Origin of the sequence: Flavobacterium sp., assembly GCF_039930565.1 — a bacterium.
GTDB lineage: Bacteria > Bacteroidota > Bacteroidia > Flavobacteriales > Flavobacteriaceae > Flavobacterium.
This window is the reverse complement of record NZ_JBDTTP010000025.1, coordinates 1-45,249: the sequence shown is the minus strand read 5'-3', so window position 1 is coordinate 45,249 and position 45,249 is coordinate 1. Positions and strand designations below refer to the sequence as shown.

At 32.0% G+C, this 45,249-nt stretch carries 39 protein-coding genes; 18 read left to right on the top strand and 21 right to left on the bottom strand.

Going from position 1 to position 45,249, the window contains the following annotated elements; genetic code table 11:
• Window positions 1–139: 139 nt before the first annotated feature.
• The 11 genes from ABI657_RS08510 to ABI657_RS08460 all read right to left on the bottom strand — a co-directional run bounded on the left by ABI657_RS08510 (window position 140) and on the right by ABI657_RS08460 (window position 11,909).
• Window positions 140–598 (bottom strand): transcriptional repressor, encoded by a 459-nt coding sequence (locus ABI657_RS08510; protein WP_348096823.1) that lies wholly within the window; start codon window positions 596–598, stop codon window positions 140–142.
• 181 nt (window positions 599–779) lie between these two features.
• Window positions 780–1,322 (bottom strand): hypothetical protein, encoded by a 543-nt coding sequence (locus tag ABI657_RS08505; protein WP_348096822.1) that lies wholly within the window; start codon window positions 1,320–1,322, stop codon window positions 780–782.
• 8 nt (window positions 1,323–1,330) lie between these two features.
• Window positions 1,331–3,550 carry a RelA/SpoT family protein gene (locus ABI657_RS08500; protein WP_348096821.1) on the bottom strand — a complete coding sequence of 740 codons (2,220 nt, stop codon included), beginning with the start codon at window positions 3,548–3,550 and terminating at the stop codon, window positions 1,331–1,333.
• Between the two features lie 276 nt (window positions 3,551–3,826).
• Window positions 3,827–4,615 carry an RNA methyltransferase gene (locus tag ABI657_RS08495; RefSeq protein ID WP_348096820.1) on the bottom strand — a complete coding sequence of 263 codons (789 nt, stop codon included), beginning with the start codon at window positions 4,613–4,615 and terminating at the stop codon, window positions 3,827–3,829.
• A 79-nt stretch (window positions 4,616–4,694) separates the two neighbouring features.
• Entirely contained in the window at window positions 4,695–5,780 is a 1,086-nt protein-coding gene (locus ABI657_RS08490) for a phosphoglyceromutase (protein WP_348096819.1), read from the bottom strand.
• A gap of 126 nt (window positions 5,781–5,906) precedes the next feature.
• Window positions 5,907–7,238, bottom strand: a complete 1,332-nt coding sequence (locus tag ABI657_RS08485) for a DUF58 domain-containing protein (protein ID WP_348096818.1) — start codon at window positions 7,236–7,238, stop codon at window positions 5,907–5,909.
• A gap of 23 nt (window positions 7,239–7,261) precedes the next feature.
• Entirely contained in the window at window positions 7,262–7,873 is a 612-nt protein-coding gene (locus ABI657_RS08480) for a hypothetical protein (protein ID WP_348096817.1), read from the bottom strand.
• A 27-nt stretch (window positions 7,874–7,900) separates the two neighbouring features.
• Window positions 7,901–8,914 carry a MoxR family ATPase gene (locus ABI657_RS08475; RefSeq protein ID WP_348096816.1) on the bottom strand — a complete coding sequence of 338 codons (1,014 nt, stop codon included), beginning with the start codon at window positions 8,912–8,914 and terminating at the stop codon, window positions 7,901–7,903.
• A 36-nt stretch (window positions 8,915–8,950) separates the two neighbouring features.
• Window positions 8,951–10,156, bottom strand: a complete 1,206-nt coding sequence (locus tag ABI657_RS08470) for a DUF4350 domain-containing protein (RefSeq protein ID WP_348096815.1) — start codon at window positions 10,154–10,156, stop codon at window positions 8,951–8,953.
• Window positions 10,149–10,922: a DUF4129 domain-containing protein gene (locus ABI657_RS08465; RefSeq protein ID WP_348096814.1), complete on the bottom strand. Its 774-nt coding sequence runs from the start codon at window positions 10,920–10,922 to the stop codon at window positions 10,149–10,151. The genes ABI657_RS08470 and ABI657_RS08465 overlap by 8 nt, the downstream gene beginning before the upstream one ends.
• A 24-nt stretch (window positions 10,923–10,946) precedes the next feature.
• On the bottom strand, window positions 10,947–11,909 hold the full coding sequence (locus tag ABI657_RS08460) for a stage II sporulation protein M (RefSeq protein WP_348096813.1): 963 nt from the start codon (window positions 11,907–11,909) through the stop codon (window positions 10,947–10,949).
• Window positions 11,910–11,929: 20 nt separating this feature from the next.
• Between ABI657_RS08460 and ABI657_RS08455 the strand changes: the two genes are divergently transcribed.
• The 6 genes from ABI657_RS08455 to ABI657_RS08430 all read left to right on the top strand — a co-directional run bounded on the left by ABI657_RS08455 (window position 11,930) and on the right by ABI657_RS08430 (window position 17,716).
• Complete coding sequence (locus tag ABI657_RS08455; protein ID WP_348096812.1) at window positions 11,930–12,673, top strand: RDD family protein; 744 nt, start codon at window positions 11,930–11,932, stop codon at window positions 12,671–12,673.
• A 118-nt stretch (window positions 12,674–12,791) separates the two neighbouring features.
• A complete protein-coding gene (locus ABI657_RS08450) occupies window positions 12,792–13,394 on the top strand; it encodes a trimeric intracellular cation channel family protein (RefSeq protein WP_348096811.1) in 603 nt (200 codons plus the stop codon).
• Between the two features lie 6 nt (window positions 13,395–13,400).
• A complete protein-coding gene (locus ABI657_RS08445; protein ID WP_348096810.1) occupies window positions 13,401–14,378 on the top strand; it encodes a GNAT family N-acetyltransferase in 978 nt (325 codons plus the stop codon).
• Window positions 14,375–15,475: a DegT/DnrJ/EryC1/StrS family aminotransferase gene (locus ABI657_RS08440; RefSeq protein WP_348096809.1), complete on the top strand. Its 1,101-nt coding sequence runs from the start codon at window positions 14,375–14,377 to the stop codon at window positions 15,473–15,475. Before ABI657_RS08445 ends, ABI657_RS08440 begins: the two co-directional genes overlap by 4 nt.
• A 4-nt stretch (window positions 15,476–15,479) precedes the next feature.
• A complete protein-coding gene (locus ABI657_RS08435; RefSeq protein ID WP_348096808.1) occupies window positions 15,480–16,964 on the top strand; it encodes an oligosaccharide flippase family protein in 1,485 nt (494 codons plus the stop codon).
• Window positions 16,961–17,716, top strand: a complete 756-nt coding sequence (locus ABI657_RS08430) for a transferase (RefSeq protein WP_348096807.1) — start codon at window positions 16,961–16,963, stop codon at window positions 17,714–17,716. Before ABI657_RS08435 ends, ABI657_RS08430 begins: the two co-directional genes overlap by 4 nt.
• Before the next feature lie 62 nt (window positions 17,717–17,778).
• Here ABI657_RS08430 and ABI657_RS08425 read toward each other — a convergent pair whose 3' ends face one another.
• From ABI657_RS08425 to ABI657_RS08415, 3 genes are read right to left on the bottom strand one after another with little or no spacing between them, the layout of a single operon-like run.
• The gene (locus ABI657_RS08425) at window positions 17,779–18,663 is read right to left on the bottom strand and encodes a glycosyltransferase family 2 protein (protein ID WP_348096806.1); all 885 of its coding nucleotides are present in this window, start codon (window positions 18,661–18,663) and stop codon (window positions 17,779–17,781) included.
• Between the two features lie 37 nt (window positions 18,664–18,700).
• Window positions 18,701–19,381 carry a hypothetical protein gene (locus tag ABI657_RS08420; protein WP_348096805.1) on the bottom strand — a complete coding sequence of 227 codons (681 nt, stop codon included), beginning with the start codon at window positions 19,379–19,381 and terminating at the stop codon, window positions 18,701–18,703.
• A gap of 55 nt (window positions 19,382–19,436) precedes the next feature.
• Window positions 19,437–21,029 (bottom strand): phosphoethanolamine transferase, encoded by a 1,593-nt coding sequence (locus ABI657_RS08415; RefSeq protein WP_348096804.1) that lies wholly within the window; start codon window positions 21,027–21,029, stop codon window positions 19,437–19,439.
• 64 nt (window positions 21,030–21,093) lie between these two features.
• Between ABI657_RS08415 and ABI657_RS08410 the strand changes: the two genes are divergently transcribed.
• From ABI657_RS08410 to ABI657_RS08400, 3 genes are read left to right on the top strand one after another with little or no spacing between them, the layout of a single operon-like run.
• Window positions 21,094–22,206, top strand: coding sequence for a glycosyltransferase (locus tag ABI657_RS08410; RefSeq protein ID WP_348096803.1), 1,113 nt, complete (start codon window positions 21,094–21,096; stop codon window positions 22,204–22,206).
• A gap of 4 nt (window positions 22,207–22,210) precedes the next feature.
• A complete protein-coding gene (locus tag ABI657_RS08405; RefSeq protein WP_348096802.1) occupies window positions 22,211–23,056 on the top strand; it encodes a glycosyltransferase family A protein in 846 nt (281 codons plus the stop codon).
• Window positions 23,049–23,453 (top strand): FdtA/QdtA family cupin domain-containing protein, encoded by a 405-nt coding sequence (locus ABI657_RS08400; RefSeq protein ID WP_348096801.1) that lies wholly within the window; start codon window positions 23,049–23,051, stop codon window positions 23,451–23,453. The genes ABI657_RS08405 and ABI657_RS08400 overlap by 8 nt, the downstream gene beginning before the upstream one ends.
• Here the strand turns inward: ABI657_RS08400 and ABI657_RS08395 are convergent.
• Both ABI657_RS08395 and ABI657_RS08390 read right to left on the bottom strand, forming a co-directional pair.
• Window positions 23,439–24,365, bottom strand: a complete 927-nt coding sequence (locus ABI657_RS08395) for a glycosyltransferase family 2 protein (RefSeq protein ID WP_348096800.1) — start codon at window positions 24,363–24,365, stop codon at window positions 23,439–23,441. The genes ABI657_RS08400 and ABI657_RS08395 overlap by 15 nt on opposite strands.
• A gap of 5 nt (window positions 24,366–24,370) precedes the next feature.
• The gene (locus ABI657_RS08390; protein WP_348096799.1) at window positions 24,371–25,249 is read right to left on the bottom strand and encodes a glycosyltransferase; all 879 of its coding nucleotides are present in this window, start codon (window positions 25,247–25,249) and stop codon (window positions 24,371–24,373) included.
• A 103-nt stretch (window positions 25,250–25,352) separates the two neighbouring features.
• Between ABI657_RS08390 and ABI657_RS08385 the strand changes: the two genes are divergently transcribed.
• Window positions 25,353–26,189: a class I SAM-dependent methyltransferase gene (locus ABI657_RS08385; protein ID WP_348096798.1), complete on the top strand. Its 837-nt coding sequence runs from the start codon at window positions 25,353–25,355 to the stop codon at window positions 26,187–26,189.
• Window positions 26,190–26,192: 3 nt separating this feature from the next.
• On the opposite strand, the gene ABI657_RS08380 is transcribed toward ABI657_RS08385, so the two are convergent.
• Window positions 26,193–26,876: an ATP-binding cassette domain-containing protein gene (locus ABI657_RS08380; protein ID WP_348096797.1), complete on the bottom strand. Its 684-nt coding sequence runs from the start codon at window positions 26,874–26,876 to the stop codon at window positions 26,193–26,195.
• Between the two features lie 422 nt (window positions 26,877–27,298).
• Here ABI657_RS08380 and ABI657_RS08375 point away from each other — a divergent pair, with 422 nt between their 5' ends.
• The 3 genes from ABI657_RS08375 to ABI657_RS08365 all read left to right on the top strand — a co-directional run bounded on the left by ABI657_RS08375 (window position 27,299) and on the right by ABI657_RS08365 (window position 33,145).
• Window positions 27,299–30,313, top strand: coding sequence for a tetratricopeptide repeat protein (locus ABI657_RS08375; protein ID WP_348096796.1), 3,015 nt, complete (start codon window positions 27,299–27,301; stop codon window positions 30,311–30,313).
• Between the two features lie 85 nt (window positions 30,314–30,398).
• Window positions 30,399–31,262: a PhzF family phenazine biosynthesis protein gene (locus ABI657_RS08370; RefSeq protein WP_348096795.1), complete on the top strand. Its 864-nt coding sequence runs from the start codon at window positions 30,399–30,401 to the stop codon at window positions 31,260–31,262.
• A gap of 128 nt (window positions 31,263–31,390) precedes the next feature.
• On the top strand, window positions 31,391–33,145 hold the full coding sequence (locus ABI657_RS08365) for a TonB-dependent receptor (RefSeq protein ID WP_348096794.1): 1,755 nt from the start codon (window positions 31,391–31,393) through the stop codon (window positions 33,143–33,145).
• Window positions 33,146–33,209: 64 nt separating this feature from the next.
• Here the strand turns inward: ABI657_RS08365 and ABI657_RS08360 are convergent, their stop codons facing one another.
• Window positions 33,210–33,755, bottom strand: a complete 546-nt coding sequence (locus ABI657_RS08360; protein ID WP_348096793.1) for a DUF2911 domain-containing protein — start codon at window positions 33,753–33,755, stop codon at window positions 33,210–33,212.
• Window positions 33,756–33,900: 145 nt separating this feature from the next.
• On the opposite strand from ABI657_RS08360, the gene ABI657_RS08355 reads away from it, so the two are divergent.
• The 5 genes from ABI657_RS08355 (at window position 33,901) to secDF (ending at window position 42,676) form a co-directional block, all read left to right on the top strand.
• Entirely contained in the window at window positions 33,901–34,350 is a 450-nt protein-coding gene (locus tag ABI657_RS08355; RefSeq protein WP_348096792.1) for a hypothetical protein, read from the top strand.
• Window positions 34,351–34,562: 212 nt separating this feature from the next.
• Entirely contained in the window at window positions 34,563–36,239 is a 1,677-nt protein-coding gene (gene asnB, locus ABI657_RS08350) for an asparagine synthase B (protein ID WP_348096791.1), read from the top strand.
• Window positions 36,240–36,536: 297 nt separating this feature from the next.
• The gene (gene gyrB / locus ABI657_RS08345) at window positions 36,537–38,477 is read left to right on the top strand and encodes a DNA topoisomerase (ATP-hydrolyzing) subunit B (protein ID WP_348096790.1); all 1,941 of its coding nucleotides are present in this window, start codon (window positions 36,537–36,539) and stop codon (window positions 38,475–38,477) included.
• 65 nt (window positions 38,478–38,542) lie between these two features.
• Window positions 38,543–39,478, top strand: a complete 936-nt coding sequence (gene mdh / locus ABI657_RS08340) for a malate dehydrogenase (RefSeq protein WP_348096789.1) — start codon at window positions 38,543–38,545, stop codon at window positions 39,476–39,478.
• A 225-nt stretch (window positions 39,479–39,703) separates the two neighbouring features.
• Entirely contained in the window at window positions 39,704–42,676 is a 2,973-nt protein-coding gene (gene secDF, locus ABI657_RS08335) for a protein translocase subunit SecDF (RefSeq protein ID WP_348096788.1), read from the top strand.
• A 391-nt stretch (window positions 42,677–43,067) separates the two neighbouring features.
• On the opposite strand, the gene lgt is transcribed toward secDF, so the two are convergent.
• The 3 genes from lgt to ABI657_RS08320 all read right to left on the bottom strand — a co-directional run.
• Entirely contained in the window at window positions 43,068–43,997 is a 930-nt protein-coding gene (gene lgt, locus ABI657_RS08330) for a prolipoprotein diacylglyceryl transferase (RefSeq protein ID WP_348096787.1), read from the bottom strand.
• 52 nt (window positions 43,998–44,049) lie between these two features.
• On the bottom strand, window positions 44,050–44,289 hold the full coding sequence (gene yidD, locus ABI657_RS08325) for a membrane protein insertion efficiency factor YidD (protein WP_348096786.1): 240 nt from the start codon (window positions 44,287–44,289) through the stop codon (window positions 44,050–44,052).
• Between the two features lie 18 nt (window positions 44,290–44,307).
• Window positions 44,308–45,249, bottom strand: a 942-nt coding sequence (locus ABI657_RS08320; RefSeq protein WP_348096785.1) for a DALR domain-containing protein, incomplete at its 5' end; no start/stop codon positions are given.

Genomic DNA, 45,249 nt, shown 5'->3' with positions numbered 1-45,249 from the left:
CCTTCATCTCCCCATTGTAATCCTAGTAATAAATCTACGGTCATTCTGTTTTAATTTGCGTTGAGACAATTTAAGTTGCCCTACTGATTAATGTAGTTAATTTTGTTTTTTAATATTTTTTGAATAATTCCTTTCCGGACTATTGTTTGTGCTTTCTGTTCCCGTAGAAATACAATGAATGATTCGTAATTTCGATATCAAATATTTCTTCGATTGTTTTTTTGATGGTCTGAATTCTTGGATCGCAAAATTCGATTACTTCACCAGAATCAGTCATTATAATATGATCGTGGTTTTTATCGAAATATGATTTTTCGTAGTAAGCCTGATTTTGCCCAAATTGATGTTTTCTAACCAAAGCGCAATCTAATAATAACTCGATCGTATTGTACAAAGTAGCTCTGCTTACACGATAGTTTTTGTTTTTCATTTTGATATAAAGGTTTTCTATATCAAAATGTTCCTCGCTTTCGTAAATTTCCTGAAGTATAGCATAACGTTCAGGAGTTTTTCGATGCCCTTTTTGTTCAAGATACATTGTAAAAACATTTTTTACAATTTCTTGATTCTTAGTATTGTCAGATGAAATGAGTGTCATATCCTGCAAAGATAATTTTTTATTTTAATGAATAAAAGTTTAAGGTTCAAAGTTTAACTTTCAAATCTGAATTTAGTCAGTCGCAATACGTTTGTTTTAGGCTTTCGTGTGACTATTTATTCCCGATTCCAGATAAACATATTAACATATTTGTTTGTATTTATGAGAAAACTAACATTCTTTAATTGACTTTTGTCATAAACATATACCAGTTCCATTCCCAGGTTTTTCCAAGGTCATCGCTCATCGCCTGGCTCCATACCGGATTATTTTGATCTCTTGCATCCCATCGAAATGCCTGAATGACATCTCTGCCATCGTAGTGGTCCTTTGAGAAAAAATGGCCTACTTTATTTTCAAATGAACCAATTACTGGCTTATCTAAAATCCCTGTATTCGAATCCGACCAATAAATGCTCCATAATTTTGTCAGTGGATTAAACAGGCGAACCGTCATACCTTCAAAAGGCTTATCATCAAAATTGGCAATAAAATTATCGATATTACCGATTCCGTGTAAAATGGTGTACATTTCCTGGGTCGATGGAAATTCAATCCATTCTGTACAATTACAAAGTCTCTTTTTTAGCTTTCTATTTATGATAGAAGACTTGCCTTTAAAAAAATCAAAATCATTTTTAGAAGAGGACTCAGAGGCATGGATAATAAGTTCTCCCTTTTCGTCAAAATTTAATGCCGGTATTTTTAAATTGTCATTTTTCATTTTTCAATCTAGGTTCTGTATTCCCTGGATACCTTATCAACACCATCAATCTTTTTAATAGCGCTAATCATTTTCTTCAAAATGGTGTTGTTTTTCACGATGACAGCTATTTGTCCATGAAAAATTCCTGCGTCAGTACTTAATGAAATACTCTGAATATTAACACTCATATTATTCGAAATGACTTTTGTTAACTGATTGGTAAGTCCCAGCACATCCATTCCCGTAATATTGATGATGGCTTTGAATTCTTCCTGAGAAGAGTCAATCCATTTGGCACTCATGATACGATAAGCATAATTAGACTGCATTCCAATCGCGTTTGGACAATCTTTTTTATGTACTTTAATACCCTCATTAATCGTTACAAATCCAAAAACATCATCTCCTGGAATTGGGTTGCAGCATTGCGAAAGTTTATAATCCAGTTTGTCATGTTCTGTTCCAAAAACCAGCATATCATAATTGCTGCTGATAATCTGTTTGTGGATATCATCATCTGCAGTATCTTTATTTCTCTTGATTTTATTTTTGAAGAAGTTGATAATCGAATTGCCTTTTTGTGCAGCATAATCCTTTAGTTGCTGATTTTCGATAGCACCTATTCCAACCCTGTAAAATAAATCCAGACTGGTTTTGAGCCTGAAAAAATTAACCAGTTCATTAATAACCTGTTCGCTGATGGTTATTTTTAAATGTTTTAGTTTTCTGGTCAGAAGCTCTTTTCCTTCTTCCGCAATTTTTTTGGTGTTTTCGTTAAGAACATTTTTAATTTTATTCTTAGCTCTAGAAGTCGTTACATAATCCAGCCAGTTTACTGTCGGTTTTTGATTCGCCGAAGTTATTACTTCTACTTGATCGCCACTTTTAAGTTCGTGATTTAATGGCACAAGTCGTCCATTTACTCGTGTTCCTCTGGTTTTTATTCCAATTTCAGAGTGAATGCTAAAAGCAAAGTCTAATGAAGTAGCTCCTTTAGGCAATGATTTGATTTCACCTTTTGGGGTAAAAACGAAAATTTCCTGAGAATATAAATTCATCTTGAAATCCTCGACAAAATCAACTGCATTGGTTTCAGAATTTTCTAAAGCCTCACGAAGTAAATTAAGCCATACATCAAGGCCGCTTTCTTCTGATGCTCCGTTTTTGTATTTATAATGCGCAGCATATCCTTTTTCGGCAATTTCATCCATACGTTCGCTTCGAACCTGAACTTCAACCCAACGCCCTTTTGGTCCCATAACAGTAATATGTAATGCTTCGTAACCAGTAGATTTTGGCGAAGAAATCCAGTCACGTAATCGGCTTGGACTTGGTCTGTAATGATCGGTTACAATCGAATAGATTTTCCATGCAACGAATTTCTCATCGTGCGAATCACATTTATAAACAATCCGGAGCGCAAATTTATCATAAACTTCATCAAAACTAACGCTTTGTGCACGCATTTTTCGACGAATAGAATAAATAGATTTTGGCCGCCCTTTAATGATGTAATCAATGTTTTCTGCATCCAGGGATTTTTTCAATACATCAGAAATATCCTTGATATAAGCATCCTGTTCTTCTTTTGTTTCCCTGATTTTACCTACAATATCTTCGTAAACTGCTGGTTCAGTATATTTTAGTCCTAAATCCTCCAGTTTGGTTTTTATATTGTAAAGTCCCAAACGATGGGCGAGAGGTGCATAAATGTATAAAGTTTCAGAGGCAATTTTGGTCTGTTTGTGCTCCACCATTGAATCCATAGTCTGCATATTGTGAAGACGATCGGCCAATTTGATTAGGATAACACGAACATCATCGTTCAGAGTCAGAATCATTTTACGGAAATTCTCTGCCTGCATCGAAGCATTAAGGTCTTTTTGAACCATCGAAATTTTCGTTAGCCCTTCAACTAATTGTGCTACTTTAGGATTGAATAAGCGTTCAATATCTTCAACAGTTATTGGTGTATCTTCAACAACATCGTGCAATAAGGCCGCAGCAATAGAGGTCGCTCCCAAACCAATTTCTGAGGCAACTATTTTCGCAACTGCAATAGGATGAAAGATATACGCTTCTCCGGATTTGCGTCTTTGTTCCTTATGGGCATCAACAGCAACATCAAAAGCTTTTCTAATTAACTTTTTGTCTGCAAGCGTTAAAGTCTGGTAGCTAATTCGAAGTAATTCCTTATACTCTTGTGCAATTGCTTTGTTTTCTTTTTCAGTATCTATTTCTATCATAACGGCATAGTTCAAGTCTTAAAAATAAGCATTAGTTGTAATATACGCAAGGGAATGGATTACTGATTTTACATTTAAAGATTGTTGAAATTCCACTTCTTTTTTTGAAATAAAAGCCAATAATTTGCCTAAATTTTTAAAGAACTAGAAGCTATTCCCGCTATCCATTACAAACTTTTGTGGCGAACCCCGCCACAAAAGGATTTCCATTTCTATCGGGGCTAGGGTATTGGTTTTTATAAGTAGTAAATGTAATCTGACATCTTCTATGATAATCTAAAACCCTCTTTGTCTTTTGGCTTCAAAAATTAAAATAGCCGCAGCCACAGAAACATTCATACTGTCAATCTCGCCCTGCATCGGAATGATGATATTTTGCGTTGCTGCATCACGCCATTCCTGTGTTAAACCTGTTGCTTCAGTACCTACAACCAAAGCAGTTGGAGTAGTGAAATCCTGTGTATGGTAAGAAGTTGAATTCTGTAGAGTTGCGCAATAAAAATCAATCTTTTTTTCTTTCAGGAAAGTGATAATTTCCGCAGTAGTTCCAATTGCAATCTGATTGGTAAACAAACAGCCAACGCTGGATCGAACAATATTCGGATTGTATAAATCACTTTTTGGATTTGCGATCAAAACAGCATCCAGATTGGCGGCATCAGCAGTTCGTAAAAGTGCTCCGATATTTCCTGGTTTTTCAGGAGCTTCAGCCACTAAAATCAAAGGATTATCAGATAGTTTTAAATCTGCTAACTGCATTGATTTGGTTTTTGCTATTGCAAGAACACCTTCGGTAGTATCGCGATAAGCCAGTTTTTGATAGACTTCTTTATTGATTTCGATTAATTGAACAGGCACATTTACTAATTTTGAAATCTGATTTTCAGTAACTAATTCAGGTAAAAATAAAACAGTTTCTATTTCGTAACCGCCTTTTATTGCCAATGATATTTCACGTAATCCTTCAATTAAAAATGTTCCGGTTTGTTTGCGGGCTTTTGCCTTTTCCTGCAATAAAACAAGCGATTTTATAAACGGATTTTGTACTGAAGTGATTTGTTTCATTTTTTTTTGAGCGACTAAGTTTTTGAGGCGCTAAGGTACTGAGATTTTTTGAAAAGTGTCGAGGTAAAGTTTTGTTACATTATTTATCAAGGACTTCCTTAACCTCATTCGCTACAGGATGTTCGGACGTAAAAGTATATCCCATAATTTTGGCAATAGTCTGAGCAAATTGTTTTTGATACAATTGAGAATCTGTTTTGACTTCTCCTTTTATACTAATTTCAGGACCAATTGCAGCAAACCAAATTTCTGATGCTCCTGTAATTTTAGCTCCATGAGTTGTCCATTCTGTTTTTGTTTTGTCTCCGCGGCCGTGATCAACAGTTATAAGCAATGTCGTTTTGTTTTTATACTGTGGATCATTTTGTACAAAATCCCAAATCTGTTTTATCCATTTGTCAACCTGATTTGCAGCATCCAGATACGATCTGTAATGGCCGTGATGTGCCCATTCATCCGTTTCTCCGTAAGAGATGTAAAGTACTTTTGGTTTTTTGGTTTTAAGTTCGTTAAAAGCTTGATAATGTGTAAAAACATCTAAACATTCGTCTTCATGAAAAGGTTTGAACGAATTGTCACGCATTTCATTTAATAATTTTTGAACAGTCGTTGGATTATTTCCTCCAATTTTATCGAAAGCAGAAATTACAGGAAAGCCGCTTCTTTGCTCATTTAATATTCTATCAAAAGCATCCCATGCTCCAAATGCAGCTACTTTACCCTTTATTTTGGGTTGTTTGTTTAAGAATTCCAAAACATTCACATTTGGATTTGGTTTATAATCATTTGAATTAACCAAAAGATCTACATTTCCTGTGAATATTTCGCTATATCCCGGATAACTAAACCAATACGGATTTGAAACATCTACTTTATTTCCTAAATCCCGATTGCCATAAATTTGCCCTTTTAAAGCAATTTCAGACCATAAAAAAGGCATTAATTTTTTGCGGCTTTCTTTAAAATCACTACTTCCGTATTTTTTGTATATGTAAGTACTATCGCCCTGATTGAAGTTTTTATCATTAGCAATGGCAGAATCGATTCCTTTAAAAACTTCCTGCCATCTTAAACCATCTGTGGTTATGATAATGATGTTCTCTGTTTTTTGAGAATAAGACAATAAGGCGAAAAAGATAAATAGAATTGAAAGTGCTTTTTTCATGTTTTTTGAGTTTCAAAAGTTCATATAAACAAAGGTTCAAAGATTTTTAATCATTCTTTCATTTACTTTATGAACTTGATAGCTTAATAATACTCATTTTACATTTTCACAACATAGATTTCATATTTATAGAATCCCTCTTGATTTAATCTCCAGATATTTATTAATAGCATCCAAAGTTAAATTCTCCGGCTGAGTAAGAACAGAATGAATTCCATATTTCTTAAGTTCATTTGCAATCAAACGTTTTTCGAACATGAATTTTTCGGCAATGACCTTATCGTAAACTTCCTGAATCGTATCGGTTTTTTTATTGATAATTTCGTTCAGTTCCGTATTTTGAAAGAAAACAACAACTAATAAATGGCTTTTTGCAATTCCTTTTAAGTACGGCATCTGGCGATTCAAACCGTCCATAGTTTCAAAGTTGGTGTACAAAATAATCAGACTTCTTTGGTTGATGTTTTTCTTGATATCGACATACAAACGGCTGTAATCACTCTCGAAGAAGTCAGTTTTGATGTTGTACAAAGTTTCAAGTATTTTTTGCATTTGAGAGCCTCTTTTTTCGGCAAAAACCCTGTTTTCTACTTTTTTAGAAAAAGCAAAAATACCGGCTTTATCCTGTTTTTTCAGAATGACATTCGCCAATACCAAAGTCGAATTGATTGCATAATCAAGCAGACTTAAACCTTCAAAAGGCATTTGCATCACACGCCCTTTATCAATAGCCATATAAACCGACTGTGATTTTTCGTCCTGAAACTGGTTCACCATCAAGGCATTTTTTTTAGCTGTGGCTTTCCAATTTAGCGTTCGAAGATCATCTCCCTGAACATATTCCTTGATTTGCTCAAATTCCATTGTATGTCCGATACGGCGAATTTTCTTGATTCCGTATTGAAATAAATTATTCGAAAAAGCCAGCAAATCATATTTTCTTAGCTGAATATACGATGGGTAGGTAGGAACCATTTTGTCCTTATCAAAAGTAAATCTTCGGGAAATTAATTTTAAGGGAGATGAAACGTAAATATTCAGATTCCCAAAATAATATTCACCACGTTCCGTTGGTCGTAAATCATAGGCAATTTTATCCTGCCCGGAAGCTTTTATATTTCTTATTATTTTAAAATCACGGACTTGAAACTGAAACGGAATTTCATCAATAATTTTAATTGAAACCGGAAAAGTATAATGGTTTTCAATCGAAATTGTAATTGTATTCAAATCGCCATTCGAAAGCTTTTCCGGCGTTTCTCTGGAAGCTTCTATTCCTGTTTTGGCTAAATATAGTATCAGTATATCGAGTGCGAGAAACGTAATTAATACTAAAACAATCAACCAGACTGCATTATATAAATTAGGAAAAATAAAAGCATAAACGAATAGTCCGATGATGCCTAAAAGCACATAGAAGAAGAAGTTATTGAGATATAGACTTTTTATGAATTTCAATTTAAAAATATTTAGTTTTAATACTATATTTTAGTGAGGCTCTCATAATCAAAGCCCTGCAAGTAGTCTATTTTCCAGACTCCATTTTCCTTCACGGCCCTAACTTTGTACTTTGAACTGTCTTTCCAGACGGTCCATATCCAATTAAAACTTGCCTTATTGTTATCGATTTTCAAATCAGTTAACTTAAGTGTTTTCCAATATACCTCCGGATTATCCTGACATTCACACCACATGTTGCTGTCATTGCCATATGGGGGCAGGTCACCAACAAAATACTCCCATTTGTGAGTCTTCAGATTATCGTCTACTTTCAGGCCAATCTTATTATAATTGTCAAGGGATTTTTGCGTAAAAAAGTTGGTTTTTTTAAGCTCATTTAATTTTTTATTATGAGCGTTTAAATTTAAGCCAATATATTTGTCACCCTTATGGTTTTCAATAACATCAAAATCGGGTCCTTCACTTTTTGTCTCAATCCATTCATAAGTTTTTCTAACTAATGTTTCAAGTTGTTTATCATTTGTAAAACTAATGGACTTTTTTTGAATTGAAAGGGTGTCATCATTTATAGGCGAATGACTGACCAGTAAAATCCAAATAAATACCAGAGAAAATAATTTTGAGAACTTCATTTTAGTTTAATATTTCAATATAAATAATTACCTAGGAATCTCTACTGTTTCAATAATCTGTTTAATAATTTCTGAACTTGTAATACCTTCCATTTCACGTTCCGGAGTTACAATAACACGGTGTTGTAAAACAGGAGTCGCAGCTTCTTTAATATCTTCGGGAGTTACAAAATCACGTCCGCGAATAGCTGCAAAACCTTTAGATGCGTTTAAAATTGCAATGGAGGCACGAGGTGAGGCCCCTAAATATAAAAAGGCATTTTCACGTGTGTTGACTACAATTCGGGCAATATATTCTAATAAATTTTGTTCCACTCTTATTTGCTTTACCAAGGCCTGATAACTTTTTATTTCCTCCCCAGAAAGTATCGTTTTGATGGTTTCCAATTTACCATGATCCTGCAATAAATGTTCTCTTTGAATAATCAGGATTTCTTCATCCAGTTTTGGATAATCGATTGTGATTTTGAATAAAAAACGATCCAGTTGGGCCTCCGGCAATCTGTACGTTCCTTCCTGTTCTATTGGATTTTGAGTGGCAATAACCAAAAATGGAGTTTCAAGCTGAAATGCAGAACCATCAATTGTAATCTGGCGTTCTTCCATTACTTCAAAAAGTGCAGCCTGTGTTTTGGCAGGTGCTCTGTTTATCTCATCAATTAAAATTAAATTAGAGAAAATAGGACCTTGCTTAAATTCGAATTCCGAATTTTTCAAATTGAAAATCGAAGTTCCCAAAATATCAGAAGGCATCAGATCAGGTGTAAACTGAATTCTGCTAAAGCCAATATTTAAAGTTTTTGATAATAATTTTGCAGTGATGGTTTTGGCGACTCCGGGAACACCCTCAAGCAAAACGTGGCCATTAGACAAAATAGCAACCAATAACTGGTCAATCATTTTATGCTGGCCCACAATTACAGTTTCAATTTCTTTTTTGATGCTGTTTACATGCTCTAAAAGCGGTCCTAAATTTAATCGGGTTTCAAAATTCACATTCTCATTAGTGATTTCGTTTTCTGTTGTATTGATATCGTCCATGTTTTGTATGTTTTCTTTATATGAATTCGTTAAATATTAATATAAAATTTTCTCAATCGCATTATTGATCCGGATTAAATCCTCTTCAAGGCTTCCATGATAACTTTTTCGATGCTCGTTAATAAGGAATACCAGTTCCCTGATATCATTTTCTTCTTTTCCTGACTTGTGATGTAATTTTTTTATAAAATCATCATCAAGTTTTGTGGTGTCAATTAAGTATTCATTTCGTATACGCTCCAGAAAGTAAATTATTTTCTTATCGATAATATTGTCATGATCACCTTCCTGATAATATAGATTCCCAATGGTTTTTGTGAAATCGAGTGTTAAATTAGGCAAAGGTTTCAGTATCGGAACAATTCTTTGTTTTCGTTTGGCATTAAAAACAATAAAAATTAATAATCCTACTAAAGATAAATATAATGCCCACTCTAATGGCGGCTGACTTAAGATATATCGCAAGGGCGAATTAGAAATGGATTCATTATTTTCATTCTTCGTATACCAAAATACATCACCTTTCGAAATATAGGATAAAACGTTTTCCGTGTACTGATAATTGTTCTTTTTGAGTAGATTAAAGTTGGTAAAAGCCACCGGCTGTGTGTGCAGATAAAAATAACCATTAACATGAGGAACTTTTATAAAATTGACATGTTTTGTATTTTTGTTGTTGCCCTGATAACCTAAAACAGTCGTGTTAGCGGTATCAATTTTAGAAAAATAAGTTTCCAAAGATTCTTTTAAAAAATATTTTTTGGAACTTACTTCATTATTTGCCATCCACGCTGCAGTGCTGTCAGCATATTGGAAATCATTTTTTAATTCGATTTTTAAACTGTCTATGAGGTATTTAGGGAATTCTTTCATGCTTAAAAAAGCGCTATTACCGTGCGAAACAAAGTAAAAAATCTCTTTTATAGATTGATCATCAATATTATTAATTTCAGATATATTAATGAATGTACCTTTTATCCTGTAATCAAGAACTAAAGTGTCTATGTTATATTTTGGTTCCAGAAATTCATACGGTGTTACTGCTTCAACTTTTTCAATTTTCGTATTTTTCAATATACTATTGATTTCCTTATCAAAAACATACAAGCCAAACGGAATTTTATCATTCACGGAATAAGTAGAACGCCAGTCAATAGGTTTTTGCCGGCTGGGTGATGCTATTAAAATCAATATAAAAATAAAAACCAGAATAGCGATGTAAATTTTGATGGATTTATTCATTGCTAAAAGTTTTTATGGAATTCTTAAATCGGTTTTGGGTCTTTTGAAAAGTGTTATCGTCAATCTCAAATTCACCATACCAAATATAGTTGTACAAATACGATAAATAAGTAAACTCTTCTTTATGAATTGGACTTTGAAGTTCGTATAAATAATCAGAATTTGTTTTTTCGATATCCCATTTTATATAATGATTTTGTGCCATCACTTTCAATAGCCAAAGGTAATAATAGCGAACCGCAATCCTTTTTTCTCCAGACAGAATGCTTTCCTTAATTAATTTGTCAAAATTCAGAAGATGAATATTTTTTTCAATATCAGAATAATTAATGGTTTTTTTGTTTGAATTTTTTCCAAAAATCCATTGTCCTTCTTTATTAATCAGAGCTTTTACGATTAAATAAATTACAATAACAACGATAATAACAGCTAAAGCTTTCAATAAGATCGCTACGAAATTCATGGAACTTTCATCGCTTGTAAAACTGAAAAGATTTCTGAAAATGCTGGCAAGCCATTCTTTAAAACGATCCCATGCATTCTTTTCAGGAGTTTTTGGCTGGTAAATGAATTCAGTATCAGTATATTTTTTTTGAAAATTTTTAGCAAAATTTTTGGCTTCAATAGTATCCGAATCAATTTGGATATCTTTCTCAAAATACTTTATCGATGCCATTTTAGGCGGTTCTTCAGTAGCCAATGAATCCTGAGCATTAGTGCTGCAGAAAAATAATAAGGAAAAAATAAGTAAAATTTTATTCATCATTGGTTGATTAATTCAATTTAGGTGCTATTGCAATGTTTTTTTGTGAACGATAAAAGGATACACTAGATAATAAAAGGATATGACACCCAATGTAAATAAAATAATAAAACTGCTAAGCAAATTAGGCATATCAATCGAATAGCGGGTTATGAAGCCTTCCAGAAATCCTGCAGAAATAGTAAAAGGAAATGTACTCAGGAATATCTTAAAACTATTTTTAAAACCTATTTTGAAAGAATTGGCTCTTGAATATGTTTTAGGAAAAAGAATTGAAGCACCTAAAATAAATCCGGCAGCGGTTTCAATTACTATAGCAAAAATTTCCATAGAACCGTGAATCCAGATTCCGCGGACACTTTTCCAGAACACGTTTTGTTCGTAAAAAAAATATTGAAAAGATCCTATCATGATTCCATTGTAAGAGGAAATGTAAAAAGTTCCCAAACCTCCAAGAATGCCATAGATATAACATTTTGCACCTACATAAAGGTTATTCAGAGTAATTCCTATAAAGCTCCCCCAATTGCTTCCGGAACCGTAAACCGCCATTGGATCTCCCTTCTTGATGTTTTCCAAAGTCATGTTTACGTAGCCATCGCCTAAAATCAATCGTACAAAATCCTGGTCGTATATTGCCGAAATAACCCCAATACCTAATGTTATAAAAAATAATACAAAAGCATACATTACATATCTTTTATATTCGTAAACTAATAATGGAACTTCAGTCTTAAAAAACTCCAGAAATTTATTTTTTTCCGTTCTTTTGGTTTTATAAATCTTTTGGTAAATCTGTGAGGCCAGGTAATTAAGGTAAACTACCGTTTTACTTTTTGGATAATACGTTTGTGCATACGACAAATCATTCATCATTTGAATGTACAAATTAGCCAATTCATCAGGATTTTTTTTAGCTTTACCAAAAATAGCCAGTTCAAATTCCAGCCATTTTTCTTTATTTTGTTTTATAAACGCAATTTCTCTCATTATAGGCTAAAATATAAAATATGTCAGAATTATCAATTAATACGACGCAAAATGTTAAAATAAATTTTAAGGCAGCATCTGTTGGTGAGCGGATAGGATCTTATTTTATCGATTTGATTATCAAAATTGCTTATGGAATAGTAGTTTATGGTATCTTTTTCTACTGGATGGGAATGAATCATTTTCTGGATAATGGAGATATGTGGTCAGTAATTTCGATCATTCTGATCTTTTATTTTCCCATTATAATCTATTCCATAACAATGGAAAGCATTTTTGAAGGACAGACTATCGGTAAAAAATTAAACAAAATAAAAGTAGTTAAAATTGATGGTTATCAGGCGGGATTCGGAGATTACCTGATACGATGGTTTTTTCGATTAATAGATGTTTCCCTATTTTACGGAGTTATAGGCATGATAACAATTGCATCAAATAAAAGAGGGCAAAGACTGGGAGATATGGCGGCAGGAACGTCAGTTATAAGCCTAAAAAACAATATTAACATAAGTCATACTATTCTTGAGGAAATAGGAAATGCTTATGTGCCAACTTATCCTTTGGTCATAAAATTGTCAGATAATGATATGAGAATTATTAAGGAAACATTTTTAAAAGCAGATGCCACTAATGATTATGAAATCATTAGTAAATTGGTTAATAAAATAGAACATGTTACCGGAATCAAAAACCAATCCGGAAATAACAGGGACTTTATTAGAATTGTTTTAAAAGATTATAACTTTTATACACAAAATATGTAATAAATTGGCAGCTTTAATCTTAGTTAGACAATATCCTTAATCTGGAGAATTACATTTCCGGATGAAAAATATAAATAAAAACAATTCAATTCTGAGTCCTAATTTAGAACCTTAAAAAATGTTTCATTTACTAGACATTATTGGTACAATGGCGTTTGCCTTGTCAGGTGCTTTAACGGCAATGCATAAAAAACTGGATCCATTTGGTGTTTTTATTATTGCATTTGTTACCGCGGTTGGCGGTGGGACTCTTCGGGATGTTTTAATAGGCAGGGCTCCTGTTGGATGGATGAGAGATTTACAATATGTTTATGTCATTATTTTAGGTTTTGGATTAGCGATACTTTTTCGAAAAAAATTTGATAAACTACGCACCTCATTATTTTTGTTTGATACAATCGGATTAGGGGTTTTTACATTAATTGGTCTTGAAAAAGGAATCATGATTGGGTTGCATCCTGTAATTTGTATTGCTTTAGGAACAATGACTGCTTGTTTTGGCGGAGTCATTCGTGACATTTTGTGTACAGAAATCCCAACAATTTTCAGAAGGGAAATTTATGCGACGATTTGTATTTTTGGCGGAATTATTTTTTTTGCATTAAGAAGTTTGGAATTAAATGAAGATATATTGTATTTGACAACCTCAATTGTTATAATTTCGGTGAGGCTAATGGCAGTAAAATTCAAATGGTATTTGCCTGCCTTTGATCATAAATAAAAAACATTGGATAGATATACCGTAAAAAAATATAACGAAAACGATTATGCAATCTGGAATGACTTTATTGATCATGCCAAAAATGCTACGTTTTTGTTTCATCGTGATTTTATGGAATATCATAAAGACCGTTTCGAAGATTATTCCCTATTGGTTTTCGATGGAAAAAAACTGGTTGCCGTTTTGCCTGCTAATAAATCCGGAGAAACGTTGTATTCTCATCAGGGATTGACTTATGGGGGATTGGTTTTATCTCCAAAATCTAAGTTGTACAATATAATTTTTATCTTCAAATCAATATTACAATATTTAAATGTCAATAAAATTTCCAAATTAATTTTAAAACAAATACCTTCAATATATTGTAATTATTTGTCAGATGAAATTGATTATTTGATTTATATATGCAAAGGGAAAATAATAATGAAAAATAATATTTCTATAATTTCATTGGAAAATAATTTGACAATTTCTAAATCCAGGATGGAATGTATTAGAAGAGGTAAAAAACTAAATTTAATTATTAAAGAAGAAAATAATTTAGAATCGTTTTGGAATGATTTATTAATGCCTAATTTAAGTGAAAAATATGGTTCAAAACCTGTCCATACTGTTAAGGAAATAGAATTTTTGCATAAAAAATTTCCAACAAACATACGCCATTTTAATGTATATCATGGAGATAAATTAGTTTGCGGAACAACGGTTTTTATTACCAAAAATGTTGTTAAACCACAATACATATCTGGCAATGAAGATAATAATATGCTGGGTAGTATTGATTTTTTGTATGATTTTTTAATTAAGGAAATAGCAAAAAATAAAAAATTTTTTGATTTTGGTCCTTCACATGATAGCAGTGATTTACATATTGTGAAGGGCATAAGTTTTTGGAAAGAAAGTTTTGGAGCAAATTCCTTAATTCAGAATTTTTATGAAGTTGAAACTTCAAATTATTATTTGTTAGATACTATTTTAAAATGATAAAATTTCTGGATTTAAAAAAAATAAATGCTCCCTATGAAACTCTTTTTCAGGAAAAACTGAAATTAGTTTTGGATAATGGTTGGTATATCATGGGAAATGAATTAAAAACATTTGAAAATAACTTTGCTCATTATTGTGGAACAAAATATTGCATAGGTGTAGGAAATGGTTATGATGCTTTAGTTTTAATTTTTAAAGGTTATATCCAATTAGGTAAACTACGAAAAGGAGACGAAGTAATCGTTCCTGCCAATACATATATAGCTAGTATTCTGGCGGTTTTACAAGCAGATTTAATTCCTGTTTTGGTTGAACCAAAGTTAGCAACCTATAATGTCAATCCAGATTTAATTTTAGAAAAAATTACGCGTAAAACTAAAGCTGTTTTGGCTGTTCATCTTTATGGACAATTAGCCGAAATGGATGCTATTAATAGAATTGCCAATCAAAATAACTTATTAGTAATCGAAGATGCAGCTCAGGCACACGGAGCCTCTTTAGACGGAAATAAAAAATCAGGAAACCTTTCAAATGCAGCAGCCTTTAGCTTTTATCCGGGGAAAAATCTGGGTGCTTTAGGAGATGGAGGAGCGATTACTACAAATAATTCTGAATTGGCGAAAATTATTCAATCTCTTAGAAATTATGGTTCTAACATTAAATATCAGAATGAACAAATTGGGGTAAATTCCAGATTGGATGAATTACAGGCTAGTTTTTTAAATCTGAAATTGCAGGATCTAAACAATGATAATGAAAAGCGTTGTAATGTTGCTTATCGTTTTTTATCTGAAATTAAAAACGATAAGGTTACTTTACCATTTTGGGATTTATCACGCAACCATGTTTTTCATTTGTTTGTTATTCGAACCGAAAACAGAGATCATTTACAACAGTATTTATTGGATAATGAAATCCAAACAATGATTCATTACCCAATTCCGCCTCATAAGCAAAAAGCTTTTTCAAACTGGAATAATTTATCTTTCCCTATTACCGAAAAAATACACAATGAGATTTTAAGTTTGCCTATGAGTCCAACTATGAAAGACAATGAGGTCAGTTATGTAATTGAGGTTTTAAATAAATATTAAAATAGTGGCAGAAAACAAATCTTCATATCTTCAAATTATAAGAGCTACATCTATTTTTGGAGGAGTACAGTTTTTTAATATTCTTATTTCAATAGTCAGAACAAAATTGATAGCATTATATATTGGGCCTGCAGGAATGGGAATTATTTCGTTGCTGAATTCGGCTCTTAATATGGTTAATGGAATTACGAGTTTAGGCATTGAAACAAGTGCTGTAAAACATATTTCTGAAAAATATAAGCAAAATGATTTAAATACTGTTTCAACAATAATTGCAATAGTAAAAAAAATAGCATTTATAACTGGCGTTTTTGGAATGTTAATAGTTATACTGTTTTCAAGTTGGTTAAGTAGACTTACTTTTGGGAATACGAATTATAATTACCTGTTTATTTATTTATCCGTAACCTTGTTATTTAGGCAATTGTCTGTAGGTCAAATGGTCATTTTTCAAGGATTACGAAAGCTAAAAATACTGGCTAAAGCTAATTTTTACGGAAATTTAATAGGGTTGATGTTTTCTATTCCGTTGTATTACTTTTATAGAATAGACGCCATCGTTCCTTCGCTTGTAGTTGCTTCTGTTTCTTCTGTATTAGTGTCTTTTTATTACTCAAAAAATATTAAAATTCAAAAAAGTGTTGTGTCCAATTCTCAATTTAGTAGCACGGGAAAAAGTATAATTAAACTTGGTGTAATGCTGACTTTAAGCGGATTGCTGACGTTGTTATCTTCTTATATCATTCAGATTTATGTTGCGAAAAATGGAGGATTAACTGAAGTGGGCTTTTACAATGCGGGTTTTACTCTGCTGAACTCTTATGTCGGAATAGTGTTTACTGTAATGAGTACTGACTATTTTCCGAAGTTATCCTCTGTCTGCAATGATAATAATAAAATTAGAGAAAGTGTGACTGAACAAGCATATATGTCTATTTTTATAATTACCCCAATAGTAATTCTGTTTTTGGCATTTGTTCCACTTATCATTAAAATTTTATATAATTCAAAATTTATTTCGATTATTCCGATGGTATGTTTTGGTATGCTGGCAATGTTGTTTCGTGCTGTTTCCTGGTCAATGGGATACGTGCTTATAGCTAAGGGTGATTCCAGGATATTTATAAAAACGGCTTTTGGATTTAATTTTTTGTCAATTATTTTAAATATTCTGGGATATTATTTTTATGGTTTAGAAGGGCTGGGTTTTAGTTTTTTGATTTACTATATGATACATTTGATAGTCTTAAAAATAATTACTAAGAAAATATATGATTTTTATTTTGATATTAAATTTTATCAGGTTTATATGATTTGTATATTGATGTGTTTTACCACTTTTTTTATGACATACATTTCAGATCTAACTTTGAAATACAGTTTCATGGGTGTTATGATAATACTGTCTTTAGCTTTTGTATTGTATCATGTTGATAAAAAAATAGGTTTTAAATTTTTATATAATTCAATAAGTAAGAAGAAAAAATGATTGATTTTGCAAGGGATAAATATAGAAAACTAAGGAGGGCTTATCATAAAATTAAGTTTTATAATTCTGTTAATTGGACCAAAACTATTTATTTTAATTTAAAAAAATTTCCTTTTTCAGTTGCTAAAAAGTTTCCGGTTTTTTTCTATGGAAAAGTAAAATTCACTTCCATTAAAGGAGAAATTTTAATTCATGGAAATGTGAAAAGAGGAATGATTGGTTTTGGTCAGCCTTATGAAATGAACAGCTTGCATAAAGGAATAGCTGAAGTTATTATTCATGGGAAAATGATTTTTAACGGACATTTCCAGTTTGGGAAAGATTATTTTGTTTATATAGGAAAGAATGGTAGTTGTGAATTTGGGCATATGTCATCTTTAGGGTCCAATGGGAAATTGATTTGCGTAGAAAAAGTGGTCTTAGGCGAATATTGTCGTATAGGTTCCGAATCCCAAATAATGGATACAAATTTCCATCAAATGATAGATACACTCACAGGAGAAAACTTTTCAATGACAGCACCAATTTGTCTGGGAAGATATAATTATTTTGGCAATCGGGTTTCTATAATGTCAAAAACAAAAACACCTGATTATTGTACAATAGCTTCTAATAGTTTATGTAATTCTGATTATTCTGAAATTGGGACTAATATTCTAATTGGAGGCATTCCAGCAAAATTGCTAAAAGAAAATATTTCAAGAAATTGGGAAGGAGAGAAATATGCTTTGGAGCAAATGTTGATGGTTTAGAAGGATCAAATTTTCATACGCAAAGATGATGATTTATTGAAATCAAGGTTAGCAGCTTAATTTTAAAGTGTCTTTAATCCGAGTCTTAATCTCAGATAACAATTTTTAAGCATGACAAGAAAATTTCTAGTACGAAAGGAGTTGCGTATTTCGATATTTACCCTTGAAATTAAAATTTGATGTTCGCTTTTGTTTTTGTTGAGCTTAAATGCTTTTTGTAAAATAATATAAGTAGAATTGCTGTTTTTATTTTTTTTCATATAAAAAGAGGCATGCAAAGAATTTGGGGTTATTCTTTTTTGAACCAGAATCGCATCAATATATTCTATGTCATATTCTCTTGAAGCCCGAATCCAGTAATCGAAATCTTCATACGATAATGTGGTGTCATAACCATTGAGTGCGTCAAAAATAGATTTTTTATACATAGATGCAACAGAACATAAAACGGTTTCGCTGCTTATTACTTTTGAATAAATATCCCCGGAAGGTCTCAGCGTCTTGGATTTTAAGTTTTCATCTACTTCAAAATAATAGGAGGAGTGGTCTCCATCTGTGGTTATATTTTCAGCATTGCCATATACCATAGCGAGATTAGTAAATTTACTTTTTTTAAAAGCATTTAGTTGCATTTCTATACAATTAGGCAATAAAATATCATCAGCAGCGAGGTCTATAAAAAAATCACCCGTAACATATTGCAATGCATTGGTAACAGATTGTGTTAAACCAATATTTTTTTTGTTTTTAATAAATTGAATTTCTGGGAAATTTAGGATAAAATTGTCTATAACTTTAACAGAATTATCTGAACTATAATCATCGATAACAATTAATTGAATGTTGTCATGAGATTGATTCAGTACAGATTGTATACTCTTACAAACATATTCCGCATGATTGTAACACGAACATATTACAGTTACGGCAGTACTAGAATTTGGCATTATTTTTTTTAGCTAAATTAGTAAAATATACTTTTAATTAACGTTCCGTGTTTTTAACAACGTTGGGTAATAGGAAAAAGTCAACATTTTTATCCAGTAAAACCTCATACACTAAAAATTTAGAATATATTTTATTTATAATCCCTTTTTGATCAGAGTACCAGGATATCTTTTTTAAATGAGGAAATTTATTTGAAATTATTGGAAAATTCAGGTAATCAAACGAAATGTAATCTGTTGGATAGTTTTTTGTTTTGAGCTCTATTTGATCTATGTAATAGTTTAAGCTGTCTTTACTTTTAGAATATAAAAATGGAGGCAAATAATAAGAGGTCTTGTATCCTGCTTTTTTAAAATTAGTGATTAGCTCAGGAAAAGAAGATTCTATAATAATATGATTTCGGGGTATGTTTAATTTTGCAATTATTCTATTTAATTCATAAAGCGATTTATTTGTGTTTGAGCTGTCTATATTTTTAAAATCTAACCAATATATTAAGTTTTTAAGCGATTTTGAATGAGCTAAATAATCATTTAAATTGAGATTAATACTTTGCGCAGGCGGGTGATTGATATCAAATAAATTTTCTTTTTTATCATAAATTAAATCTAATTCAACACCATGGAAGTTGTTTTTTACAGCATTTAACTTTTCAATGCTATTTACTCGATGTACCAATACTTTCTTATTAAATAAAAAAGAAATAGTACTGTTCATATAGAATATGGAAAATATTATTAACAAAGTAAAAAGAATAATACAGCTTCGTTTATTATTTTTTAAAAAATTCATCATAGGTTTTGCCGTTAAATATGATTCGTTTTTTTGATTCATATTGTTTATTAAAAATGCTTCTGTCAGATTCAAACTTTCCAAATTTTATGGAAGCTAGGTCTGCCATCGAATAAAGCAGATCTTCGGTCGAGTATTTTCGATTAATGTCAAAAATGAGATTATTCTTTTCCTTAATTTTTAAATCAGATCTCCATAATATAAATGGTATATCGTACATAGATTTTGTTCCTTTTGATTCTGTATGTCCAGAGAAATTAATACAGTCATATACTTCCTCACCGTGGTCAGAAAACAGTAATACGGCTGTTTTTCCATTGTTTTTTCGGGCTAATTTAATGATGTTGTACCAAATATAATCCTGATATAAAACAGCGTTGTCATAATGGTTTGTTTCTAGAATTGCTGTTTCAGATAAAAACCTTGATTTAGGCCTAGTGTTAAATTTAGCAAAAAGGGCTGGGTATCTGTTTTTATATAAAAGATGTGTACCCATTAAGTGTAAAATTATTAGTTTTTTCTTTTCTTTTGATTTTAAAATAGCTTTATATGAATTAAATAAAACGTCATCAAAATTAGACTCATCATCTGATATATTAAAAAAAATCTTTTTTTGAGCACTGTTTGCAATCGCTGTAATAAAATTGTCCCAAATACCACTTGGCTTTTGATTGGAAAGCCAAAAAGTTGAAAAGCCAGCCTGATTAAATAATTGTAGAATATTTCCCTTGTATTTCAAATCTATATTTTGAGTGTTGCCTAAAGTCAACACTTTTTCTAATGAAGTTAAAGTATGGGTATTTGGAGTTACGACATCCTGATAGACTAATAATTCATTAGAAATAGAGTTTAATAATGGCGTTGTGGATCTCTGGTAATTATAAATCCCCATGTGAGTTCTTGTTGTTGACTCTCCAATAACTAATACATAGGTTTCAGAAATAGTATCTTTGTTTGCCTCAGCTCCATAAAAACAGGAACTCTTTTTTTTAAATTTTAGTTTATTATAAGCATTTATTTCTGCATTATAATTTTGGATACTTCTATAAATTATTTTGGGAAGAAAACTAATTTTAAGCGGTGAGAATAATAGAATTGCGAAAGAAAAAAAAACAGTGAAGGCTATAATAATTTTGGTGTATTTTTTTAATTCAGGATTTAGAAAGACAATTTTATTTTTTAAATAAAAAAAAGCAAAAATAAGATAAACAAACAGGAGGCTGAAAAAAATAAAACAAGTGCCTAAATTGCTATATTGATTTGCAAATGCTTTAATTTCTGATGGATTAGATTCAAAAAATATAAAAAGACTAGAACTCGAAAAATAAGTTCTAAACAAGACTAAATAAACAGTCTCAATTAGTCCGAAAAAGTATAATAAAAATAATAGAACAAGTATTATAATCTTTTTTGTGGGAAAAAGTAAAACGCATGTTAATAAAACAGCAAAAGCAAAAACAAAGTTTTCAATAATATCAACAATATAATAAATACCATTATAGATATAAGGAAAAATAAATGCTAATATTGCAGGATAGAAAAAAACAAAAATAACTTTGTAAGGAAGTTTCATAAAATGTCTTTTTTCAACAAACATACTGTATGTTAAATGTTTTTTTGTTAATAATTTACAATTAATGAATAGTTTACATAAAACGCATAAAATATTTTTACTTGCAGATCAACTTTCCATGGGAGGTGCAGAGCGTTCTGCGGCATTTTTATCTAAATACCTTGCTAGTAAAAACATTGTTGTTAAAATCATGGTTAACAATGATAAAATAGAATATGAATATTCAGGAGAGATTTTAAATCTTGGAAAAATCAGGGCCAATAATACAAATTATTTTAATAAGTTCAGAAGACTTTTTATCTTTTATAAATACATACAATCTAATAGGTTTGATTACATAATTGATTTTCGAATGAAACGTTTTGAATATCAGGAATTTTTGTTTGCACTTTTACTTTTTAAGTCAAAGCTTATCGTTACAATACATAGTTATATGATTTCGTACTATTTTCCCAGTAATAAGTTTTTGGCAAAAAGAATTTATAAAAAAGCGCATAAAATTGTAACTGTTGCAGCAAAAATAAATTCAAAAATTATTTCAGATTATGGGTATAGTGCAAGTCAAATTCAAACAATTTATAATCCGGTTGATATAGATTATATTGATGCTCGTTCTAATGAACCATTCGAAATGCAATATGATTATATTATTGCTATCGGAAGTATGGGAAATATTAATGTGAAACAATTTGATAAATTAATTGAAAGTTACATTAAGTCAACATTACCAGAGAACGGTATTCGACTAGTAATCCTTGGCGATGGTGTTATGAAAAAAGAATTGGAATTACAAGTTAAAAAATTAGATGCAGCGAATAATGTTGTTTTTAAAGGATTTGTAGATAACCCATATAAATTCATGAAAAACGCTAAATTTATAATTTTGTCAAGTAAATTTGAAGGATTTCCTATGGTACTTATTGAAACGCTAACTTGTGGCACCCCTGTTGTTGCTTTTGATTGTTTTTCGGGACCAAGTGAGATTATCTCCCATGAAAAAAATGGGCTTTTGGTGGAAAATCAAAATTTTGAAAAACTAACAGAAGCAATGAATAAAATGGTTTCAGATAAAGAATTGTATAATATTTGTAAACAAAATACCAAAAGCAGTGTTGCTCAATTTTCATTAGAAAATATTGGCGACAAGTGGTTAAATCTTATGGGGATTAAAAATTAAAAACGTGAATAATTCATTTGCAGAACATGATTTAGAAATTGTAATTGCTACCATGAACCAGAAGAGGTTGGATTTTCTCATTCCAATGTTTCCCTTCAGTCATTTTTCTGATTTTTCTATTTTGGTAATTAACCAAACACAGGAAAATAAAATTTTAGCATCTGATTACCCATCTGTTCGGGTTATTAATTCGTTTGAAAAAGGGCTTTCAAGAAGCAGGAATTCAGGTATACAAAGTGCTATTGGTAAAATTATATTGATTGCAGATGATGATGTAGTTTTTATTGAAAATTTTCAAAAAATAATAATAAAAGCATACAATGAAAATCAAAATGCAACTGTGATATGTTTTCAAACCATCACCCAAAAAGGAGATTCATACAGCAATTATCTAAAGAAGAAAAAGAAATTAAATAATAGAAAAATCAGAAAAGTACTGTCTATTGAGGTAACAGGTAAAGTTGAAGATTTAAGAAAAAATAATTGTTTTTTTAATGAGTTTTTCGGTTTAGGGAGTACATTTCAGGATTCAGAAACGTTTTTTTTTCTAAGAAGTATTAGGTATAAAAGGTTGAAAGTATTGTTTCAACCCTCAGTGATAGTGAAACATGAATCTTTTTCATCCAGTGATGATGCCTGTTCCGATCGTGTCATTTACGCAAGAATGGCTGGTTTTTACAAGACGTATGGAATTGTTGCTTACTTGTTGCTGCTTAAATACATGTTTTTTTTAACCAGAAAATATAATTTGTCTGTATTTGAAATAAAAAGAAAGTTTGGGGTTGGTTTATCAGGTATATACGATTATAAATTAATTTTAAATAAAAAATTAGATTCAAGATATGAATAAAGCACCTTTTTTTGAAGTCATAAAGCTTCCAAAAATAGAAGACCCAAGAGGAAATCTTTCAGTTATAGAAAATGATATTATTCCCTTTGAAATTAAAAGGGTTTATTATTTATATGATGTTCCGAGTGGTGCTGAACGAGGCGGACATGCGCATAAAGAACAATTGGAATTTCTTATTGCTTTAAGTGGCAGCTTTGATGTTGTACTAAATAACGGAAAAGATATAACCAGGATTACTTTAAACAGGCCTAATGTTGGACTCTTAATTCCAGTTGATGTTTGGAGAGAACTTCATAATTTTTCTTCCGGTTCAGTCTGTCTGGTCCTGGCTTCTGCAACTTTTGATGAAGATGATTATATTAGGGATTTTGATAAATTTATGTTATTTAAAAACTGAATTCCCTAACCCTAAATTCGCTAAAACTGTCTTAAAGACAATCAGGGGGCTAAGCAAAAAAGAAGGTAGCCTGAGTAATAATCTTTTTTTTAGAGATAATTTATGTAAGTCAATCTCTTCGTAAAGTTTCTTAAAACTTTCTTTATCATTAATTAATTTAGACTTTATTGCTAATGAAAAACGATTCAGATCAAGAAATTTTTTTAAATCAGGGTTTGTTTTTTCGAGTAATTGGTATTTACAGAAATTTATAGAATCAATTGTGATTTTATGCTTTTTGGAAAGACTATATGGATCATATACATATCGGGCGAGTATTTTCCAGGAAAAGTGAATTGGATAAATTAATCCAATTCTAATCCATAAATCAGTATCTTCACCGCTCTTTAACTCTGTATTAAATTGACCAGTTTGTTCAAATACGGTTTTATGAAAAACTGCAGAGGAAGAGCAAAGTACGGTTCTTTTTATACTGGCCGTAAAATAGTTTACAACATCAGAATTCCGTGTTTTTTTGATAGAATAATTTGCAGGGATTACACTTTTTGAAGTTTCAATTTCGATTGCCGCCGAAAAAACTTTTAGATTAGGATAGGAATTAATATTCTTAAACATTTCGCCTAAAAACTCTGGATACCAATAGTCATCGGCGTCTATAAAAGTAATATAATCAGACTTCGCTTTTTCAATGCCATAATTTCTAGCCGCAGAAACACCTTCATTTTTTTTTTGATAAAAGTGAACTCTTAAATCGTCAAATTGGAGAACCTTTTCTCTGCTCAAATCAGTTGAGCCATCATTAACAATTATTACTTCAAAATCTGTGAAATTTTGATTGAGAACACTTTTTAGGGTATTTTCAATAAAATTTTCTTTGTTATATAGAGGTATAATTATCGAAAAGTATGACATAAGAATTATTTTAATGTGCAGATGTATCCCAATCGGTAAATGTCAAAACAGAATAAGTTAGGTTTTTTACTTAAAATCCTTCTTTTTAAATAAGGTTCAAAAATTTTAAAAAACAATATTGCTGTTGGCAACAAGTGATATTGTTTGATTGTTTTATATTTTTTTATCAAAGGGCTTATTTTTTTAATTTCGGGACAATTAATCAGGAATTGTTTCCTGCTTTCAACTGCTTTTAGGCTTTTTTCGAAGAATATTTGGTTTGTTTCCAATCCTAAGTGGTAAATAGGATTTTCAATATGAAGAACTTCAATTTTTTTTATATAAAGCTGATATGAAAAATAGATATCCATACCATAATATTTTGCCTCCTCTGTAAAACTTGTTTCTATAAATTTTTTTTTTAAAATCAATAAATTACCTGAAAAAATGTATTTATATGGATTTGAATTTCTTTCTAATGCAGATTTCTCTTCCCGGTTTTTTCCATATTTATACCGAAAATTTTGTTCAAATTCAGGCAGGGTATTTTGATAGCAATATCCTCCAATAATGACTTTGGGTTTTGAATTTATATGCGTAATGTAATTTTTTATAAAATTTGAGGACACAGGAATTACGTCAGCATCTAAAAATAAAAGCCAATCATAAGTGGCGTTATTGGTTAACTTGTTTCTGGTAGATGTGCGTCCTAAATTTTTAGTATTAATTAAATATTGACAATTTGAAAAGCTGTTAATTTTTTGGTTTTCAGTTGAATAATGTGTAGAAGCGTCGTCCAGGCATACTATCTCAAATTCTATTTCACAAGCCATGCACTGCTTGTGTAATTCAACAACAAGCTGAAAAATATTATAATTATAAACAGGAATAAGTATAGAAAGCATCAAAAACCGTTTTTTTAAATATATTTGTAAAGAAAATGTTTTTTATTAAAACATCCCATAAAGATAGCGTCAAATTTGATTCTGAATTTCTGAAAAAAATAAAATGAATTTAAGAAATATTTATTATTCCCTTTCACCAAAATCTAGATTTCTGGTTAGAAAATTATATTATTATCCAGTAGATATACTTGATAAAATTCAGGGACGTAAACATAAATATGTTCCCAATAAAGGAGATATTTTTATAGGTTCAGGAGACTTTATTGCACAAGGAAAACATCATCTGGAGCTTTTAAAAAAATATGCAGGGCTGAAAGAAAATCATACAGTACTGGATATTGGGTGCGGGATAGGAAGGGCTGCGGTTTCTTTGACTCAATATTTATCGAAAGAAGGAAAATATGAGGGGTTTGATGTAGTTGAAAAAGGAATTTTATGGTGTGAAAAACATATTTCTGCAGACTTTCCCAATTTTAATTTTCAATACATTCCTTTAAATAATGATTTGTATCATTTTACTGAAGATAAAGCTGAAAATTTTATTTTTCCATATGAAGATAATTCTTTTGATACTATCTTTTTGTTTTCGGTTTTTACACACATGCAGCCTTTAGAAGTCCAAAATTATTTAAATGAGATTTACAGGGTTTTAAAACCAAACGGAAAATGTCTGGCTACTTATTTTCTATATAATAATGAAATTGAAAATAAGATTTCTAATAAAGAGAATAAGATTAATTTTCCTTATACTAGAGAAAATTATCGATTAATGAATGAAAAAGTGCCTTCTGCCAATATTGCTTTTAAGGAAACCTATTTGGACGAAATGATTGAAAGGAGTCATTTAAAATTAGAAAATAAAATATACGGAAGATGGTCAAAAAGAACTTGTGAAGGCTTATTTGATTTTCAGGATATTTTAGTATTTAAAAAAGAATAAAAATTACACACTTCGCTGCACAACCTCAAAAATTCTTTCATCCTCACACTTTAATGTTTTAGACGGAAATTTCATCAACAAGGCATAATCATGCGTAGCCATAATTACGGTTTTTCCGTTCGCATTAATTTTCTTCAAAACCTCCAATACCTCAGAACTAGTTTGAGGATCAAGATTTCCTGTTGGCTCATCGGCTAAGATGAATTCAGGATCATTAAGCAAAGCTCTGGCAATGGCAACACGCTGCTGTTCACCTCCGGAAAGCTGATGTGGCATTTTGTTCATAAAATCCTTCATGCCTACTTTGTCTAAAACTTCATCAATCTGATGCTGCATCGCATCTTTTTCTACCCAGCCGGTTGCTCTCAGGACAAATAGCATATTGTCTTTAACAGATCGGTCCGGAAGCAATTTAAAATCCTGAAATACAATCCCGATTTTACGTCTTAAAAACGGAATTTCGTTTTCTTTTAAAGCAGCAAGATCAAATTCAACTATATGGCCTTCGCCTTCAGTCAAAGGTAAATCGCCGTACAATGTTTTCATGAAACTACTTTTTCCGGATCCTGTTTTTCCAATAATATAGATGAATTCCCCGTGTTGTACTTGTAAATTAATTTGAGATAAAATTTTTCTTCCTTCCTGATATATAGTGACATCTTTAAGAGATAGTACGGTTTGTGACATAATAAAATTGATTTGATTTGTAAAAGTAATAAGTTAACGGTTGGATTCAAAATAAATTTCAATCATTTCTTATAAAATCAGCAGAAATTCACTTGTTATATCTGGGCATTACCCGCGAAAATGCGCGTCAGGCTGTCCACTCTATCTTTTCATCCGCAAAAAAGCGAATAAAAAGGATGCCATTTCCATCCTTAATGCAGTCTTCGGTAACAATTAGATTTCCCTTTTTTATGAAATTATGAAATCAAACTAAATATACAAAACAAGACAGTTTTAATCTATGAGAAGTGTGATAACCAATATTTTGAGGTTTCATAAGCCGTAAAATAACAAGTGTTTAATTTTTTTTTCATAATAAATACCGGAATACATTCGTTATAGACCGTATAAATTGATAAATTTGAATATTAAATAAAATTAAAATGCATAAAATTTCCTGGTTATTTTTATTACAATTTTTCCTTTTATCGACCATGGTTTTGGCACAGAAATCGGCTATTTACACATACGATTTAAAGGATTTTGACAAAGCACTGGCTTTGTACAATGACAAGCAATACACATCTGCACAACATATTTTTGAAATTGTAAAAAATGAAAACGTCAGTGAAGAAGTAAAATCAGATTGTGCCTATTATATCGCCAATTCTGCCATTAGGACCAATCAGCCAAATGCTGATGCCTTAATGGAAAAATTTGTTGAAGATTACCCAACAAGCACCAAACAAAATCAGGCCTATAAGGAAGTAGCTCATTATTTCTTCGAACAGGGAAATTATCCTAAAGCTTTGCAATGGTTCGACAAGGTAGATGAAGGTTATATGAGCAAATCTGATTTGGATAAATTCAACTTCCAAAAGGGGTACAGTTATTTTAATGCAAAAAATAAAAAAGAAGCAACAACCTATTTTAATAAAGTGGTCAACTCACCTGAGTTTGGCTCGCAAGCGAAGTATTATTTAGGTTTTATGGCTTACGAAGGCGATGATTACAAAGAAGCAACCAAGTATTTTGATGAAGTTTCAGGCGAAGAAAAATACAAGGAAAAGCTTTCATATTACCAGGCTGATATGAATTTTAAACTTGGAAATTTTCAAAAAGCAATCGATTTGGGCCAAACTGCTATACCAAAATCAAATGCCCTTGAGAAATCGGAACTGAATAAAATTATAGGGGAAAGTTATTTCAACTTAAAACAATATGGTAAAGCGATTCCGTTTTTAGAACAATATGCCGGAAAAAAAGGAAAATGGACCAATACCGATTTTTACCAATTAGGCTACGCTTATTATGAGCAAAAAGAATATGAAAAAGCAATTTCTCAGTTCAATAAGATTATTGAAGGAAAAGACTTTGTTGCTCAAAATGCGTATTATCATTTAGGTTTAGCGTATTTAAATACAGGAAAAAAACAAGAGGCCTTAAACGCTTTTAAAAACGCTTCTGAAATGGATTTTAATGTTCAGATTCAGGAAGATGCAGCCTTAAATTATGCTAAGCTGAGTTATGAAATAGGGAATCAATACCAAACAGTTCCCGGAATTTTACTTGATTTCCTAAAAAAATATCCAAATAATTCAAGCCGGGCTGAGGTTGAAAAATTATTGGTAGACTCTTATATCTCCTCTAAAAACTACAAGGAAGCTTTAGTCTTGTTAGAGAAAAACAGGGCCCCGGAAAATAAATTAGCCTATCAAAAAGTACTTTTTTACAGAGGAGTAGAATTATATAACGAATCTAATTATGCTGAAGCATTAAAAATGTTTAACAGTGCGGTAAAAGAACAAAAAAATCCGGAAGTTACAGCTCGTGCAACCTTCTGGAAAGCAGAATCTGAATATGTAAAGGATGATTTTCAAAACGCATTGTTAAGCTATAAACAATTTGCTGGTCTGGCTGCAGCCAAAACTACTGAAGAATATAAAAACATCAATTATAATATTGGATATGCCTATTTTAAATTGAAAGAATACGACCAGGCTGCTAATTCATTTCAGGCACAAATTGACACTGCAAAAGAAGATAAGGTGCGTTTGAATGATTCTTACTTGCGATTAGGGGATTGCCGATTTGTAACTTCAAAATATACGCAGGCAATGGAAGCTTATGGTAAAGCGATCAATGCAAAAGGTGTAGATGCTGATTATGCACAGTTTCAAAAAGCGATTTCGTACGGATTTATGTCAAGAAACGATAAAAAAACTGAAGAACTGAACAACTTCCTTCAGATGTACAAAAAATCAGAATATCGTGATGATGTTTTGTTCGAATTGGCCAATACTTATGTTGCAGATAAAAAGAATGATCAGGCAATTAAAACTTACGATCAGTTAATTTCAGAATATAAAAATGGTTCGTTTACTTCGAAATCAATTTTAAGACAGGGTTTGATTTATTATAACTCAGATCGCGACGATCAGGCATTGACGAAATTCAAAAAAGTAGCAGCTGAATTCCCAAGATCACCGGAAGCTTTAGAAGCAGTTTCTACTGCCAGACTGATTTATGTAGATTCAGGAAAAGTAGATGAATATGCAAGTTGGGTACGTACTTTAGATTTTGTGGCCGTTACCGATGCCGATTTGGATAATGATACTTACGAAGGCGCTTTCAAGCAATACAGTCAGAACAACAGCAAATTGGCAATTACTGGTTTTACAGGTTATGTGAGTAAATTTCAATCAGGATTACATTCATTAGAAGCTAATTTTTACCTGGCACAATTGCTTTATGCAGAAGGCTCAGAAACGAAATCAGTTGCAAATTATCAATATGTAATTGAACAGCCAAGAAATGAATTTACGGAGCAGGCTTTAAACAGATTAGCTCAGATTTTCCTAAAAGCCAAAGATTGTGAAAAAGCAATTCCGGTTTTGGTACGTTTAGAAAACGAAGCCGATTTCCCTCAGAATAAAACTTTTGCACAGTCTAATTTGATGAAATGTTATTATGATAAAAAAGATTATAACAATTCGGTAATTTATGCTGATAAAGTTTTGGAGAACCCAAAAGTGGATGCAAATGTAAAAAGTGATGCCCAGATTATTATAGCCCGTGCAGCAATGCAGACAGGTGAAGAAGATAAAGCAAAAACGGCGTATGCTAAATTATCGACAACATCAAAAGGAGAATTAGCAGCTGAAGCCTTGTATTATGATGCTTATTTTAAAACCAAAGAAGGCAAATTTGAAGCTTCGAATGTATCTGTTCAAAAATTAGCCAAAAACTACTCTGCTTACAAATATTACGGAGCGAAGAGTTTGGTTTTAATGGCAAAGAACTTCTACGGATTAAAAGACAGCTATCAGGCAACTTATATTTTAGATAACGTAATAAACAATTTTACGGATTATCCGGATGTAGTAGAAGAAGCTAAAACAGAATTAAGCGCTATTAAATTAGAAGAGTCTAAAACTAATTCATCAATTACTAAATAAGAATAAAGAGTGAAGATGAAAGAAGAAAGATTTACATTCAATCTTTTCTCTTTGTTCTTTTCTCTATTCTCTCAAAAATAAATAAATGAGCTTACCTTTTTATATAGTTGATGTTTTTACAGATAAAAAATATGCCGGCAATCAGTTGGCGGTTTTTTTAGAGGCAGGAAGTTTAAGTTTAAATGAAATGCAAAAAATTGCCCGAGAAATTAATTTTGCTGAAAGCACCTTTATTACCAAATTGGATAAGGAAAATAATAAGGCAGAAATTAAAATATTTACACCCTCTCAGGAAATGCAGTTTGCGGGCCATCCGATAATTGGAACATCATGGGTTCTGATCCATAAAATATTTGATAATTCGCCTGAAAATATAAAGCTAAATGTTCCAATTGGTCCAATTTTAATCCATCAATCTGAGGATTTGATCTGGTTAAAAGCGGCACAGCCAAAATTTTGGGATATTTTTTCAAAAGAAGATCTTACATTTTTTAGTAATCTGAAAGTAAGTGATTTTGAAAATCAGTTTCCAATTCAGGAAGTTTCAACGGGAAGTGCCTTTGTAATGGTAGGATTGAGTAGCAAAAGAGCATTAGAAAGTCTGATTTTAGATAAAGATAAAACTGATGAATGGCTGAAAAGAAATTGTAAAACAACTCACAGGGGCTTATATTTTTATTATTTAGAAGGTTCAAAATTGTTTAGCAGAATGTTGTGTATTGAACATAATCAGTTAGTCGAAGATGCGGCAACAGGAAGCGCAAGCACATGTCTGCAGGCTTTTCTCTTAAAGTACCATAAACCAGAATTTGAGTTAATTAATTATCAGGGTGATTATATAGGCCGTCCTTCTCAAATTCATTTTAAAGGAAAATTAACTGAAAATGATTTTGATATTAAAATAGGTGGAAAAGCTCAGTTTATCGCTAAAGGTGAGTGGGAGGCTTAGCTCTAGAAAATAGAATAAAGAAAAGAGTCAAGATATTAGAATAAAATAAAAAATATAGAGAAAATTTAAAATTGTAAAGCGATCTTCTTCTTTACTCTTTCTTCTTTTATCTCTCTAAAAAATAAAATATGAAAATTAATTTCCAGAATACAACTATCATTTTGATTTTGCTGTTTGTTTTTCAGTTGTCTTTTTCACAAAAGAAAGGTGAAACTATTGGTACAGAAACGGTGAATGTTGTTAAACCCTATTCCCCTACAATTTCAGATGCATTTAAGGTAAAAGAAAATCCTTCGCTTGATGATACAGGTAATCAGCCAAAAGAAACTATAAAATACAGTATTTTGTCAGTTCCCGTTGCTTCGACTTTTACACCTTCAAAAGGTAAGGCAGAATGCGTTGATAAATCAAAACAGGAGCGTTTGTTCAGTAATTATGCAACTGTTGGCGTTGGAAATTATGGTACTCTGAATGCCGAATTATTTGTAACTCATGATTTAGGGAATAATGATTTTGTATCCGGAATGTTTCGCCATCATTCTTCTCAGGGAGGAATTAAGGATGTAGAACTAAATGATGAATTTTATGATACGGCATTAAATGTGGGTTACGGAGCAAACTACAGGGATATGTCATGGAATGTTGATTTAGGTTATCAGAATCAAATTTACAATTGGTATGGTTTGCCTATGGAATTTGGTTCGGCATTGGTCCCGCAGGACAGGTTTAATTTAATAAATGGAATTAATTCCGGACATACTTATAATACAATTACTTTAGGCGGAAACTTAGATTTTACCGAAAGTGTTTTTAGTAAAGTTGACACTAAGTTTACTCATTTTTCAGATAATTTTTCTTCTTCAGAAAATCGTTTCTACATAAAACCAACTTTTAAAGTTGATGTGATGGAGCGATCTATAAATACCAATATTATTGTAGATCATGTAAGCGGTACTTTTGAGAATAATTATTTCAAGGACAATACAGAAGCTTTGAAATACAGTTTTACTAATTTTGGAATTGAGCCAAGTTTTGTAGTAAATGAAAACGACTGGACACTGGAATTAGGAGCCGGTCTATTTTATAGTTTGGATTCTGAAAACAGCAGCAATAAATTGTTTTTGTATCCAAAAGTAAATGCTTCCTATAAATTAGTTGGCGATTTGATGATTTTTTACACGGGCGTTAATGGAGGCTTAGAACAAAATTCATACGCCGATTTTGTTACCCAAAATCCATTTTTATCACCAACACTGGCAATCGCTCCAACTAATAACCAATATACTGTTTTTGCCGGTTTAAAAGGAAAATTGGCTAATAATATAAGTTATAACCTGACAGGTTCTTACCTGAATGAAAAAAACAAAGCATTGTTTAAAAGCAATGATTACACACAAGAGGCAGTAAATGAAGATTATGCTTTTGGAAATTCTTTCAATGTTGTTTATCAAGATGTTAGAACATTTCGTTTTTATGGGGAATTGAAAGCTGATTTTTCTGAAAACGTTTCTTTTGGAATTAATGGTACTTTCAATAGCTATAAAAATGATGGAAATTTAGAAGCCTGGAATTTGCCATCAATGAAATTGAGCTCTAATCTGGATGTAAATATCACAAAGAAATTGTATGCTGGTATCAATGTTTTTTATGTAGGCGAACGTAAGGATATGCAGTCTAATCTTGATTTGGCAGGTGGTCCGGTTATTACAACATTAAAAAGTTACTTTGATGCCAATGCACATGCAGGATATAAATTCAGTGATCGTCTGACTTTTTTCTTAAAATTAAATAATATAGGAAATCAGGCTTACGAAAAATGGCTGAATTATCCGGTTCAGGGATTCCAGGTATTAGGAGGGGCAAATTACAAATTTGATTTTTAAGACTAAATATTTATAAAAAAATAGCTTCCAATCCGGAAGCTATTTTTTTTAGCAGTATAATCTTTTATTCTGTAAAAGGAATAGCTACTCTTGCTTTATCCCAACCTAAGTTTAAAACAACACCTTTGTCAGCTTTTGTAAAAACCATTGAAAAAGCCTCTAATGATTCCGCTGCCTGAGTCATCGGAACTTTTAATCTTGCGATATCATTTTCTTCTTTGTAAGAATAAGATCCCCAAACATTTAAATCTTTACTGATAATTAGGGTAAAAGAATCATTTTCCGGAAGCGCATATAAAGTATAGGTTCCGGCTTTAATCTTTTTGTCACCTAATTTCATGTCCTTGTAGAAAGTGATCTCAGTAGCTTCATTAGCACCCAGTCTCCATACTTTTCCATCAGGAACAAGTGTTTTTACATCACGGCCATTAAGTTGAGGTCTGCTGTAGGTAACTTTTACAATTTTCGAAGCATCTTTATAATCAGTAGGATACGATGCTACATCCATTGGACTTTTATCAAGGCCCGGGAATTTTTGAGCATTCACATTTGAGGATAAAAGCATTGTAATACCAAATGCAATTGCGGTAATAATTGTTGATTTTTTCATAACGAGAGTTAAATTAATAAGTGTTAAAATTATAGATTGTTTATCTAAAAATAAAAAACATCGTGTTAATTTTTTATGACTTTGAAATATTAATCTATTTTTACACATTTCATACTAACTTAGAATTTTTGAACCTTATATAAAAATGACTTTCAAGCAAAAAATCCATTCTCATTATTTACAAATGGTTCACGATCGCATAGATGTTTTCAGGGATATGATTTCGGCTTTGACAGAAGATTCTAAAAACGATGCAAAAGGTTCAGCCGGTGACAAACACGAAACAGCTTTGTCGATGATGCACATCGAACAGGAAAAACTAACCAATAAACTTAAAGAAGCAATAGGTCAGAAAGCAATTTTAGATAAAATAGATGCTTCTAAAACAACTGAAAATATTATATCAGGAAGTTTGGTAAAGGCAAACGGGATTCATTTGTATCTGAGCGTTGCACTTCCTAAAATTGCAATTGACGGTGTAAATATTATTGCGCTTTCTCCACAATCTCCATTGGGAACTCACTTAATAGGTAATAAAGTGGGTTTTGAATTTGAAATCAACAAAACGTATTATACGATTGAAAGTATCGAATAAAGGTATTTCAATTTCTCATTGCCCTATTTAAGATTGAAATTAAAATTTTCAAGTACAAAGCTTTTTTAGGTACGTAAATTTTACATTTTATATGTAAATGTAAATTATTAGTTATAAATTAAAACCAAAATAGGTATTTGTGTTTTTCAATCATAACCATTACTGCATCTTTGCCTTATCAAAATAAAATTTACAAATAAAAATATATAATTATGTGTGGAATCGTATGTGCCTTTGACCTAAAACAAAAAGCCGAAACACTAAGACCTCAGGTATTAGAAATGTCTAAAATCATTCGTCACCGCGGACCGGACTGGAGTGGTATTTACAGTAATGAAAAAGCAATTCTTTCTCATGAGCGTTTGGCAATTGTTGATCCTGCTTCAGGAAAGCAACCCTTATTTACTGAAGACAAAAAATTGGTTTTGGCTGCAAATGGTGAAATCTACAACCACAGGGAATTGCGTAAACAATTTGAAGGAAAATATAACTTTCAGACTGAAAGTGACTGTGAAGTTATTTTAGCACTTTACAAAGAAAAAGGACCTCATTTTGTTGATGAAATGAACGGAATCTTCGGATTTGCAATTTATGATGTTGAGAAAGATGAGTACTTTATAGCTCGTGACCATATGGGAATTATTCCATTATACATTGGATGGGATCAGGACGGAACTTTCTATGTGGCTTCAGAATTGAAAGCATTGGAAGGATACTGTACGAAAATCCAATTGTTTCCTCCGGGACATTATATGACCAGTAAAGACGGTGAATTTGTACAATGGTACAAAAGAGACTGGGAAGAATTTGATGCAGTAAAAGATAACGAAACTAGTATTCCGGAAATCAAAAAAGCATTAGAAGCAGCAGTACACAGACAATTGATGAGTGATGTTCCTTACGGAGTATTGCTTTCAGGAGGTTTAGATTCGTCTATTACTTCGGCTGTAGCCAAAAAATATGCGCAAAAACGTATTGAGTCAGATGATACTACAGATGCCTGGTATCCACAATTGCACTCATTCTCAGTAGGATTAGAAGGTTCTCCTGATTTGGCAGCGGCTCAAATTGTAGCAAAACATATCGGAACTATTCATCACGAAATTAAATTCACCATTCAGGAAGGTTTAGATGCTGTTAAAGATGTGATTTACAACTTAGAAACGTATGATGTAACTACAGTTCGTGCTTCAACTCCGATGTGGTTAATGGCAAGGGTTATTAAATCAATGGGAATTAAAATGGTGCTTTCGGGTGAAGGTGCAGATGAGTTGTTTGGAGGTTATTTATATTTCCATAAAGCACCAAATGCAAGAGAATTTCACGAAGAAAACGTTCGTAAATTAGGTAAATTACATATGTACGATTGTTTACGTGCCAACAAAAGTTTAGCAGCGTGGGGAATTGAAGGTCGTGTTCCGTTTTTAGATAAAGAATTTATGGATGTTGCGATGCGTATCAACCCACAGGATAAAATGATCAACAAAGAACACCCAATGGAAAAATGGGTTGTTCGTAAAGCTTTTGAAGATATGCTTCCTGAAAGTGTTGCATGGAGACAAAAAGAACAATTTTCTGATGGAGTAGGATATAGCTGGATTGATACTTTGAAAGAAGTAGTTGGAGAAGCAGTTTCGGATGAACAATTGGCAAATGCCAAATATAAATTTCCATTACAGACTCCAACTTCTAAAGAAGAATATTACTATCGTTCAATTTTTGCTGAACATTTTCCAAGTGACGCAGCTGCATTATGTGTTCCTCAGGAAGCGAGTGTGGCTTGTAGTACAAAAATTGCTTTGGAATGGGATGAAGCTTTCAAAAATATGAACGATCCTTCAGGTAGGGCAGTTGCGAGCGTGCATGATGATGCCTATGTGAAAGCATAATGTGTTGATTTCATAATATAAATTTTGTAAGTTATTTTTAGTTCAAAATTTTAGAATTGAATTATATTTAAAATCCGAAGCAGTAATATAAATACATGCTTCGGATTTTTTTGTTGAATTATATTTTGAATTGAATTGATTTTTTAAACGATATAAGTTTTTCCTTTTTTTTTATTGACTTTTTTTGATAATATGTTAATAACTTAGGTGGTTTAAATCGCAATTTAATGGATATATAAATTGCGTTTTTATATATTTGCGTGTTAGACAATAATTACATTTTTTAGAATAAATTATATGAGCGAAGAAATCAAGAAGAACAATTATTCAGCAGATAGTATTCAGGCATTAGAGGGGATGGAACACGTAAGAATGCGTCCATCAATGTATATAGGAGATGTAGGGGTTAGAGGTCTGCATCATTTGGTTTATGAGGTTGTTGATAACTCTATTGATGAGGCAATGGGAGGGCATTGTGATACTATTGGTGTTGCAATTAATGAAGACGGATCTGTTACTGTAGAAGATAATGGACGTGGTATTCCTGTTGATTTGCATAAAAAAGAAGGCGTTTCGGCGCTTGAAGTAGTAATGACTAAAATTGGTGCCGGAGGTAAATTTGATAAGGATTCCTATAAGGTTTCAGGAGGTTTGCACGGTGTAGGGGTTTCGGTTGTAAATGCACTGTCGGTACACATGAGATCAACTGTCTTTAGAGATGGTAAAATATACGAACAGGAATACGAAAGAGGTAAATCTTTATATCCTGTTAAGCAAATTGGTGAAACTGATAAAAGAGGAACGCGTCAGACTTTTTATCCTGATAATACTATTTTTACACAGACAACAGAGTTTTCTTATGATACTTTGTCTGCACGTATGCGTGAGCTTTCTTATTTGAATAAGGGAATTACAATCACTTTTACAGACAAGAGAGATGTTGATGAAAAAGGAGAATTTAGAACTGAAATCTTTCATTCTGATGAGGGTTTAAAAGAATATATCCGCTATTTGGATGGAAATCGTGAGCCAATCATTTCCCATGTAATTTCTATGGACCATGAAAAAGGGGAAATTCCGGTTGAGGTGGCTTTAATCTATAATACCAGTTATACCGAGAATATTTTTTCTTACGTAAATAATATTAATACACACGAAGGAGGAACACATTTACAAGGATTTAGAACTGGTTTGACCAGATCCCTTAAAAAATATGCTGACGCTTCAGGAATGTTGGATAAATTAAAGTTCGATATTTCCGGAGATGATTTCCGTGAAGGATTAACTGCTATTATTTCGGTAAAAGTAGCAGAACCTCAGTTTGAAGGTCAGACAAAAACAAAACTTGGAAACAGAGAAGTCGTTTCGCCGGTTAGTCAGGCTGTAAGTGAAATGATTGAGAATTATCTGGAAGAAAATCCAAATGATGCCCGTATTATTGTTCAAAAAGTAATTTTGGCTGCTCAGGCTCGTCATGCTGCTAAAAAAGCACGTGAAATGGTACAGCGTAAAACCGTAATGGGCGGAGGCGGATTACCAGGAAAACTATCGGATTGTTCTGAACAGGATCCTGCACGCTGTGAAGTGTATCTTGTCGAGGGAGATTCGGCTGGTGGAACCGCAAAACAAGGTCGTGACAGGGCATTTCAGGCTATTTTGCCATTACGTGGTAAGATTTTGAATGTAGAAAAAGCGATGCACCATAAAGTTTTCGAAAACGAAGAGATCCGTAATATTTTTACAGCGCTTGGTGTAACAATTGGAACAGAAGAAGATAGTAAGGCGTTAAATTTGACTAAATTGCGTTACCATAAAGTAATTATTATGTGTGATGCCGATGTTGATGGTAGTCATATTTCTACTTTAATATTAACATTCTTCTTCCGTTTTATGAAAGAACTGATTGAAGAAGGTCACGTATACATTGCAGCTCCTCCATTATATTTGGTTAAAAAAGGAAATAAAAAGGAATATGCGTGGAATGATGTTCAGCGTGATCAGGCTAATGAAAAAATGGGTGGAAGTGCTGCTATTCAACGTTATAAAGGTCTTGGGGAGATGAATGCGGAACAATTATGGGAAACCACAATGGATCCTAATTTCAGAACCCTACGTCAGGTTAATATTGATAGTCTGGCTGAAGCTGACAGGGTGTTCTCAATGTTAATGGGAGATGAGGTTCCACCACGTAGAGAGTTTATCGAGAAAAATGCGGTTTACGCCAATATTGATGCATAAGAAAATTTAATAAATTTTCGATTATTAAATAAACGAATTAACTAATAACCAATAAAGTATAAAATATGAAAGTTACCATTGTAGGAGCAGGAAATGTTGGAGCCACTTGTGCGGATGTTATTTCTTATAGAGGAATCGCAAGCGAAGTTGTATTGTTGGATATTAAAGAAGGTTTTGCTGAAGGTAAAGCGTTGGATATTATGCAATGTTCCACCAATACAGGTTTTAATACCAAAGTATCTGGTGTAACCAATGATTATTCTAAAACTGCCGGAAGCGATGTAGTTGTTATTACATCAGGAATTCCAAGAAAACCAGGAATGACTCGTGAAGAATTAATAGGTATTAATGCAGGAATTGTAAAAACAGTTGCTGAAAATGTATTAAAACATTCTCCGGACACTATAATTGTTGTCGTTTCTAATCCGATGGACACCATGACTTATTTAGCTTTAAAGTCAACCGGAGTGCCAAAAAACAGAATTATTGGTATGGGTGGTGCTTTGGATAGTTCGCGTTTCAGAACGTATCTTTCATTGGCTTTAGATAAACCTGCAAACGATATTTCAGCAATGGTTATTGGTGGTCACGGTGATACAACTATGATTCCATTAACACGGTTGGCATCTTATAATGGAATTCCGGTTACAGCGTTTCTTTCAGAAGAAGTGTTGCAGAAAGTTGCTGCCGACACTATGGTTGGGGGAGCTACACTTACCGGGCTTTTAGGTACATCTGCATGGTATGCTCCCGGAGCTTCTGTTGCTTATTTAGTAGATAGTATTTTAAATGATCAAAAGAAAATGATTGCATGTTCTGTTTTTGTCGAAGGCGAATATGGACAAAAAGATATATGTATTGGTGTTCCATGTATTATTGGAAAGAATGGTGTAGAAGAAATTCTGGATATACAATTAAATGATCAAGAAAAGGTTTTATTTGCTAAAAGTGCAGATGCAGTTAGAAGTATGAATGAGGCCTTAAAATCGATTTTAGTATAAGATTTACGTTAAAATTAGAAAAGACTGCACTTTTGCAGTCTTTTTTTTGAGATTAATTAATAAATAAATTGGTTAATCTTTTCGTAAATTATATATTTGCTCGGTTTAAAAAAAATGTTGTAATTCGTGATCTGGTTTTTTAGTTTTCAAAACTCATGTCAGGGCTTATTCTATGTGACTTTAAAACAAAAACAAACAATAAAACATAATTAATTTTTAGTAATAATGCAGAATAAAGGACTTATTAAATTTTTCGCAATTCTATTTGCATTGGTAAGTATTTACCAACTTTCTTTCACTTTTGTGGCCAACAATGTCAAAAGTGAGGCAAAAGCTTTCGCAGGGGATAACTCTGAAAAAGAATTAAAATATTTGGATTCTATAGGGAAGGAAAGTGTTTTAAATCTTGGGCTTACAAACTTTACTTATAATGAAGTAAAGAACAAGCAAATCAATAAAGGTCTTGACCTAGAAGGAGGAATCAATGTTATTCTTCAAATTTCTATTAAAGATGTGTTGAAAGGATTGTCAAATAATTCTAAAAATCCGGTTTTCAATAAGTCTTTAGCCGATGCAACTGCAAATTTAGAAGGAAACAAAACCTATTTAAATAAATTTTTTGAAGCTTTTGAGGCTAATGCAAACGGAACTACAAAATTGGCATCTCCTGATATCTTTGCAAACAGAAGTTTACAGGGTGAAGGTGGTATTGATTTTCAAATGACAGATGCTCAGGCACAAAAAGTTATCAAAAGAAAAGTGGATGAGTCTGTAGAAAGCGCTTATAAAGTATTAAGAGAGCGTATTGATAAATTTGGTGTAACACAGCCAAATATTCAAAAATTAGGCGAATCAGGAAGAATCCTGGTAGAACTTCCGGGTGCTAAAGATGTTGACAGAATCAAAAAATTATTAGGTGGTAAAGCTCAATTAGAATTTTGGGAAACATATAAGGTTGAAGAAATTGGAAACTTTTTAGTTGCCACTAATGAAGCTTTAAAGAAAACTGAAATTAAAAAAACCGAAACTAAGACAGTTGAAAAAGATTCATTGAATGCCTTATTAACAGATACAAAAGATTCTGTTGACACTAAAAAAGGAAACAATCCATTATTCGATAAAATGCTTAGCCAGGGTGGAGGTTCGGTTTTAGGATATTTCGCGCCAAAAGATACTGCTGTTATTAACGGATATTTAAAAAGACCGGATATCAAAATTTTGTTAGCTGCAGATCAGCATTATGCAAAATTTGTATGGAGTAAGCCTACTACAATAAAAGACGAAAAGAAAAAAGATATTGAAGCTGTAGAATTATATGCTTTAAAAGGTAACAGAGATAATGCAGCTGCTATGAATGGTGGTGTTGTTACTGATGCCAAAGATACTTTTGACCAATTAGGAAAACCAGCTGTTTCTATGCAAATGAACAGTCAGGGAGCTAAAATTTGGGAAGAATTGACAGGAAGAGCTTATGCTCAAAAAAGTTATATTGCTATTGTTCTTGATAATATAGTTTATTCTGCACCAGGTGTAACAAGCGGACCTATTGCAGGTGGAAGATCGGAAATTACCGGAGCTTTCGATGTATCTGAAACAAAAGATTTAGCCAACGTTTTAAATGCAGGTAAGTTACCAGCTTCTGCAGATATTATACAATCTACTGTAGTTGGTCCGTCTTTGGGTCAGGCAGCCATTGATGCAGGAACAATTTCGGCTGTATTAGGATTTTTATTAGTTTGTTTATGGATGGTATTCTATTATGGTAAAGCAGGTTGGTATGCTAATCTTGCCTTATTATTAAATTTGCTTTTCTTGTTTGGAATTATGGCAAGTTTTGGTTTTGTATTAACATTGCCGGGTATCGCAGGAATTGTATTAACATTAGGTACAGCTGTAGATGCTAATATTATTATTTTTGAAAGAGCAAAAGAAGAATTACGAGAAGGAAAGTCATTATCAGAAGCAGTTATTGCTTCTTACGGATGGCATGGAGCAATGCGTTCTATTATTGATGCCAACGTAACACATATTTTAACTGGTGCTATCTTATTTATTTTTGGAACCGGACCAATTAAAGGATTTGCCTTAACTCTACTTATAGGTATTGCCACATCCTTATTTACATCAATTTTTATTGCCAGAATTTTTATAGATAAAAATATTGCCGGAAAAGGAGATTTAACTTTCTCTACAAATATTACTAAAAACTGGTTTACTAATTTCCACTTTGACTTTATTAAAATTAAAAAATTTACTTATATTTTCTCTTCAATTATTGTAATTGGAAGTTTAATATCGATCTTTTTTGTTAATGGATTAGACGAAGGTGTTGATTTTGTTGGAGGCCGAACGTTTCAGGTTAAATTTGAAAAACCTGTAGATGCAACTGTAGTTTCTGATGAATTGTCAGCTGCTTTTGGTACACCGGTTGAAGCTAAAATTTTAGGAGATGATGATCAACTGAAGATTACTACCAAATATAAAATTAAAGAAGAAGGTGTGGCTGTTGATGAAGAAGTAAATCAAAAATTATATAAGGCATTAGCAAAATATTTCAATAATGTTACTTATGAGAAGTTTACTAATACTTTTGATGGTAAAACAGTTGGTGTATTGCAATCTTCAAAAGTAGGAGCTTCTATTTCTGAAGACATTAAAACGAATTCATATTGGGCTGTTCTTGGTGCAATGGGTGCTATTTTCTTATACTTAATGATTTCTTTCCGTAAATGGCAGTATTCATTAGGTGCGATTGCAGCTGTAGCGCATGATGTTATCTTTGTATTAGGTATTTATTCTTTATGTTATAAATTCATGCCTTTCCATATGGAAATGGATCAGCACTTTATTGCTGCTATTCTTACAGTTATTGGTTATTCTATGAACGATACTGTAATTGTATTTGACAGAATTAGAGAGTTTATCATTGGAAACCGTAAAGGTAGTTTTGAAGATATTGTAAATGCATCTATTAATACTACATTATCAAGAACATTGAATACGTCGTTAATGATGATTATTGTTTTATTGACGATGTTTATCTTTGGTGGAGAATCCATTAGAGGATTTATCTTTGCAATGTTAATAGGTATTGTAGTAGGTACATATTCCTCATTATTTATTGCAACACCAGTATTGGTTGATTCAATTTCTAGTGCGGAGAAAAGCAATATTGAAGAGAAACATAAGCAGGCATAATAAATTTGTCCGTTTTAAAAATAAAAAAAGATCCAGTTTTTCTGGATCTTTTTTTTTGCGTTTATAGAGTAAATATCTTTTCTGAATTTATGGATAATTTAAAAAGGATTAATTTATTAATGTCATAATATAAAACGTGCTGAATAATAATATCATCTCATTACAGACTTATTTAATCAAGGATTTTTATTCTTGTGACAAATAGATCTCTAATATAGCCCCAATGGTAGCGATATCCTTTTGCAGGCTTCTTTAGCCTGTAAAAGATATAGTGTACAGCGGGACTAAACGCTTATTAAAGGATTATTTTCTGCTCTTCTAAAAATAATAAAGCGCATAAAAAATGCCCAATATTTAAATATTGGGCATCGTTTTTAATGTAATAAAAGTTTTATGAGGTTGCTAAAGGATTTCGTTGTGCTCTTATTATGAAGAAAAGACCAATAATTATAAAAGGAATACTTAGCCATTGTCCAGTTGAAAAGTATCCTAATTCGCTTTCAAAACCTCCCTGGCTCTCTTTTACAAACTCTACGATGAAACGTACTAAAAATAAAAGCACCAGAAATAAACCGAATAAATAACCTGATTTAAGTCTGGCATTTGTTTTCCAGTATAAGAAAAACAATATGGCAAATACGAAAATATAGCAAAATGCTTCGTACAATTGTGTTGGGTGCTTAGCCGGAACCTGTGCTAATAAATTTGCAAATTTAGGATCTGTAGCAATAGCGGTATAAGCCTCTTTTGGATTTGCGATTTGGGTAGCATTTACTGCTTCTCCTTTGCTAAATTGATCATGCAAAAAGCGAATTCCGAATGAGGAGGTAGTTTTATTACCGATAATTTCCGAATTGAAAAAATTTCCTAAACGAACAAATATGGCTCCACTTGCCACCGGAATAACAACGCGGTCTAAAATCCATAATATAGGGCGTTTTAATATTTTTTTGCTGTAATAGTACATCGCAATAATGATAGCAATAGCAGCACCATGACTTGCTAATCCTTGAAAGCCAGTAAATTGAAATGGAGATAACTTAAAAGGCAAAATGATTTCCAGTAAATGATTCCTGAAATATTCCCAATCATAAAAAAAGACATGTCCTAAACGGGCACCTGCTAAAGTTGCCAAAACAGTCCAGATAAATAAGGAATCTAATTTTTCAATTGTTTCGTTTTCACGTTCAAAAATCTTTTTCATTAAGAACCAGCCTAAACCAAAGGCGATTACGAACATTAAACTGTAATAGCGAATCATGAAAAATCCTAAATCGATTCCTTCTGAAGGGTTCCAAATGATGTTTAAAGCCTGTGTCATATAATTGTTTTTATTGTAAAAAATAAATATTTAAAGAGAGCAAAACTATAATTTAATGTTTATGCGAACATTTCTTTTCTGGAACAGGATCGTATCCCGTTTTTCCCCAGGGATGGCAACTCAAAATTCTTTTTATGCCTAAATAGCCACCGTAAAACAATCCATGTGTTTGCAAAGCTTCAATCATATAGCCTGAACACGTTGGTTCAAATCGGCACGAAGAGGGCGTGAATGGCGAAATGGCATTCTGATAAAAGCGTACTAATATAATAAATGGAGTGGTAGCTTTCATGATTATAGAAATTGTATTTTATATTGAAAAGCTGGTTCCTTCTTTCCCATCTTTTAGCTGAATTCCTAAAGCAATCAACTGATCGCGTATTTGGTCAGAAAGAGCAAAGTTTTTATCAGCTCTGGCCTGATTTCTCATTCCGATAAGCATGTTAACTACACCTTCTAATTTATCATTATTACTGTCGGTCGCCTTTTCGTCACTTAGACCTAAAACATCAAACACAAAAGCATTAACAGCGGTTGTAAATGTTTTTAGATCTTCTGCTGAAATAGTTTCTTTTCCTTCTTTCAATAAATTAACATAACGAACTGCTTCAAATAATTGCGCAATTAAAATAGGTGTGTTAAAATCATCATTCATAGCATCATAGCACAATTGCTTCCAGGATGCGATATCGATTGAACTTTTTGTACTAACAGAAATACTAGGCAAAGTATCAACTGCTTCCATCAATCTTTTATATCCTTTTTCTGCAGCAACTATAGCATCGTCAGAAAAATCAAGAATACTTCTGTAATGCGCCTGTAACATAAAAAAACGGGTTACAGATGCAGAAAAAGCTTTGCTTAGTATATTGTTGTCTCCGCTTAAAATCTCTCCGGGTAATATGTTATTTCCAGTAGATTTTGCCATTTTCTTTCCGTTTAAAGTCAGCATATTTGCATGCATCCAGTAATTTACAGGAGTTTGCCCTGTACAAGCTTGATTTTGGGCAATTTCACATTCGTGATGCGGGAATTTTAAATCCATTCCGCCTCCGTGAATATCAAAATGATTACCCAGATATTTTGTGCTCATTGCAGTACATTCAAGATGCCAACCCGGAAAACCATCACTCCAGGGCGAAGGCCATCTCATGATATGTTCTGGTTCTGCTTTTTTCCAAAGTGCAAAATCCTGCGGATTTCTTTTGTCAGACTGGCCATCAAGATCACGTGTATTGGCTAACATATCTTC

Bases quoted from the DNA above. Each gene is read 5' to 3' on its own strand.
- ABI657_RS08495 (WP_348096820.1), bottom strand. From the start codon at position 4,615: ATGAAACAAATCACTTCAGTACAAAATCCGTTTATAAAATCGCTTGTT.
- ABI657_RS08510 (WP_348096823.1), bottom strand. From the start codon at position 598: ATGACACTCATTTCATCTGACAATACTAAGAATCAAGAAATTGTAAAA.
- ABI657_RS08425 (WP_348096806.1), bottom strand. From the start codon at position 18,663: ATGCCAAATTCTAGTACTGCCGTAACTGTAATATGTTCGTGTTACAAT.
- ABI657_RS08465 (WP_348096814.1), bottom strand. From the start codon at position 10,922: ATGATGAATAAAATTTTACTTATTTTTTCCTTATTATTTTTCTGCAGC.
- ABI657_RS08395 (WP_348096800.1), bottom strand. From the start codon at position 24,365: ATGTCATACTTTTCGATAATTATACCTCTATATAACAAAGAAAATTTT.
- ABI657_RS08475 (WP_348096816.1), bottom strand. From the start codon at position 8,914: ATGGACGATATCAATACAACAGAAAACGAAATCACTAATGAGAATGTG.
- ABI657_RS08400 (WP_348096801.1), top strand. From the start codon at position 23,049: ATGAATAAAGCACCTTTTTTTGAAGTCATAAAGCTTCCAAAAATAGAA.
- gyrB (WP_348096790.1), top strand. From the start codon at position 36,537: ATGAGCGAAGAAATCAAGAAGAACAATTATTCAGCAGATAGTATTCAG.
- ABI657_RS08440 (WP_348096809.1), top strand. From the start codon at position 14,375: ATGATAAAATTTCTGGATTTAAAAAAAATAAATGCTCCCTATGAAACT.
- yidD (WP_348096786.1), bottom strand. From the start codon at position 44,289: ATGAAAGCTACCACTCCATTTATTATATTAGTACGCTTTTATCAGAAT.
- ABI657_RS08355 (WP_348096792.1), top strand. From the start codon at position 33,901: ATGACTTTCAAGCAAAAAATCCATTCTCATTATTTACAAATGGTTCAC.
- ABI657_RS08380 (WP_348096797.1), bottom strand. From the start codon at position 26,876: ATGTCACAAACCGTACTATCTCTTAAAGATGTCACTATATATCAGGAA.
- ABI657_RS08450 (WP_348096811.1), top strand. From the start codon at position 12,792: ATGTTTCATTTACTAGACATTATTGGTACAATGGCGTTTGCCTTGTCA.
- ABI657_RS08365 (WP_348096794.1), top strand. From the start codon at position 31,391: ATGAAAATTAATTTCCAGAATACAACTATCATTTTGATTTTGCTGTTT.
- ABI657_RS08385 (WP_348096798.1), top strand. From the start codon at position 25,353: ATGAATTTAAGAAATATTTATTATTCCCTTTCACCAAAATCTAGATTT.
- lgt (WP_348096787.1), bottom strand. From the start codon at position 43,997: ATGACACAGGCTTTAAACATCATTTGGAACCCTTCAGAAGGAATCGAT.
- ABI657_RS08455 (WP_348096812.1), top strand. From the start codon at position 11,930: ATGTCAGAATTATCAATTAATACGACGCAAAATGTTAAAATAAATTTT.
- ABI657_RS08410 (WP_348096803.1), top strand. From the start codon at position 21,094: ATGAATAGTTTACATAAAACGCATAAAATATTTTTACTTGCAGATCAA.
- ABI657_RS08460 (WP_348096813.1), bottom strand. From the start codon at position 11,909: ATGAGAGAAATTGCGTTTATAAAACAAAATAAAGAAAAATGGCTGGAA.
- asnB (WP_348096791.1), top strand. From the start codon at position 34,563: ATGTGTGGAATCGTATGTGCCTTTGACCTAAAACAAAAAGCCGAAACA.
- mdh (WP_348096789.1), top strand. From the start codon at position 38,543: ATGAAAGTTACCATTGTAGGAGCAGGAAATGTTGGAGCCACTTGTGCG.
- secDF (WP_348096788.1), top strand. From the start codon at position 39,704: ATGCAGAATAAAGGACTTATTAAATTTTTCGCAATTCTATTTGCATTG.
- ABI657_RS08415 (WP_348096804.1), bottom strand. From the start codon at position 21,029: ATGAAACTTCCTTACAAAGTTATTTTTGTTTTTTTCTATCCTGCAATA.
- ABI657_RS08480 (WP_348096817.1), bottom strand. From the start codon at position 7,873: ATGAAGTTCTCAAAATTATTTTCTCTGGTATTTATTTGGATTTTACTG.
- ABI657_RS08370 (WP_348096795.1), top strand. From the start codon at position 30,399: ATGAGCTTACCTTTTTATATAGTTGATGTTTTTACAGATAAAAAATAT.
- ABI657_RS08490 (WP_348096819.1), bottom strand. From the start codon at position 5,780: ATGAAAAAAGCACTTTCAATTCTATTTATCTTTTTCGCCTTATTGTCT.
- ABI657_RS08430 (WP_348096807.1), top strand. From the start codon at position 16,961: ATGATTGATTTTGCAAGGGATAAATATAGAAAACTAAGGAGGGCTTAT.
- ABI657_RS08375 (WP_348096796.1), top strand. From the start codon at position 27,299: ATGCATAAAATTTCCTGGTTATTTTTATTACAATTTTTCCTTTTATCG.
- ABI657_RS08420 (WP_348096805.1), bottom strand. From the start codon at position 19,381: ATGAACAGTACTATTTCTTTTTTATTTAATAAGAAAGTATTGGTACAT.
- ABI657_RS08360 (WP_348096793.1), bottom strand. From the start codon at position 33,755: ATGAAAAAATCAACAATTATTACCGCAATTGCATTTGGTATTACAATG.
- ABI657_RS08500 (WP_348096821.1), bottom strand. From the start codon at position 3,550: ATGATAGAAATAGATACTGAAAAAGAAAACAAAGCAATTGCACAAGAG.
- ABI657_RS08505 (WP_348096822.1), bottom strand. From the start codon at position 1,322: ATGAAAAATGACAATTTAAAAATACCGGCATTAAATTTTGACGAAAAG.
- ABI657_RS08390 (WP_348096799.1), bottom strand. From the start codon at position 25,249: ATGCTTTCTATACTTATTCCTGTTTATAATTATAATATTTTTCAGCTT.
- ABI657_RS08470 (WP_348096815.1), bottom strand. From the start codon at position 10,156: ATGAATAAATCCATCAAAATTTACATCGCTATTCTGGTTTTTATTTTT.